General features: G+C 45.0%; 43 protein-coding genes and 1 pseudogene (1 of these 44 running past the window's edge). 18 read left to right on the top strand and 26 right to left on the bottom strand.

Features of this window, described 5'->3' with window-relative positions:
* The 3 genes from ACP2WE_RS21890 to ACP2WE_RS21880 form a co-directional block, all read left to right on the top strand.
* A protein-coding gene (locus ACP2WE_RS21890) for an adenylate/guanylate cyclase domain-containing protein (RefSeq protein ID WP_425217654.1) crosses the window boundary here: on the top strand, nt 1-1,119 show its 3' portion. 1,323 nt of this gene lie to the left of the window's left edge; 1,119 of the gene's 2,442 nt are visible here — the last part of the coding sequence; its start codon lies off the left edge, out of view; it ends in the stop codon at nt 1,117-1,119.
* Between the two features lie 353 nt (nt 1,120-1,472).
* Nucleotides 1,473-1,868, top strand: a complete 396-nt coding sequence (locus ACP2WE_RS21885; RefSeq protein WP_425217653.1) for an Hpt domain-containing protein — start codon at nt 1,473-1,475, stop codon at nt 1,866-1,868.
* A 7-nt stretch (nt 1,869-1,875) separates the two neighbouring features.
* A complete protein-coding gene (locus ACP2WE_RS21880; protein ID WP_425217652.1) occupies nt 1,876-3,129 on the top strand; it encodes a hybrid sensor histidine kinase/response regulator in 1,254 nt (417 codons plus the stop codon).
* Nucleotides 3,130-3,135: 6 nt separating this feature from the next.
* Here ACP2WE_RS21880 and menE read toward each other — a convergent pair whose 3' ends face one another.
* From menE to ACP2WE_RS21840, 8 genes are all read right to left on the bottom strand, one after another.
* Entirely contained in the window at nt 3,136-4,677 is a 1,542-nt protein-coding gene (menE, locus tag ACP2WE_RS21875; RefSeq protein ID WP_425217651.1) for an o-succinylbenzoate--CoA ligase, read from the bottom strand.
* Nucleotides 4,678-4,691: 14 nt separating this feature from the next.
* Entirely contained in the window at nt 4,692-5,642 is a 951-nt protein-coding gene (locus tag ACP2WE_RS21870; protein WP_425217650.1) for a vWA domain-containing protein, read from the bottom strand.
* A gap of 291 nt (nt 5,643-5,933) precedes the next feature.
* Nucleotides 5,934-6,374, bottom strand: coding sequence for an HHL1-like protein (locus tag ACP2WE_RS21865; protein WP_425217649.1), 441 nt, complete (start codon nt 6,372-6,374; stop codon nt 5,934-5,936).
* A 110-nt stretch (nt 6,375-6,484) separates the two neighbouring features.
* The gene (locus tag ACP2WE_RS21860; RefSeq protein WP_425217648.1) at nt 6,485-6,724 is read right to left on the bottom strand and encodes a hypothetical protein; all 240 of its coding nucleotides are present in this window, start codon (nt 6,722-6,724) and stop codon (nt 6,485-6,487) included.
* A 116-nt stretch (nt 6,725-6,840) separates the two neighbouring features.
* Nucleotides 6,841-6,975, bottom strand: a complete 135-nt coding sequence (locus ACP2WE_RS21855) for a hypothetical protein (protein WP_425217647.1) — start codon at nt 6,973-6,975, stop codon at nt 6,841-6,843.
* Nucleotides 6,976-7,329: 354 nt separating this feature from the next.
* The gene (locus tag ACP2WE_RS21850) at nt 7,330-7,908 is read right to left on the bottom strand and encodes a YdcF family protein (RefSeq protein ID WP_425217646.1); all 579 of its coding nucleotides are present in this window, start codon (nt 7,906-7,908) and stop codon (nt 7,330-7,332) included.
* A gap of 109 nt (nt 7,909-8,017) precedes the next feature.
* Entirely contained in the window at nt 8,018-8,614 is a 597-nt protein-coding gene (gene recR / locus ACP2WE_RS21845; RefSeq protein WP_425217645.1) for a recombination mediator RecR, read from the bottom strand.
* Between the two features lie 184 nt (nt 8,615-8,798).
* A complete protein-coding gene (locus ACP2WE_RS21840; RefSeq protein WP_425217644.1) occupies nt 8,799-9,806 on the bottom strand; it encodes a hypothetical protein in 1,008 nt (335 codons plus the stop codon).
* Between the two features lie 216 nt (nt 9,807-10,022).
* On the opposite strand from ACP2WE_RS21840, the gene coaBC reads away from it, so the two are divergent.
* Nucleotides 10,023-11,243 carry a bifunctional phosphopantothenoylcysteine decarboxylase/phosphopantothenate--cysteine ligase CoaBC gene (gene coaBC, locus ACP2WE_RS21835; protein WP_425217643.1) on the top strand — a complete coding sequence of 407 codons (1,221 nt, stop codon included), beginning with the start codon at nt 10,023-10,025 and terminating at the stop codon, nt 11,241-11,243.
* Between the two features lie 33 nt (nt 11,244-11,276).
* Here the strand turns inward: coaBC and lpxD are convergent, their stop codons facing one another.
* Nucleotides 11,277-12,311 carry a UDP-3-O-(3-hydroxymyristoyl)glucosamine N-acyltransferase gene (lpxD, locus tag ACP2WE_RS21830; RefSeq protein WP_425217642.1) on the bottom strand — a complete coding sequence of 345 codons (1,035 nt, stop codon included), beginning with the start codon at nt 12,309-12,311 and terminating at the stop codon, nt 11,277-11,279.
* A 222-nt stretch (nt 12,312-12,533) separates the two neighbouring features.
* On the opposite strand from lpxD, the gene ACP2WE_RS21825 reads away from it, so the two are divergent.
* The 3 genes and pseudogenes from ACP2WE_RS21825 to ACP2WE_RS21815 form a co-directional block, all read left to right on the top strand.
* Nucleotides 12,534-13,127, top strand: coding sequence for a D-glycero-alpha-D-manno-heptose-1,7-bisphosphate 7-phosphatase (locus ACP2WE_RS21825; RefSeq protein ID WP_425217641.1), 594 nt, complete (start codon nt 12,534-12,536; stop codon nt 13,125-13,127).
* A 101-nt stretch (nt 13,128-13,228) separates the two neighbouring features.
* A complete protein-coding gene (locus tag ACP2WE_RS21820) occupies nt 13,229-14,803 on the top strand; it encodes a Ppx/GppA phosphatase family protein (protein WP_425217640.1) in 1,575 nt (524 codons plus the stop codon).
* Between the two features lie 154 nt (nt 14,804-14,957).
* A pseudogene (locus ACP2WE_RS21815) lies at nt 14,958-15,350 on the top strand (IS4 family transposase); the annotation flags it as partial.
* Nucleotides 15,351-15,469: 119 nt separating this feature from the next.
* Here the strand turns inward: ACP2WE_RS21815 and ACP2WE_RS21810 are convergent.
* The 6 genes from ACP2WE_RS21810 to ACP2WE_RS21785 all read right to left on the bottom strand — a co-directional run bounded on the left by ACP2WE_RS21810 (nt 15,470) and on the right by ACP2WE_RS21785 (nt 21,981).
* A complete protein-coding gene (locus tag ACP2WE_RS21810) occupies nt 15,470-15,895 on the bottom strand; it encodes a nuclear transport factor 2 family protein (RefSeq protein ID WP_425217639.1) in 426 nt (141 codons plus the stop codon).
* Between the two features lie 16 nt (nt 15,896-15,911).
* On the bottom strand, nt 15,912-16,442 hold the full coding sequence (locus tag ACP2WE_RS21805) for a protein tyrosine phosphatase family protein (protein ID WP_425217638.1): 531 nt from the start codon (nt 16,440-16,442) through the stop codon (nt 15,912-15,914).
* 34 nt (nt 16,443-16,476) lie between these two features.
* Nucleotides 16,477-17,130: a cupin domain-containing protein gene (locus ACP2WE_RS21800; RefSeq protein ID WP_425217637.1), complete on the bottom strand. Its 654-nt coding sequence runs from the start codon at nt 17,128-17,130 to the stop codon at nt 16,477-16,479.
* Between the two features lie 2 nt (nt 17,131-17,132).
* On the bottom strand, nt 17,133-17,726 hold the full coding sequence (locus ACP2WE_RS21795; protein WP_425217636.1) for a pyridoxamine 5'-phosphate oxidase family protein: 594 nt from the start codon (nt 17,724-17,726) through the stop codon (nt 17,133-17,135).
* 571 nt (nt 17,727-18,297) lie between these two features.
* Nucleotides 18,298-18,900, bottom strand: a complete 603-nt coding sequence (locus ACP2WE_RS21790; RefSeq protein WP_425217635.1) for a glutathione S-transferase family protein — start codon at nt 18,898-18,900, stop codon at nt 18,298-18,300.
* A gap of 138 nt (nt 18,901-19,038) precedes the next feature.
* The gene (locus ACP2WE_RS21785; RefSeq protein ID WP_425217634.1) at nt 19,039-21,981 is read right to left on the bottom strand and encodes a transporter substrate-binding protein; all 2,943 of its coding nucleotides are present in this window, start codon (nt 21,979-21,981) and stop codon (nt 19,039-19,041) included.
* Nucleotides 21,982-22,677: 696 nt separating this feature from the next.
* Here ACP2WE_RS21785 and ACP2WE_RS21780 point away from each other — a divergent pair.
* From ACP2WE_RS21780 to bioF, 3 genes are all read left to right on the top strand, one after another.
* Nucleotides 22,678-23,604: a PfkB family carbohydrate kinase gene (locus ACP2WE_RS21780; RefSeq protein ID WP_425217633.1), complete on the top strand. Its 927-nt coding sequence runs from the start codon at nt 22,678-22,680 to the stop codon at nt 23,602-23,604.
* Nucleotides 23,605-23,712: 108 nt separating this feature from the next.
* Nucleotides 23,713-24,357, top strand: a complete 645-nt coding sequence (locus ACP2WE_RS21775; RefSeq protein WP_425217632.1) for a hypothetical protein — start codon at nt 23,713-23,715, stop codon at nt 24,355-24,357.
* A 16-nt stretch (nt 24,358-24,373) separates the two neighbouring features.
* Nucleotides 24,374-25,540 carry an 8-amino-7-oxononanoate synthase gene (bioF, locus tag ACP2WE_RS21770; RefSeq protein ID WP_425217631.1) on the top strand — a complete coding sequence of 389 codons (1,167 nt, stop codon included), beginning with the start codon at nt 24,374-24,376 and terminating at the stop codon, nt 25,538-25,540.
* Between the two features lie 42 nt (nt 25,541-25,582).
* Here the strand turns inward: bioF and ACP2WE_RS21765 are convergent, their stop codons facing one another.
* From ACP2WE_RS21765 to ACP2WE_RS21755, 3 genes are all read right to left on the bottom strand, one after another.
* Nucleotides 25,583-26,713, bottom strand: coding sequence for an alginate O-acetyltransferase AlgX-related protein (locus ACP2WE_RS21765; RefSeq protein WP_425217630.1), 1,131 nt, complete (start codon nt 26,711-26,713; stop codon nt 25,583-25,585).
* Nucleotides 26,714-26,732: 19 nt separating this feature from the next.
* Nucleotides 26,733-28,196 (bottom strand): MBOAT family O-acyltransferase, encoded by a 1,464-nt coding sequence (locus ACP2WE_RS21760; RefSeq protein WP_425217629.1) that lies wholly within the window; start codon nt 28,194-28,196, stop codon nt 26,733-26,735.
* A gap of 258 nt (nt 28,197-28,454) precedes the next feature.
* Nucleotides 28,455-29,639 (bottom strand): DnaJ domain-containing protein, encoded by a 1,185-nt coding sequence (locus ACP2WE_RS21755; RefSeq protein WP_425217628.1) that lies wholly within the window; start codon nt 29,637-29,639, stop codon nt 28,455-28,457.
* A 242-nt stretch (nt 29,640-29,881) separates the two neighbouring features.
* On the opposite strand from ACP2WE_RS21755, the gene ACP2WE_RS21750 reads away from it, so the two are divergent.
* On the top strand, nt 29,882-31,087 hold the full coding sequence (locus ACP2WE_RS21750; protein WP_425217627.1) for a pentapeptide repeat-containing protein: 1,206 nt from the start codon (nt 29,882-29,884) through the stop codon (nt 31,085-31,087).
* Nucleotides 31,088-31,207: 120 nt separating this feature from the next.
* On the opposite strand, the gene ACP2WE_RS21745 is transcribed toward ACP2WE_RS21750, so the two are convergent.
* Nucleotides 31,208-32,023: a pentapeptide repeat-containing protein gene (locus tag ACP2WE_RS21745; RefSeq protein WP_425217626.1), complete on the bottom strand. Its 816-nt coding sequence runs from the start codon at nt 32,021-32,023 to the stop codon at nt 31,208-31,210.
* Nucleotides 32,024-32,302: 279 nt separating this feature from the next.
* Between ACP2WE_RS21745 and ACP2WE_RS21740 the strand changes: the two genes are divergently transcribed.
* Nucleotides 32,303-34,213, top strand: coding sequence for an AAA-like domain-containing protein (locus ACP2WE_RS21740; RefSeq protein ID WP_425217625.1), 1,911 nt, complete (start codon nt 32,303-32,305; stop codon nt 34,211-34,213).
* 87 nt (nt 34,214-34,300) lie between these two features.
* Nucleotides 34,301-37,762 carry a WD40 domain-containing protein gene (locus ACP2WE_RS21735; protein ID WP_425217624.1) on the top strand — a complete coding sequence of 1,154 codons (3,462 nt, stop codon included), beginning with the start codon at nt 34,301-34,303 and terminating at the stop codon, nt 37,760-37,762.
* 115 nt (nt 37,763-37,877) lie between these two features.
* On the opposite strand, the gene ACP2WE_RS21730 is transcribed toward ACP2WE_RS21735, so the two are convergent.
* From ACP2WE_RS21730 to ACP2WE_RS21720, 3 genes are read right to left on the bottom strand one after another with little or no spacing between them, the layout of a single operon-like run.
* Nucleotides 37,878-39,353: a DUF4159 domain-containing protein gene (locus ACP2WE_RS21730; protein ID WP_425217623.1), complete on the bottom strand. Its 1,476-nt coding sequence runs from the start codon at nt 39,351-39,353 to the stop codon at nt 37,878-37,880.
* Nucleotides 39,350-40,405, bottom strand: coding sequence for a phage tail protein (locus ACP2WE_RS21725; protein WP_425217622.1), 1,056 nt, complete (start codon nt 40,403-40,405; stop codon nt 39,350-39,352). The genes ACP2WE_RS21730 and ACP2WE_RS21725 overlap by 4 nt, the downstream gene beginning before the upstream one ends.
* Before the next feature lie 47 nt (nt 40,406-40,452).
* Nucleotides 40,453-42,663: a putative baseplate assembly protein gene (locus tag ACP2WE_RS21720; protein ID WP_425217621.1), complete on the bottom strand. Its 2,211-nt coding sequence runs from the start codon at nt 42,661-42,663 to the stop codon at nt 40,453-40,455.
* Between the two features lie 448 nt (nt 42,664-43,111).
* Here ACP2WE_RS21720 and ACP2WE_RS21715 point away from each other — a divergent pair, with 448 nt between their 5' ends.
* Nucleotides 43,112-44,860, top strand: coding sequence for an ABC transporter ATP-binding protein (locus tag ACP2WE_RS21715; protein WP_425217620.1), 1,749 nt, complete (start codon nt 43,112-43,114; stop codon nt 44,858-44,860).
* A gap of 76 nt (nt 44,861-44,936) precedes the next feature.
* Here the strand turns inward: ACP2WE_RS21715 and ACP2WE_RS21710 are convergent, their stop codons facing one another.
* The 4 genes from ACP2WE_RS21710 to ACP2WE_RS21695 all read right to left on the bottom strand — a co-directional run bounded on the left by ACP2WE_RS21710 (nt 44,937) and on the right by ACP2WE_RS21695 (nt 51,579).
* Complete coding sequence (locus ACP2WE_RS21710) at nt 44,937-45,398, bottom strand: hypothetical protein (RefSeq protein ID WP_425217619.1); 462 nt, start codon at nt 45,396-45,398, stop codon at nt 44,937-44,939.
* Entirely contained in the window at nt 45,395-48,547 is a 3,153-nt protein-coding gene (locus tag ACP2WE_RS21705) for an eCIS core domain-containing protein (RefSeq protein WP_425217618.1), read from the bottom strand. Before ACP2WE_RS21705 ends, ACP2WE_RS21710 begins: the two co-directional genes overlap by 4 nt.
* A gap of 259 nt (nt 48,548-48,806) precedes the next feature.
* Nucleotides 48,807-50,873, bottom strand: a complete 2,067-nt coding sequence (locus ACP2WE_RS21700; protein ID WP_425217617.1) for an ABC1 kinase family protein — start codon at nt 50,871-50,873, stop codon at nt 48,807-48,809.
* Between the two features lie 154 nt (nt 50,874-51,027).
* Complete coding sequence (locus ACP2WE_RS21695; protein WP_425217616.1) at nt 51,028-51,579, bottom strand: hypothetical protein; 552 nt, start codon at nt 51,577-51,579, stop codon at nt 51,028-51,030.
* 190 nt (nt 51,580-51,769) lie between these two features.
* Here ACP2WE_RS21695 and ACP2WE_RS21690 point away from each other — a divergent pair, with 190 nt between their 5' ends.
* From ACP2WE_RS21690 to tnpA, 4 genes are all read left to right on the top strand, one after another.
* Nucleotides 51,770-53,272, top strand: coding sequence for a TIR domain-containing protein (locus ACP2WE_RS21690; protein WP_425217615.1), 1,503 nt, complete (start codon nt 51,770-51,772; stop codon nt 53,270-53,272).
* Nucleotides 53,273-53,301: 29 nt separating this feature from the next.
* A complete protein-coding gene (locus ACP2WE_RS21685; protein ID WP_425217614.1) occupies nt 53,302-56,145 on the top strand; it encodes a CHAT domain-containing protein in 2,844 nt (947 codons plus the stop codon).
* Nucleotides 56,146-56,211: 66 nt separating this feature from the next.
* Nucleotides 56,212-56,865 carry an NUDIX hydrolase gene (locus tag ACP2WE_RS21680; protein ID WP_425217613.1) on the top strand — a complete coding sequence of 218 codons (654 nt, stop codon included), beginning with the start codon at nt 56,212-56,214 and terminating at the stop codon, nt 56,863-56,865.
* Nucleotides 56,866-57,111: 246 nt separating this feature from the next.
* On the top strand, nt 57,112-57,546 hold the full coding sequence (tnpA, locus tag ACP2WE_RS21675) for an IS200/IS605 family transposase (protein WP_425217657.1): 435 nt from the start codon (nt 57,112-57,114) through the stop codon (nt 57,544-57,546).
* Nucleotides 57,547-57,671: the final 125 nt, after the last annotated feature.

The raw sequence follows: 57,671 nt of genomic DNA, 5'->3' as shown, positions 1-57,671 counted from the left end.
AAGGTGGAACGGCGAACCACTGAATATAAATCTGCCGCTGAAGCGTTGCAGATCAGCGAAGCGGCTTTAAAAGCCCAAGAAGCCTATCTTCGCTTAATTCTTAACAACATTCCCCAGCAGGTATTTTGGAAGGATACCGATCTGGTATTTCGAGGCTGTAATAAAAATTGGGCGAAGGCGGCTCAAATCGATGATTCAGGCTTTGTGATTGGCAAAACAGATTATGACCTACTCCTAAGTCACGAACTGGCTGATGAATTTCGCGCCCAAGATCGAAATGTCTTAGAAACTAACACGCCTCAATTACACATCGTTCAAGCAAAAGTCAAGCCCGATTCGGCTGGAGAAATCGTTTGGTTAGATATTAGTAAAATCCCCATTCAAAACGATCGCGGGGAGGTGATCGGGGTCTTGGGTGTATTGGAAGATATCACCGAGCGCAAATTAGCTCAAGAAGCCCTACAAATTGAACAAGAGAAGTCAGAGCAGTTACTGCTGAATGTTTTACCCAAAGCGATCGCCGATCAACTCAAAGAAGGGCAAAGCGAGATTGCCGATAGCTTTGAAGCAGTGACCGTGCTGTTTGCCGATCTGGTTAACTTCACCAACCTCTCTGCCGAACTATCACCTCAAGATGTGGTCAGACTGTTAAACCAGATTTTCTCTACGTTCGATCTGCTCTGCGCTACCTATGGCTTAGAGAAAATTAAAACGATTGGCGATGCCTATATGGTGGCAGGGGGCGTGCCAGTTCCCCGTGCCGATCATGCCGAAGCGATCGCTGAGATGGCTCTGGATATGTTGGCAAAAATTACCGAGCTTCAGGCGCTCACAGGAAAGCCTCTAGAGATTCGCATTGGTATCAACACGGGCATGGTGGTTGCAGGTGTGATTGGTACGAGAAAATTTATCTACGATCTCTGGGGCGACACCGTGAATATTGCCAGTCGGATGGAATCGCAGGGGGAAATGGGTAAAATTCAGGTAACAGAACAAACCTATGTTCACCTCAAACATAAATATGAATTTGAAGAACGTGGCGCGATCGCGATCAAGGGCCGGGGCGAAATGCCAACCTATTGGCTACTGGGGAAAAAATCTCAGCTTAAAAATACGTAATTTGACTCCTTTCTGATTCTCCTTGTGAGTCTTCTATGAATTTAATTGAAATTGGCATCACAGATATGTATTCATGCGATTGCATGAACCAGCCTCACCCAGATGCCTCACCCCTTTGGTTTACCTCATTCAACCGATCGCATGAGGTTAATGTATTCCTAAAGATGTGATTATCAAGCCACGCATTCGTTAGGCAAGTTTTAATCGTTGAGGGTTTCCCCTAAATAACTGTAATAACTAAAAGCTCGAGGGCAAGGGGACATCCCCTTTTCTGAAAATAGGGCTCAGAGCCTAGCTGTAAATGTGGATCGCAAATGTTTTGCAAATTTAAAAAAGATGGGGCAAGTTACAATATGAACAACGATCCAGCCGATGATGAGTTGAGTTCAACGACGATCGATCGCTCATTTTTACAAGAAATTTTTGCCTTGGCGGGTGCTGAGCCTGAAGCATTTTTGGTCGAAATGATCGATTGCTATTTGGATGCCGCCCCTGACTTAATCGCGTCAATTCACAATGCGATCGCAACCTCAGATCTAAATGCATTAAAAAAAGCCGCACATACACTCAAGTCAAATAGCGTTTCGGTGGGTGCTTGTGCACTTGCTAAGTATTGTCAAGAACTTGAAGCGATCGATAAATCAGATAGTATAGAGTCACAGGCTAACTTGCTATTGCAGCAGTTAGAAGTTCAATACCTCAAAACGAAAGAGGCATTGCTGATTGAGCGTCAGAGATATCAGCCATAAGTAGATCATGACAAACAATTTAAGCCCGAAATCGCAGCAGCTAGAACCTGCGCTTGTTTTAATTGCAGATGATGAAAGCCTTATGCGCATGCAGGTAAGCAGAGTCATGAAACAGGCGGGTTATCAGATTGTTGAGACTTCCAATGGCGAGGAATGTTTGTTAACCTACGTCCGCATGCAACCCGACATTGTTTTGCTCGATGCGATCATGCCTGAAATGGATGGGTTTGAATGCTGCATGAGATTGCAAACGCTTCCAGAGAATCATCACGCCCCCGTACTGATGATTACAGGACTAGATGACAAAAAATCTGTCGATCTTGCCTTTGAATCTGGTGCTACTGACTATATTACAAAGCCCATTCACTGGCCAGTGCTTTTACATCGAGTACGACGATTGATTCAGCAATCGCAGATCTATCGTCGCTTAGAGGAGACTAATTACACCTTAGAACTTCACGTACAAGCTCGCACGCAAGAATTGGAAGCGACATTACTTCGCTTACAGTTTGAGGTGGAAGAGCGTAAAAAAGCTGAGGAACAAGTACGCCAATCTCTAACCAAAGAGAAAGAACTCAGCGACATGAAGTCTCGCTTAATTAACACGCTATCCCATGAATTTCGCACGCCTCTATCTTTAATATCGCTTGCCTCAGAGTTTTTGGAAATGAAGCCAAATCTTACTGAGCCTGAGAAGCGATCGCGGAAATTTTCTCAAATTAGAGCAAACGTCAAACGCATTACCCGCATTCTTGATGATGCCCTCACAATCAACCGCAGCGAGTCGGGAAATATTCTCTTTCATACAGCATCCGTAGACTTTGTGAGCTTCTGCCAGCGATTGGTGACAGAGTGGCAGTTTCTCAAGGAGGAAAAGCACGAACTGCAATTTCGGGCTGAAGAAATCCCATCTGCTATTCCCATCGATATGGGGCTACTGGAACAAGCTCTAACCCATTTATTTGTGAATGCCATTCGTTATTCACCAGAGGGAGGAGAAGTACAGATTATCGTTACTGCCCAACCAAGTTTTGTCAGTTTTCAAATTTGCGATCGCGGCATTGGAATTCCTGAAGAAGATCGGCCCAAAATCTTTGATAAATTTTACAGGGCAAGTAATGCCAATAGCATCCCAGGTTCGCCAGGTGCAGGCTTAGGTCTATCGATTGTGAAGCAGGTGATAGACCTACATGGTGGGAAAATCCAAGTTGAGAGCGAGATCGATTGCGGCACAAAAATGACTGTCATTTTGCCGAGGTAGGGGGCTTTAACTGAAAGATTCCAGTACCTTGTGACGTGCCAACTTCCCAGAGGCTGTTTTAGGCAGGCGATCGACCCGATGGATGGCTTTCGGGAGTTTGTATTTAGCTAGATCGCGACTCAGACAGAATTCCCGAATTTCCGCAACTGTGAGTAATTCTGTTGTTACAAGCACGGCTACGACGATTTGCCCCCACTCGCGATCGCTTACCCCTACCACACAGGCATCTTGAATCGTAGGATGCAGCATTAAAATCTCTTCTAGTTCCGCAGGATAGATATTCTCACCCCCACTGATAATTAAATCTGTACGCCGACTGACTACATACAAAAAACCTTCAGAATCCACATAACCTAAGTCTCCTGTATGTAGCCAACCATCTCGCAAAGTTTTGGCTGTGGGGGGATTCACATAGCCAGCCATCACATTTGCTCCCTTTACTAAAATCTGTCCGATTGCTCCGATGGATAGTTCTATCTCAGGGGAATCGATCGCCACAATTTTTACTTGACAACATGGTAAAGGCTGACCTACCGAACCTCGCCTACGCATTACATCTTGAGTTGATAGGGTGGCGATTTGCGAAGCCGTCTCTGTCATGCCATAGGTAGGCATAATCGGTAGCTTGAGTTCTAAACATCGTTCTAGCAGTTGCTCGCTCGGAGCCGCCCCCCCTAGTAGAATTCCTCGCAGATTCTGCCATTCCTCTATTCGATCGGACAAATCGCTTTGGCTGAGTCGGTCGAGAATGCGGGTTAGCATGGTTGGTACGAGAGAGATGAGCGTAATCTTGCCCGTTGCGATCGCTTGGAGCACTCGATCTAAATCGAAACGGGGTTCTAGGGTAATTGTCGAACCATCTAGTACGCTGCGCCAAATAATCGATAGTCCTCCCACATGAAACAGTGGTAGACAAACCAACCAGTTATCCCTAACATCGGTTCCTAAGTTCAACGTGGAAGCGATCGCACTGTGGAAATGATTGCCATAGGTCAACTGTACGCCCTTAGGCTTTCCTGTCGTACCTGATGTATAAATAATTGCTTGAATTGACTCTAGAGCGATGTCTGGAATGAAATTCTGACTGATTTCCTTTTGGGAATTGCTTTCAGCCTGTTTCACAGCTTCGATCGCAATCAGTTTTAAGCTTTCTGTTAAGTATGCTGTTTGGAATCGCTCGATAACTTCGCAAGCTTTCTCTTCCATTTTGCGATCGTAGATGAGAAACTTCGTTACACTATCTTGCAACTGCCAGTGCAATTCTTTGGCACTCAGCCGCGTATTGAGTAAAACTGCAATGCTGCCCAACTTCGCCAAAGCATGAATCAAAACAACATTATTCCCATGATTTTCCATGAGAATACCAACTCGACAGCCACACCCAATTCCCAGTCTCCACAAATTCCTTGCAAGTCGGATCGCTTCAGCTTCCATTTCAGCATAGCTCCAGACCCTGTCAGCGAAGACAAGAGCAGTGCGATCGCCTGTCTGTATTGCTCTCTGGGTTAACCAACTGGGTGCGATCGGCATTGTCAAAACAGGTCTCACTCATTTTCCGATTTTTAGAGTTGCTTCAGAGCCTCAGAAATATCTTGGGTAACACTGCCACCAGAAAACTCTAGGGTAAATGAGGTGGAATCAGGGGGTAGACGAAATCTCATGAATGCGGGAACACCAAAGTTATATTCTTCGCAGACAGCACCAGTTTGATTGAGAATTCGACCATAGTGGGTAACGATCGTTTCCGCAGAGACAAACTCTTTAAAGATTTGCTCCAAAATTTGAATGTTATCGGCAGTTTGATAGTCCCATAGGTCAATTTCTTTGCCAGTGCTATCTTTGATAAAACTGCCCTCAAACATATTGTCGAGGTCTTCTAACTGAATCTCATCGATTTCTTTGCCAACACCAATCAAAAGTAGTTTGATAAAAGGCTTATGCCCATCAGCCACTTCTAAAGCGTACTTAAAGCAAAATTCTTTAACTTCTTCTAGGTCTTCGATCACACCATCGGTGATGATTAAGCAAATCGCCGCAGGTTGCTTAACCCCCAGAGCTGGCGCATCTTTGTATTTGTCTATAAAAAACCTCACTGGTGGCAGTAATTGCGTGCCCGTTCCCCAAGGAATCTTTGGTCCCTTAATAACCACGTTTTGAATTTCTTCGCCACTAAAACTGCCGAGATCTTCAATTAATTCTCCAGCAGCGCCACATGCCCAGTAAATAAAGTCCACTTTGCCTGTAGATGAAAAGTTGGCGAGATAGTTGACCATAACCCGTGCAACTGGCTCTACGACGTTTTGCGCGACCGAGGCATCTGCAAAAAAGCTACTGACAACACCGCTAATCCCATAGATTTTTTTCATCGATGCTGAGCCATCAAGCGCTAAACCAACCCTTGCGCCCTCGATGTCTGGGACGATGAGAATCGTCGCCACAATCTCAAGTTCTCCATTGCTTTGCTTATAGACGTTAACTTCCCCAAAGGGTTGAACCACATTTTTTAGCTGCATATTGAGACTCTCCGATTTTTCAGAATTATACTAACTTACTGCAACCCTGATGGCTGATAACAGACAATTTCTGAGGAATAACTATATTCTTTCTCGAACGCAACCGATACAAAAAAACCATATTTAAATCCCTATAACTTAATCTATCCGATATAGGGATAAATGTACTCTTAAAGATAAGCGCAATTTAGATAAAAAAATGAAGAGCAAAAACTGCCCACCTTTGCGAACAATTCTTGCTCTCAATATTCGTGATTAATTCCAATTCATCGCTTAAAAGAGCGCCGATCGCTAGTTTGTCTTCTTTTTTTGATTAAACAGGGATGATAAACCTTCCTTTAGCTGCGTCACTGTTTTGGCGATCTTGTCACCCACTGTTGGCTGAGGACGTAAAGCTACGGCGATCGCTTCATCAGGAAACTCTTTAAGGCGATAACCATACTCCAAGCTCTCCTTATACTTACTTAGCTTGGGGTAAAGGCGCATTGCCCCCTTGAGCAATTCTTGTTCCTGTTGAAAAATCGCTTGAGCGATCTTGTTACTGCGTTCGACCGTCATGGAGCCAGCAGGTATCCAGTCCTTACCCTCGATCCGCACAAAAATATTAAATTCGGGTAGTCCCTGCTTTTTCATCTCATCATACTTTTGAGAAGCCTGCTCCCGTTTCACGTTCTTCTTCTTTGCTTTTTTAGGTTGTCCTGGTAATTGTCCAAATCCAGATCCTTTTGTCATAAAATTTTGATATTAAACTCTTTACAAAAGTTTATATTGTTTTCGCCAACCTTTGAAAAAGTTCAATCAAAAGTCACACGGTTCGATCTAGAAATGCTAGGTGTTTTAGCTTACTCTGGTTTTGGTAAATTAGGCAAAGGACACCACACCGAAAAGCGATCGCATTCTTTAACCACAATCGAGAATAGTCCAGCATCTAAATCGCGACGGCAGACTTGTATGGCTTCGTTGATGCCCCTGTAATAATTGGTCGATAGATAGGTCTGACCTAAATAATAAATGCCTGCTTCGGAACCTAAGGGAGTTTGTAGGTTCACAGTTTTGACTTCTGAAAGGGAAAGAACGATCATGGCTGTTTCTGCGTGTAGGGCTTGATACTACAAATCATCGGATTTTTCAACGACCTACAGGGTGATGGATGAGTAAGGTCATTTGTGACATTCAGGTAGAGTTCCTATGATGGGGATCACAGGTCGGGTAATTGCCACCATACGGAAAAGCGATTGGACTCTGTCACGACGATTGAAAGCAATCCAGCATCTAAGTCTCGACGACAAGCTGCGATCGCTTCATGAATGCCCTTGTAAACCTTGATGGGCATGAAGGTTTGACCTAGGTAAAAAATCCCCCGCTCCTTCCCCCACGGCGTGTAAACATCTATAGTTTCAAAATCTGAAAGTGCAACGATCATCAATCTTTTGGTGGGTTGATAAGTTCTATCCTATAAATTCTCAAGCATTCCCCTATGACCGCAAGCGATCGCTTGCGGCTTGAGAGTGTGATATTAGATGCAAAGACGTGTGTGTCAATCGCGAGTTCCTCGTGACTTAAATCACTAAAGACGCACAGCAACGTTCCTTTCTCAAGTTTTCAGGCTCCTTCCGACTGATACCTCAAAAGCGATCGCACGAGCAAACTTTGAGTGTCATTTCCTTATCTATAAACCCTATAAGCTTTATCTATTGTGGGTAGATCCATTTAAAGGAGAGCCTGTAAATAGCCACACCACGGAGCGAAAGCCATCTCTAAGTGACTTAACAGGAGCTTCATCCTGGCGGCTAGAAGGAATGGATATGGGGTGAATTTTGATACCACGGCTGCCTAAAACAATATTGCCGATCACCTCAGCACGGGGCATATGAAAATCTGAAGTGATTAAATAAACATTGGTAACATTGCGATCGCGGAGGGCATCAACCATCGTGGTGAAATTGGTTACCGTGTCTACAGCTCGATAGTCTAGATGAATGCGATTGCGGGGTACACCTGCTTGGTCAAACACATACTTCGCATATTCTTCAGGACTACCCGAAGAGACAAAAATCGGCAGATTGGGATGTTTTAGGGCAAACTGCGCCGCAAATTTTTCGCGAGAGGGGGAACCTCCTAGTACCAAGATGGCTTGGGGCTCTTGTTCGACTCTATGGGTCAAACTAGAGAAACTAGGCAACCCGCCTGTAAATAGCCAGCTAAACGCTATGACCCCTGACAAGGTTACGACAGAACTTGTTTTTCGTAAGGGGAGCTTACTCATCACAAAACCTTTAACTTAATTTGTCACCTATCTTGGTGAATATTATCGATAACGTCGAACAAGCGCAACATGAAATTTCCGCCTTGAGAAAAAAAAGAAAATAAAAAAATTAGAAATCCAGTTCCCTACGCCCCTCAAGTGCTTTGGCTAAGGTTACCTCATCCGCATATTCCAGATCGCCGCCCATGGGGATGCCAAAGGCAATTCGGGTAACTTTAGTAAAGGGCTTGATCAAACTGCCGACATAGAGCGTTGTCGTCTCGCCTTCGATGCTGGGGCTAATAGCCATAATTACCTCCAACACCTTACCAATACTGACTCGCCGCACCAAGCCTTGAATATTGAGTTGGTCGGGACCAATGCCATCCATAGGTGAAATTAAGCCACCTAAAACATGATATTTACCCCGATATTCGCGGGTTTTTTCGAGGGCGATCAGGTCGCGAGAGTCGGCAACTACGCAAATCGCCGCATCGTCACGGCTGGGATTCGCACAGATTTCACAAATAACGTCAGCGGAGAGGTGATGGCAAGTCGAACAATAGCCGACCTGCTGTTTAGCATCGATCAGGGCCTTGGCTAAAGCCTCCACATCCTCTTCTGGGCGCTTGAGAATGTGCATGGCTAAACGCTGCGCTGTCTTGGGCCCAACCCCAGGTAGCCGTTGTAGTTGCTCGATCAAATTTGCAAGAGGTCGTGTATACAAGACAAAATTTCTCTAACTGTGCTGTTTTTGAGGATAGGGCATTTTCTCGAATATCTACAGTACTTCCCGTGAAAGTCCCCATAGAATATTTTTTCTAGACATTCTTGTGCAGTTACTGAGGTTTGTCGGCAAGACGCGATCGCATTCGCCCCCATAACTTGCGGACATCTCAACTGACACACTACTATTTAAAGATACTAATCTCGGACAGGCTATCGATACCAGCAAGGTTTTTTAGACATACCTGAAACAGTCGAGCATTGGGCATATCGCAGTATCTGAACAGATATCTACCCTTGGTTGACCAGGATTTCGTATCCCTATGGATAAAGTAAAATAACCCATCTTCTAGACTCAGTTCTTGCATATCGGAAACATTTGCCCGTTGCGTTGAGCCGTTTTTTAACACAAATTCTAAAAAACCCTGTCCGACTCTAACGGCTTGAGGATCTCCACCCATAGGAAATTCGACATAACCTGACCGAGCAAAATACTGGTCAGCCCAGGGCAGTAGGTAATTCGTCCAAGCAAACTCCGCTGATTTGGCAAAATACCAAGGGTGGTCATCAAATGGTCGATTGCCTTGGTGATAATGTTCGCCCTCCAGTTTGAAGCTTTTGCCAGTGGGTAAAGTCCATGAATAACTGTAGGTTGTACTTAGATACTTTGGTGTAACAGCCTGCTTGTAATGTCTAGTTTGGCTGGTATAGAGGTTTACTGCATCTTCGAACTTTAGCAACTCTATCTGCGGTGTTGCCTGCCGGGATCTCTTCAGAGAAATCTTGGTAATTCCCCGATCGCCTACGTAGGTACAGTTGGGGCTAAAGCCAAAAGCGTTAAATGCAAAAATACCAAATAATAGCGCCGCAGTCCCCCCGACAAAAGCAAAGAAACCAAAATTTCCAAACAAATCAGAGAGGCCGGGAGCGAATAACCTAGTGAGGAAGAAAACTATCCAAACACCTACTAAAACCAACCCACTGACGACCACGGATGCAATCAAGCGGTTGATTAATGACATGGGCTGGTCTGAAATTTTCAAGGAACTATCTGCAGTTAGCACCCGACCGATTTCCGATGGAGGAGGTACGAAGAAATCAAATTGCGGGGGAATAGTTTTGCCAGAATGGCGTTTGACACCTTCTGGTGGAACCCATTTAGAACCTGATGTTGCGATGATTTCACTTGCCATGTCTGTTTTTTCACCTCTCGTAGTAAGCAATTTAAACAATAGGATTGTGTATTCACTAGGCGATTGGATCGAGTTACGTAGCTTGAACGATATCCATTATTGTATTGATTTAAAATGGAATAATCCCTCAATTCGATACAGAAGATCCTGATTGATATCACTAAGATCTTCAAAATAGTCTTCAATATTGTGAATTGGCGAGATTGATACAAGTTCATGGCAAATCGCGTTTTAATCGGAGTCACGGGAGGCATTGCCGCCTATAAAGTCTGTGAGGTGGTGTCCACCTTGGCAAAAGCGGGCGTTGAGGTGCGCGTCATTCTCACAAAATCTGCTGAAGAATTTGTCACCCCTCTCACATTTGCCACCCTCTCGCGATCGCCTGCCTATACCGATCGCGATTTCTGGCAGCCCCTCCATGGCAGACCCTTACATATCGAACTGGGCGAATGGGCGGATGTTTTGGCGATCGCGCCTCTAACGGCTAACACGATGAGCCATCTGGCTTGGGGCATGGCAGATAATTTACTCACGAATACGATTTTGGCTTCCAAATGTCCTGTGCTGTTAGCCCCTGCCATGAATACCACCATGTGGTTGCAAGAGCCCGTGCAGCAAAATTGGCAGAAACTCCAAACAAATTCGCGCTATTGGGCGATCGCGCCGACCAGTGGCATTCTTGCTTGCGACGCGGAGGGAACGGGACGAATGGCAGAACCAGAGGCGATCGTCAGCTATCTGGAATCCTTGCTTTATACCAAAGGACTACGAGACTTAAGCGGCAAACGCGTGCTGGTAAGCGCAGGCGGCACGAGGGAATTTCTCGATCCCGTGCGGTTTATTGGCAACCCCGCCACAGGAAAACAAGGTATAGAAATTGCTAAGGCAGCATGGCATCGCGGCGCAGAGGTAACTTTAGTAGCTGCGGGAAATGCTGCGTTTCTCAGTCAACCAGGTATGCGTGTGATTTCGGTGAATTCCTCAGCAGAAATGCATCAAGCCATGTTAGAAGCTTTCCCACAAGCCGATCTGACGATTATGGCAGCAGCGGTAGGCGATGTGCGTCCTGCATCCTACAGCGATCGCAAGATTCCCAAAGCTGAGTTGCCTACGTCCTTGGCACTCGAAGCGATCGCCGATATCGTGGCGGATTTGGGTAGGCGCAAGCGTTCTGACCAGATCTTGGTAGGATTTGCGGCGCAAACTGGCACGGGGGCAGAAATCTTAGCCGCCGCCCAGCAAAAATTGGTGCATAAGGGTTTAGATGCGATCGCAGCCAATGCCGTAGACCAATCGCAAATGGGATTCGGCACGGCAACCAACCAAGCCACTTTTATGGATAAAAGTGGCAGGCAAGAAACAACTTCCCTCTGCTCTAAATTGCAACTAGCCCATCAACTGCTCGATTTTTTAAGCAAAAATCAAAAAACTTTATGAAAGTCTTCCTAAGGCGAATACTTTGCTTCTTGTCTACTCTCCTTCTAGCTTTCTTTCCAGTTCCGCAATGCGCTTCTCTAATTTGCGAATCGTACTGAGCATCTCTGGTAGCTGACGTTCCGAAATTACCATGCGCTTCCAGTCCCGTTCGGGAACAACAGGATAGCCCATTACTTTTGCACCTGCCTCAACCCGACTAATGATGCCAGACTTTGCACCAACCACCGCGCCATCGCCGATCGCCACATGATCGGCAACGCCCACCTGTCCCGCTAAAACGACGTGATGCCCCAGGGTAGAACCACCTGCCACACCTACCTGCGCGACTAAGATGCAGTGAGGCGCGATATTCACACCATGCCCAATTTGGACGAGGTTATCGATTTTTGTGCCAGTGCCGATACGCGTCGTGCCCAAAGCAGGGCGATCGATCGCCGTTAGACAACCAACTTCTACCTTATCCTCTAAGATCACATGCCCCGTCTGAGGGATTTTGTACCAACTGCCATCAGCCTGTAACTCAGAACCAAAGCCATCACCACCAATGACCGTGCCTGGATGAATCAGACAATTTGCCCCAATCTGGGTGCGATCGCAGATCGTGCAGTTGCTATGAATCACGGTTCCTAGCCCGATCGCCACGTCGTCATAGATCGTTGTATTCGCGAAAATCGATACGCGATCGCCAAGGGTTACGCGATCGCCAATCACCACACCTGCCGCGATCGCAACATCTTTACCGAGCTGCACGCCTTCTCCTACAATCGCGCTGGGATGGATACCTATAGACAGTTTCAAAGGTTGGTGAAACCGTTCCAGCACTTTGGCAAACAGCAACCTTGGATTGTTGGTTCGCAAACAGGGTAGGTTACAGGGGGTTTTGAGATCTAAAATCACCGCACTGGCTTGGGTGCGATCGAGGGCTGCGAGGTATTTCGATGAACCTAAAAAAGCAATTTCGCCCGTTTTGGCGCGATCGATCGGGGCAACACCCGTAATCTCAGGATCTTCTCCTTGAAGATCTAACTGACAGTTTGAGAGTCCAACCGCAAGTTGTGAGAGTTTCATGAGATAGCTGTAACGGTTTGATAAAAGAATGCATTAACGCAACTTATTAAATCACTTTTGTGAATCGCGATCGAATCCTTACTATGACCCTGAGGGTAAAACTCCTCTTAACTATTTTGCGCTTGAGGCAAAGTTGTACTTTAATGCCTTTAGTGCCAGCTCCTCTGAAATCCAGAGATTTTTTCCCACTTCCAGTACTCAGATTGCCTGTAAAACTATCTCATGCTAAAGCCTGCTGTATTTCTCGATCGCGATGGCGTACTCAATCAAGAGCTAGGCTATATTCGCCATGTCGAAGATTTAGTGCTCATGCCTAATGTCGCCAAGGCAGTGCGATCGCTCAACGATCGCCAGATTTTTTGTTGTCTTGCCTCCAACCAAGCGGGAGCCGCCAGAGGCTATTACAGTCTCGAACATATCCATGCTCTCACCGAGCGGCTTCAGTATCTTTTGGATAAAGAGGCTGGGGCACGTCTAGATGCCACATTCTGCTGCAATACCCTGAGTCCCCCCGAAGGTGGTGTAGACCCCGAACTCAGCTATTGGTCAACATGGCGCAAACCCAATACGGGCATGTTGGTGGCAGCGGCATGGAAGCACGATCTCGATCTATCCCGTAGCTATATGGTGGGGGACAAAGCTACAGATGTGGATCTAGCCCATAATGCAGGTTGCAAAGGGGTTTTGGTTACCAGTGGTTATGGTGAAAAAGTCCTGTCAGGAGATTATCAGCATGTCACCAAGCCCGATCGCGTGGCGCAAGACTTAGCAGAGGCAGTTGACTGGATTTTGAGCCAAATTCCTCCTAATTTCTAAATCCAAAAATCCGCAAAATGTCCTAGACATGACGGTATGATCGACACCAGATCCCCTGCATCTTAAACCCAGCAGTTCCAAGTCAGCTAGTCAGACCCATCATGCCCCAAGACAGAATTTTAGCGGCGATCGATATCGGCACAAACTCCATCCATATGGTGGTCGTGCGGGTCAAAACCCATCTGCCCAGCATGAGCATTATTGCTGCCGAAAAAGCGACCGTGCGCCTTGGGGAACGTTGCGCCCAAACGGGCAAACTCTTGGATGAAGCCATGGAGCGATCGCTGGAAGCCCTAGCGCGTTGCCAAGAAATTTGCCGCGCGATGGATGTGGAAGAAATTATCATCGTTGCCACCAGTGCCACACGAGAATCTCCAAACGGGTTGGATTTTATTCGGCGGATCGAACAAGAGCTGGGTCTGCGGGTTGAGATTATCTCTGGACAAGAAGAGGCAAGACGCATTTATTTAGGCGTGTTGTCGGCGATGGAGTTGCAAAATCAGCCCCATGTCGTGATTGACATCGGCGGCGGTTCCACCGAGTTGATTTTGGGTGACGGACACGATCCGCTTTATCTCAGCAGTACCAAAGTAGGGGCGGTGAGGCTGACCGATCAGTTCATCAAGACCGATCCGATTTCTATTTTGGAATTCGAGCGGTTGCAAAACTACATTCGCGGCATGTTAGAGCGACCGATTGACGAACTCAAACAATCGCTCGATCGCAAACCCGCCCAAATGATCGGTACGTCGGGCACAATTGAAACCCTTGCCACGCTTCATGCCAAAGAAAAATTAGGGAGCGTTCCCAATCCCTTACAGGGCTACGAATTCTCTTTTGTCGATCTTGAGAGCATGGTGGCACGTTTGAGAAAGTTAAACCTTGCCGATCGCACGGAATTACTCAAGCAAAAACGCGCTGAAATCATTCTGGCGGGGGCTTTGGTGCTGCAAGAAGCGATGCGGCTTTTGGGCGCTACAAAAATCGTGGTCTGTCAGCGATCGCTGCGCGAAGGCTTAATCGTTGACTGGATGATTCGTCAAGGGTTTATCGAAGATCGTCTGCGCTATCAAAGCTCTGTACGCGATCGCAGCGTACTCAAACTCGCGGATAAGTACAGCATCAATCTCGACTATGCCAAACAGGTAGCTCGGATGGCGCTCAGCCTATTCGACCAAACCCAAGGGGTGCTGCACGAATGGGGACAGGAGGAACGCAGTCTGTTATGGGCAGCGGCTATGCTACACAATTCTGGGCATCACATTAATAATGCGGCACACCACAAGCATTCCTATTACCTGATTCGCAATGGGGAGCTACTGGGGTATACCGAGACTGAAATTGAGGCGATCGCCAATCTCGCCCGCTATCACCGCAAAAGCGAACCCAAAAAGAAGCATGAGAATTTCCAGAAGCTCCTGAACGATCGCCTGCAATTGATGGTGCGCCAACTGAGTACCTTACTCCGTTTAGCCGTGGCTCTAGACCGACGGCAAGTTAGCGGGATCGCTTCTGTGGAAGTGCTTTTTTACCCCAAAACAAAAACCTGCCATCTCCAAATTACACCTGCCGATCCCACTGATTCCTGTGCTTTAGAGCTTTGGAGTCTGGAATATAAAAAACAACCCTTTGAAGCACAGTTTAATTACACGCTGACTGCATCATTAAAGAGTTAAGCTCGGCGGTTTTAACAGTAATTATTCTAAAAACAGAACCATCTAAGAGGGAAATTATGGAAGATCGACATCAGAGATTCTTGCCTTTGAACTCGGTATTGAAAAAGCACAAAAAAGACTAAGGAGATCGCCAATTCAAGGATGCTAATTATTAGTGAATCTGCGGCATCTCAAAACTACTTTAAAAATGGAGATGTTAAGGGCTAAAACACCCGAAATGGTGCGTAAGGAAATCTGGATTCATTTGTTTGCCTATTCGTTATTGCGAACTCTGATGTGGAAAGCTTCGATAGGCTCGAAACCCTCTCCTTTTCAACTCTCTTTTCAAGGTGCTCGGCAACAGTTTAATCATATGATTTCGCTGTTTACAACGTTGGCAAAATCTGAAGGTCAGTGACTATATTAGCTTCTATTGAAACTAATTGCGACTGACGCGTTACCAGTTCGACCACATCGTTCCGAGCCTAGGGTTGTGAAGCGTAGCCCCAAACCTTTTCCTCGAATGCAACAATCACGCTCTATCTTGAAAGCTAAACTGGCTAGTTGATTCGGCTTATTTCAGTGAGATTGGACTTTAGCCGAATAATCCTATCAGACGGAACCAGTGCCGACAAATTCGTCTCAAAGTCTGTGATAATTAGCAGCAAGCAGTGAAACCTATGATAATCAAGTGCGCTCCCAGCGGAACTTTCGTTCGGACTCGGAGATAGGTACATCGTTGATACTGGCGAAACGACGCATCATCAGACCGTTCTCAGCGAACTCCCAATTTTCATTACCATAGGCACGATACCAAGAGCCAGATTCGTCATGATATTCATACTCAAATCTAACAGCGATCCGATTGTCCATAAAACACCAAAGCTCTTTTCTCAAGCGATAGTCTAGTTCTTTCGCCCATTTGCGCTTGAGAAATTCTCTAATCTCATCGCGTCCGTTCACAAATTCATCGCGATTGCGCCATTCAGAATCTTCGGTATAGGCAAGGGCAACGCGATCTGGATCGCGAGTATTCCAAGCATTTTCAGCCGCTTGTATTTTGGCTTTCGCAGTTTCTAGGGTAAAGGGTGGGAGTGGTGGCTTAGTTTCCATAGTTTTTTAGAATTCGTTAATAGGAAGAGATCGCGGTTTCGATAAATTTCTGCCAAGTTGGATTGGGTTGCCAAACGGTTGACATAGTTGCATAGGCTTCCGATGCAGAGACTCCCATCTTCAAGTGACGATAAAGATAAACAAATGCAGATACTCGCATGTTCATGGCACAGTGAACAAAAATAGGTCGATCTTTATGCGCTTCCATCACATCGCAAAACTGAGTAAAGTCAGCTATTGTGGGATTATCCCAAACTACGGGAATGTTAATATAATCCATTCCCAAGGAGGTAGCGATCGCCTGTTCCCCTGGTAGAGCATTGGACGCAGTTGGCGGTGCTAAATTGAGAATAGTCTTATATCCTGCTTGGTTAATTAATTCTAGCTCTGCGGCAGTTGGCTGACCGCTTGTGGCTAACTTGTCCGAGATATATCGGTAGTTCAGGATATCCTCAATGCCTTTTTTAGGACTAAGACGCGATCGAATTATCTGCCATGTCGAGCGACCATATAGAACAAGGTTGGGAAAAATACTTTGCGTCTTCATATTTGTAAAATCAGCAATAGAAATAAAGAAAAGATTAGCTTAGATGCCCAACTTTGACATAAATCAAACAGCCTAATTTACTAAATGGTGTATGCCTACTGCCACTAGGATTGCGGAGCCAAGTCCCCTTGGGATAAGCACCAAACTCGTCCTCAAAGACTCCATCAAGCACAAAAATTTCTTCGCCAGCTAAATGCATATGAGGCTGAAATTGAGTGCCAGCATCCCACTTCACTAGGGCTACATTCTCCGTTCCGTAGGTATGGAGTGACATGACCTGCAATCCATCGACTAAGCCTTTAACCCAAGGGGTTTGTGTCGTCGCGATCGCTACTCGCTGTTGGTCGTCAGGATGCATTTGCCAGAGTTTTACTAAAATGGTGCAACCTTCCTCACTAAAAGGTGTGTGGGTCGATCCGACAGGATTGCGGATATAAGTCCCCACAGGGTAATCACCATGCTCATCTGAGAAAACTCCTTCAAGGACAAAGAATTCTTCACCACCGCCGTGGGTATGAGCCGAGAAATGGCTATTAGGGGCATAGCGAACGATGGAGGTTGCCCTTGCCACCTCTGCACCATCCCGTTCTAACATGCGACGTTGGACGCCAACCATGGGCGAATCAACCCAGTCAAGGATTTCACTATTAACCACAACGCGTTGTCTAAAATCTGCATGGAGTTTCATAATTATGCGTTCTTAGCCTCAGCAAGAAGTTTCTCTAGTTCGTGAATTCTAGCTTGCATTACATCTACTTCTGTTTGTGAATAGCGAATAGGAATATGTTGTGGGCAATTCCAATCCCAGCCCTCAATTTCAATTACGATCGCACGTTCTACGGTGGCTGCATAGTCAAGATCTTGGACTAGAGCAAGAATCGCAGAATCATCTTCCACAATCATTGCGCGACCGAGGATTTTTAGGCGACGACGGTTACGATAATCCATTAGGAACAGAAATGCCTTATCGTTTTCCGAAAGATTACCCACAGAGATATATTGGACGTTGCCGCGAAAATCAGCAAAGCCTAAAGTACGCTCGTTGAGAATCTTTAGGAATCCTGCTTTACCGCCACGAAACTGGATATAGGGATAACCATTAGAAGTAACAGTACCCAGATAAAATCCTTCCATACTAGAGATAAATTCCTCTAGATCGGGGGTAATGGAGTTATTGTCCGCACCCTTAGCCACAAAGCGTTCGTAGCTCTCGCGAGAGCCCATTTTTTCTTGCATCGCTTTTACGGCAGGGGTAAAGGCGATCGTGCCAAATTGACGGGGCATAGACTTAGTTCCTCATATACTTGTGTAGTTCTTGAAGGTACTGTTCTCAATCTATCGAGCTATCTGAGGGATGCCAGAGATAAGCTTGCAAGTAATTCTTTAGCCGTTTCCACATCATATACTGGTTCCTCCATGCTTGAGATAAATTTAAGGCGATCGCTACTTGTCCCTATCTTTCAAAGAAATTTAAAGATTTGTTCGATCGCACAAATTCGCGATCGATAGAGTAATACCAATTTAAAGACCAAGGGTAACAGATCTAGCATGTGGTTAAGAATTACAGTGTCTTGCATTTCCTATCTGTTGCTTTCACCAATTAAATTGGTATAATACCAGTTTCTCTTGAAATTGCGACAGATCGGGTTTTGTGTTCCGCGCGGAGCGCGGTCTTTTCAAAAAGATGCGTTGCATCACTTTTTGAAAATGGTATAAGAGTATGCAAAAGAGAGAGAAGGGATGCTTTTGTTGCAGAAACCACTAACTCGCGTTGAGGGTTGAATTTCGCGGAAACGTCATGGTTTCTCCAGTTATTGAAACTAGCCTATTGAACTTAGCGATCGCCTTCGCCATACTAGATTCCTGCCATGGGAATATAGCCATGGAGTTGCTGGATTCGCTCGATCCATCTTAAAACATAGGGATAGGCATCGAGTTCGATTTTGCCATCTCTAGCTAGAGCAATGTAAGGATAGACGGCAACATCCGCGATCGTGGGGCGCTCGAACTCCAACCAATTGCGCTTACTCAGATGCCGATCGAGTTGGGTCAAAATGAATTCTGCTTTCTGGGTAGCTCGTTCAATATTGATATTGGTTCCAGTTCCAAACAAATAGTAGAGACGAGCGTTCTCAGGGCCTTGACGCACTTCACCCGCAGAGGTGGATATCCAGCGAATTACCTGCGCCATGGGTAATGCATCCGTAGGAAGCCACGATTCGCCACCATATTTTCGGGCTAAGTACACCAAAATCGCTTGAGCATCGGCTAGTTGGGTATCTCCGTCAATCAAGAGAGGAACCTGCCCAAAGGGATTTTTGGCTAAATACTCTGGCGATTTATGTTCGCCCTTCATCAGATCGACTCTGACCCACTCATATTCGAGGTTTAGTAGTGACAACATCAAACGGGCTTTGTAGCTGTTACCAGAGATTTCGTGACCGTGGAGCTTAATCATTGGGATTTCTATATTGAAAGTGAAAAGCAAGTCGATCTCGTACCGTTCATTCGGTACAATCACACTATACCGAACGAACGGTATAGTTGTCAACACAGAAATTTAACTTTCTTGCCAATGCCTAAGCAAACCTATGTACTAAAGGGCTAGAGCCTTTTCGCTAAGATCGCTTTGCTTCCCTCTCAGCATATAGGTAATCATTTCTCCCTTACCTTTGATCGAAATTACACCCCGTCGCTCAAACACATAGCGATCGCTTAGCAACTGATAGGTACAATCTGTCACCTGAATACTGCCTGCTAAGCCCTGTGATTCCATACGACTGGCAATATTGACCGCATCTCCCCAGAGATCGTAAATAAATTTTTTGATGCCAATCACACCAGCAACGACTGGCCCTGTATTGATCCCAATCCTTAGCCGAAATGGCGTGCCATCATCGCGATTGAACCGTTCAATTTCTTTTTGCATCGCGATCGCCATTTCGGCTACCAATACTGCATGATCGGGACGGTGGGAGGGCAATCCTCCTACAACCATGTAAGCATCCCCAATCGTCTTGATTTTTTCGAGTCCATATTTTTCTGCCAACAGATCGAAAGCAGAGAAAATTTGATTGAGCATGTTAACTAGTTCTGCGGCTGGAACCCTTGCTGCCAAACTGGTAAAGTCTACAATATCAGCAAATAGAATCGTAACCTCTTCAAAACGGGTGGCGATCGAGCCAGAGCCAAGTTTTAACTGTTGTACAATTTGCTGAGGTAAAATATTGAGCAACAATCGCTCTGACTTTTCCTGTTCGATTTTGAGGGCATTTTCAACGCGCTTCCGCTCGGTCACATCTTGGACAATGCCCTCATAATAAAGGGGGACACCACTCGGATCTTTGACCAGACTTGCGTTGACAGAAATCCAGATTACGCTCTTGTCTCTACGATAGACTCTTGTTTCAAATTCAGTTACAGAACCACGTTCGCTCATTTTTCTCGCAAACTCAAGGTAGTTTTCTGTATCTACAAATAGGCAATTGGGACTATTAATCGCACAAGAGAGTAACTCATGGGGGGAATCGTAACCGTAGATCTCTGCCAAAGCTGGATTTGCACTAATATAGCAGCCATCAAAGTTTGCCTGAAAAATCCCTTCGATCGCATTCTCAAAGATACTTCGATACTTCTCTTCCGCCTGCCGTAGAAGCTCCTCGTTATGCTTTTGTTGCGTAATATCAACAATCACGCCATCCCACACGATATCACCATTTTCTGTGCGGTGAGGTTGAGAGAAGATTCGCACCCACTTAATGTTGGGAAATAGACTAGACGAGCGATATTCATGGTCAAAAGGCGTCAATTCTTCGGCTGAGCGCATCACCATTTCATTGAGTGCCGCCCGATCTTCTGGATGTGCCATGTCAAACACCCATTCTAAGTGTTCCATTATTTCCGAAGAACTCAACCCAAAGATGTCCTGTGTCCTTGGACTGATATAGGGCATGGAGACATTGCCATTCGCATGTAAAACTGCCCGATAGACAACTCCTGGCACATTGGCAGCGATCGCTTCAAATTGCGTCTGGCTTTCTCGCAATAGTTGTTCTGCTTGAACGCGTTCGGTGGCTTCTGTCTGAAGTTGTGTAATTACCTGCTGCAGTTGTGCGGTGCGTTCTTCCACTCGGTGCTCTAATTCTTCATTCGCCTCTCTTAGTGCCGATTCTGCTTTAAGCAATTCAGCTTGGGCTAAGTGCAAGCGTTCGTTCGCTTTGATCAACTTGGACATTGCCGCACGGGTGATTTCAGGGGCAAGTTGATGTCTGCCTTCTCCTTTTGCACCGTGAATGAGTTTGTCGATCATTACTTCTAATTCGTTGGCTTCTTTCTCAAGTTGCCAACTTAGCTGCATACCTTGAGTTGTTTCTGCCAGCATCTCAATCACAACCGCAGATGCCCCAAAGCTGAGTTCTTCTACTCCAAGCCAAGGTAGTGGCTCGATCGCATTCACCGTATGTACAATTTTAAATTGACCATTTGAGCGAACTTGCCCGATATGACAATCGGAACGAATATGCTGATTGGGAACTATTTGCATAGTTCCACTAGGAGATAGAAAGGTCTGTCCGTAAGCTGCCTGACGTACAGACGTGACATCAAAAGATCGAGCTGTTTCTACGGCTTGCTTCCATAGATAGATTTGCGAATAGGCTGCCTGAATTGCGGCATTAACAACTCGATCTGCACCATATCTTGCTTGGAAGTTTTGAATAAATTGCTGGTTATGAGGAGTCTCTAAACTCTGAAAATAGTTCCAACTCGCATAGTGGCCGACGGTTGCGGCATGAGGAATTGTTTGCAGTTCTACTTCGGTAAGGCAAAAGGATACGATTGGAATTGCTTGGGCAGTAATACCAGCCTCATGATATTGCTGGTAAAACTCACGGCTGTGCTCTGCCAACAATGTACTAATCACAACATCTGGTTGAAGTCGTTTAATTTGTTCGATGTGATCGCCAAAATCTAGCTCTTCTCTTGTAAAGAAACTTTTTTTAAGTAAGACTACGCCCTGTTGTTTGAGTTGCGCCTTGATGATTTTGTTGACGGTGCGAGAGTAAACACTATCGGAACCTATTAGATAGATGCGAGAACCTTGATTTTGGATTAACCAACTGACTGCGGGTTGAACTTGTTGATTAGGGCAAATACCCATATAGAAAATATGGGGGGAACATTCTAAACCCTCATAGTGTTGCGGATACCATAGTTGTGCTTGATGTTCTTCCAATAATGGCAAAACGGCTTTACGCTCTGCGGACGTCCAGCCGCCAAATATTGTATTTACGGAAGTTTCTGTGAGTAGTTTCTTTGCCTGCGAGGTGAATTGGCTTATGTAAGAGCCTCCATTAACGATCGCAGGCTCAATCATTTTCCCAAATACCCCTCCTGTTTGGTTGATCTCTGCGATCGCCATTAAGGCAGCATCTTTGAGTGGCGTCGCGCGGATTGCCATGTCACCGCTTAGGGCGTGCAAGATTCCTACCTGCACTCGATCTGAAATATCACTATTAAGAGACACAGTCTCTTGAATCATGGCAACGACACTCCTAGCAAACTTCTATTGGGTCGGGATAGATGGTTAATCTCTTACTTTGTCTTTACTAAATTTCGGACTTAGTTTCTATAAACTACCTGTGACAATAGCAGGAACTATCCACAAAAATAATAAGAGGTATTTGTGGGAATAGAAAAGAAACTAAGTATTTCACTAGAAACGCTTCCTTACAAATGAACTTGGATTTCTTTAACATGAGAATCTAAATGCTGAGGCATTTTTGAAAGTGCTATGTTTTCTAGGAGCTAGGTAAAAAACAATAGCTATACGCTCGAGTGCAATATATATTTACAGATTGAGATAAATTTAACAAATTTATTCGTGAGGCTAGGTCAATTATTACTGAAAATTGTAATTTCGTGAAAAAAATATGTTGTTTTCTTTAAACAAATTATAGAGTGAAATCTATAGCTGTTTGCTTAGCCAATCTTTCTAAGCCAAAAGCTTTCATTTCAACTACGCGTTGACTGGCAACATTTAGACTGCAATTCTTTTTTATTAATGATTATATAGTCATTAAACCGTTATTTTACTGGAGCGGCTGCGGCATTCATACATTTGATCTTCTGTCACAAATGGGCTTGCAATCGTTATAAGGTTATGGGCTAGAAATGCTTGACGCTCACAAGAGGGCATCACCTATGATGCTATGAGTTTTACCGAGGCTAAATCGCCATGAGCATGAGGGGATTATTTATTGGTTTAGTGACATTAGATACGGTTTACCTCGTCGATCGCCCTCCCGCAGCCAATCAAAAAATCGTTGCCAAAGATTACGCAGTTTCGGTAGGTGGTCCTGCGACAAATGCGGCTGTAACGTTTAGCTATTTTGGGAACTACCCTACGCTCATGGTGGCAATTGGCTCTCATCCCATTGCTAATTTGATTAAAGCCGATTTGAAGCTTTATGGTGTGGCGATCGCCGATCTGAATCCTAATCTGACGACATCACCAAGCATCTCTTCTGTGAACGTGATTGATGGAACAGGGGAGCGATCGGTTGTTTCGATCAATGCCGTCAAGCAACAGGTAAGCGCCCAAGAAATGCCTACCTATATGCTGACCGATATTTTGCCAGAGATGGAAATCGTCTTGATTGACGGTCATCAAATGGCTATGAGCTTAGAAGTTGCCAAGTTGGCGCGATCGCACCATATTCCTGTGGTGGTGGATGGGGGCAGTTGGAAACCAGGTTTTGAGAGGGTTTTGCCCTTTGCCGACTACGTTATCTGTTCCGCAAATTTTTATCCCCCTCATTGCCAAAGTCAGGCGGATGTAATCGAGTATCTCAAGAATTTAGGTATTCCGCATATTGCCATGACCAATGGTGCAGAACCCATTCAATATTTCAGTCGTAGCAAAGATGGTGAAATTCAAGGCGAGATAGCGATCGCAGCGATCGCTGCCAAAGATACGCTTGGGGCTGGGGATATTTTGCATGGTGCTTTTTGCCATTACATTTTGCAATCTCCCGAGCTACAGGCAGGCAGATCGCATTTTGTCGAAGCGCTCGCAAAAGCTGCTGCCGTTGCCTCTTACTCTTGCCAATATTTTGGTTCCCGCCGATGGCAGGAAGGGGGAGAATTTACCCTAAAAAGCTAGAAAAAGCCAGAAAAAAACGTAGCAAATTTGACCAGTCATGCTATCCTTTGACCCATTCATATTGCCTGGCTGCTCGATCTGGTGTGGAGGATGGACGTGAAATTTAGAATGAACAAAATTCGTAGCTTAATTGCGCCGACTACGGCAATGGTGCTCGCTTTATTCATCCCATGGGGGATAGGTTCTGTGTATTTGCGTGATACTGACACCGCCTATGCATTGCCTGGGCAAACTCCAGAGCAAGTTGCTGATTGGATCAAGGTACATCCTGCACTCAAACCGCAAAGAGGGGAAAGGCTATTAATCCGCAAGAGCGATACGGCTGCCCGTCGCTTTCAGTTTCAAGCAAGTGTATTGCTACCGGGATTAGCTGAACTCCCTGGCGATGCCAATACAATTCGTAGCGAACAAATTAGCTTTTTTGACATTATCAATGGCGTTACCCGCAGTCGTTTGGAAGAGGCACTGCGTTCCATTTACGGGGCTGAGATTATGCGTGACTTTAGCAAAGCAAAAGTTACCTATGCCTATCCGACGGCTGATATGGTCAAACGATCGCGGGTTGAGAATAGCCGTCCCTTGATTGCTGCCCTCAGAGGTGAATTGCGCTTAGGTGAAAAATTCGCCTATTGGATTGAAATTTTACACAACGATACAGGTCGTGCCAATTCTGGACAGATTACGGTCTTCGATCGCCAAAATCTATCTAAACTAGAAGAAGAGCTGCGTAAACGAGAATTCACACTGCCCTAATTACATCACCCTAAATATGCCCCATGCCTATGAATGGATAGATCGTTCCATGCAGACTATCCATCAAGCTCACTGGTATCGATCGCCGCAAGTTGTCGCCAGTCGGGCTGATAGCCTTGTCCATATGGCAGGACGAGACATGTTGATGTTTGCCAGCAATAACTATCTAGGTTTGGCAGGCGATCGCCGATTAATCGACGCCGCGATCGCTGCCACAGAGAGTTACGGTACGGGGGCAACGGGTTCGCGATTGGTGTCTGGGCATCTTGCTCTACACGAACAGCTAGAACAGGCGATCGCGGCACTCAAACAGACAGAAGCGGCTTTGGTCTTTAGTTCTGGCTATTTGGCAAATCTGGGGGCGATCGCGGCAGTGGTCGGTGCTAGAGATTTGATTTTGTCAGATACCTACAATCACGCTTGTCTCAAACAGGGGGCAGCGCTCAGCGGTGCTAAGGTAATTCACTATGCCCATAAAGACCTTGAAGATTTAGCCACCAACTTGGGTCAACACCGCCATTTACATCGTCGATGCCTGATTACCACCGATACTGTGTTCAGTATGGACGGAGATATTTGTCCCCTGTCCGAAATTATGGATTTGGCAGATCGATACAACTGCATGGTGTTGGTGGATGAAGCCCATGGCACAGGCGTCTTTGGCGATCGCGGTGCGGGCGTTGTCAATGCTATGGGAATTCACCAACCCTTAATTCAAGTGGGAACCTTGAGCAAAGCACTGGGCAGTTTGGGTGGTTATGTGGCAGGCTCAGCCCAGCTCATTGATTTTTTACGCAATCGTGCCAGCACTTGGATTTATACGACGGGGCTCTCGCCTGCGGATACAGCGGCAGCACTCAAAGCGATCGAAATCGTACAAAAGGAGCCGCAACGCCGCGAGTCACTTTGGAACAATCTAGCGATCTTAAAGCAAGGCTTGGGAACCTATGGGATACATATTGCCGCACCAGTATCCCTAGATTCTCAAATTATCGCGCTTAAGGTGGGGGATACCGAGCAAACGCTCAAAGTAGCCGATCGCCTCAGGCAACATGGAATTTTTGCACCTGCGATTCGTCCTCCTACGGTTCCAACCGCACGCATTCGTCTCACCCTCATGGCAACCCACACAACAGCGCAAATTCAGACATTGTTGTATAGCTTACAAAGTTGTTTTGCCTGACGCATTCCCTTGGGGTTTGACTCTAGGAATATTTTTGAGATTTCAGAAATTTGTTATAAACTTTAAGTGTCGTTCTACACGCTCTTCGATCACGATATCAGGATGATTGTATTCCAGATACTTTTTCAACAGCTTCAGATTTGGCCATTCCCAAACATAAACACTCTTGGCAAGATATTGGGAAATATAGGGTTGTAACACAATAAAAAACGAATCTCTAAAAATAAGTGCTTTCGGCGCATTCGTACGACATTCCGTAAAGAATGTTGCTTTCATAGGATCTTCAGACCGTTCCTCTAGTATATATTTGTTGCATAAAGGTAGTGGTTCTCGTAATTTGGGAACCATCTCTTTTAACAGGTAAGAAATATTAAGCATATTTGCAATATCCCCTGATTTGTATTCAGTGAATTCAAAGTCTTCCATTGAATAATTGATAGGAATGAGATCTGGGTATCGCTTTTGAAGAATGAGTTGAAGATTGCGGATAATTTCATGTTGAGCGATCGCGGCGCCAAACTCATTCCAATGGGTATCCGTTTTATAAAATAATTGTCCTTTGTGCTTGGCTTGGAGCAAGACAGGTCTTAGATCGAGAATGGGTACTTCAGAACCCTTCATATAGTCCAATAGCTGATCGAGACGGGTTTGCCTGCCCACTTGTCGAATATGGGAAGGCATATATTCTGGATAAATCGAATATTTATCGGGCACGATCGCGAAAAGATAGGGAATGCCCTGTTGCTTGAGCCATCTGTATTTTGCTTCTAAGGAGGTTTTCCATTTACTGAGTTCCTCCAATGTTAACGGATCGTTTCTACGATAATCCTCAAGACTATTGCCCTCATCAGGATTAATATAAAACAGCCAGTCATCTAATCCTAGCAATACCTTGGGATTGGACGAACTCTTTAACAGGATGCTGTAGAGAGAGTAAAGTTGGACGAGGCGATCGCGTAGTCCGAAATGATCGTTAAAGAACGCCTCAAACTGAGACGGAAATGCAGTCACTGTTTTTCGCTCCCATTTCAGTTCGGGGAATGCAGCCAGTTTACGTTTTTCAATCGCTGACTCATGCCGATTATGGGTCAAAACTAAAGGTAAAAACAGACCGATGATGAAAGTCACAATCAACAGATTGTCGAATATTCGAGGCGATTTCTCTTGATTCATGGGAAAAACTATCTGCAAGCTAAAACCGATAATAGATAAAGGGATTGTAAGTTCCTGATGCCAGACTGGCAGAGGAGAGTAGAAATAGGCTAACCAGAAGCAAATAATGACCCGCATACAGAACAGATCGAAGATGATTGAATTGAGGGGAAATAGTCCGCTTTTTTAAGTTTGCTCCTACCCAACTTGCGATCGGGGTTGCTAGGATACATCCCACGCTTAAGTTTATGAGGGTTTTTAAGTCAAAATAGTAGAGTGCGGAATATTTGATGCCATCGGCATCTGTGAGACCAATCATGCTGGTTAAATAGGCGATCGCATGACTCAGAGAGTCAGAGCGAAAAAACACCCATCCGATCGTAACGATTGATAAGGCATACAAATGCCGAAATGGAACCCATAAACGCTCTAGATATTTATGCCATCCCATTCTTTCAAGCACCAAACTGGCTCCATGCAGGGCTCCCCAAATCACAAAATTCCAACTGGCTCCATGCCACAACCCACATAGCAGAAACACGATCCACAAATTGAGATATGTCCGCAATGGCGAGCCCCGATTGCCCCCCAAAGGAATATACAAATAATCGCGAAACCAATTGGATAGGGAAATATGCCATCTGCGCCAAAAGTCGCGCATCGACTGCGCAATATATGGATAATTGAAGTTTTCCAAAAACTCAAATCCAAACAGCCGCCCTAGCCCGATCGCCATATCGGAATATCCTGAAAAATCAAAATAGACCTGTAATGTATAACAGGCAATTCCCAGCCAAGCCATCCCCGTTGTGACTTCATGCACGGGCACGGCAAAGATTTTATCGGCAACTTCTCCTAAAGGATTCGCAAGCATTGTCTTTTTGGCTAAACCAAAAATAAACCGTTGAATTCCCGCAGAAAATTGCGGTCTAGTCACTGTGCGCGACACAATTTGCTTAGCGATGTCATGGTAACGAATGATTGGTCCAGCAATCAGTTGCGGAAATAGGGTGAGATATAATCCACAGTGAATTGGATTTAACTCTACTTCCGTTTCCTGACGATAGGCATCAATCGTATAGGACATCGCATGAAATGTAAAAAAAGAGATTCCCAATGGTAGGGAGATATGAGGATAAGCGATCGGCTGGATCGACAGATTTTGCAGGATCGGGTTGAGATTGTTGATAAAAAAATTGGCATATTTAAAATAGAACAATAATCCTAAATTGCTAACAATAGAAATAGCTAAGATTCCATGCTGGTTAATAAATTTGAGCGATTTTTGACGCTGGAGATAGAGCATTACCCCCGTTAGATAATTCAGCAAAATAGAGCCGATCGTCAGAAAAACATAGACGGGTTCCCCCCAAGCATAAAAGATTAAACTCATCCCCAACAAAAAAATATTGCGTAGAAGCAGTAGCTTTGGTCGAATCAGAAAATATCCTGCTAAGGTGAGCGGTAAAAATAAAAACAGAAATAATGTCGAGGCAAAAATCATGTTTTCCTGTAATCAATGCAGCATGGTTTTGTGACAGCAATTCCCATGATATATAGCAGCCGTTAGGTAAATCAGGAAATCTATTGTGGATAATTACCTTGCGTAGCAAGGCTTTTAAAAAAGCTAATAGCTAATCGCTGAATGCTAATCGCTACAAATCGGTCTCATCATAAAAATCGCAGCGATCTTATTTTGCTCTACCCATACTTGGGATCGTTTAGGGGCTGCTAGTGCATAGTTACAGGCTCAATCCTATGGCTAAGAACCTTTCTTACGATCTTTGGAGTTGGGAGAAAACATACCTAGAAGACCCGAAAACCAACCTTTTGGGTTGTCTATTTGTTTGGAATTTGCCGTACCTTTATTCAATCTGCTCATATACTGTAGCGCCAGAGGTTCTTTAGAGTCTAGTTTGAGTGCTTTCTCGAAGCTAATCTTTGCCATAATCGGTTGGTTCATATTTTGATAGACGACTCCCAACAATGCCATACATTCACTGTCTTTGTCATCGAGCTGAGTGGCAATGCGAAGTTCTCGCAGCGCTTGCATCCATTGCTTTTTGCTTATGTATTCCTCAGCCATCGCTAAGTGGGTAGCAAAACTTGCTTCTAACTGAGGGTTTAGTGGTAACTTTTCCCGTTCTTGGATCAGCGTTTCATCTTGACGATCGCTGGTATGGTCGTAAATTCGATTCTGAACTTGGTTATAGTTAGGTGGCTTACTACGCTGAGGTTCAGCCTGAGGTTGAACAACGGGGTGCACTTGTGAGATTGATAAAATCGTTTGCTGTTTGGCTGGTGATTTTAGAGGTGTGGTTTGAACGATCGTTTCATCGCCCGTTTGAACGATCGCGCGATCGTCTTCATTACTTTCATTTCTATGGGCGGGAACTTTAGGGGCTGTGTAAGTTAGAACACCAGTAGAGCGTGGATCGCTAAACTTATAGCCCTCTCTATACAAAATATAAATCAGATTAAGTTCGCTAAGTTGAGCGGTGTATTCCAAAATTGAATCTAGGGAACTGTACTGGCAATCAGCAACATTAAAAAATAACTGTTCGTAGGTTTCGTCATTAGTGTTGAGTAAAAGCTGTTTAGCGATTTCAGATTTAATCTCTATATTACGAACCCTTTGCATGAGTCGCTTTGCCAACAGTTTAAAGATCCCCCGATAAGCTTCTCGATCTTTTCCCTGCATGAGCACATTGTAGGCTGGGTTAACAAGCTTTGCGAGGTACTGCGTGGCAATTTCTTTTTCTTGAGGAGAGAGACCATAAATGTCAGGGTGCAAAATTCTGGCGATACCTAAATACCTCTGTCTAATGAGGTTGATATCTACGGTAATAGGAACGCCCAAAGCTGCATAGTAGTCATGATTAAACTGACTAATCCCCCGATCAATCCGAATAAAGATTGGCGAGCTTGTCGGTTGCCCTTCCTTCATGACCAAAAGCTAAAAATATTGATTTGCATATTATCCTAACCCTAAAATCCTTGAATCAATAGTAGTATTTACGTGAGATAGATATAAATTTTTGTATGGTATGAAACGCATGTTGGGAAATATAAAATTTATGCTGTTCATTGGGTGCAATCATTCAATCATTTCACCTTAAACTGTGAATTTTTATTTTTTCTGTTTTCTAAAACTGTCTGAGGTATTGAGATGGGAGATAGTTGGTTATTATGGCAGACCTTAATCATATCAACCAAATTAGGGGCGGCATTCCTGCTTGGAACCAATGGCGGGAAAAAAATCCTACGGAAGCGATCGATCTCAGTAAACTTGATTTGAGAGACGCTAATCTACAGGAAGCCGATCTCTGTGATGTCGATCTTAGTCAAGTAAATCTTAGCGGCGCAGATCTGAGTTATGCCGACCTATTTGGAGCTAACTTAAGTTATGCAAACCTGAGCCAAGCAAACTTGAGTAACGCAAGTCTTACTGGTGCTAATCTCAGCAGTGCTAATCTCACAGATACTATTTTCAACTACGCAGATGTGCGCGATGCCATATTTAGGCATACGAGCTTGGTATCGGCTCAACTAGTGGGTGTGGCGATAAACTCAGCCAATTTGAGTCAAGTTGACTTTAAAGATAGTAATTTCAGTGGTGCAAATTTTCAAAATGCCAATCTCATTGGCTCTAATTTTAGCGGTGCTAATCTCAATGGGGCTAATCTGAGTGGAGCTAATCTCACCCAAGCCAGTTTTGTCGGTTCTAAATTAGTTCGTGCCAATCTTTGCGGCGCTAATCTCAAAGCTGCCGATCTGAGTAGGGCTAATCTCACCAAAGCAAATTTGATCGGGGCTAAGTTAGTTTTTGCTAACCTTAGAGGTGCGATACTAAACCGCGCGAATTTGAGTAATGCGCTTTTGTCACAAGCAAACTTAAGTCTTGCTGGCTGCGTTATGGCAAATTTTAGTGAGGCGCTTTTGGATGCAGCAAATCTCAGTAAAGCCAATTTGGGCGGTGCTATTTTCAGTGGAGCAAGTCTGATCGGTGTCGATCTAAGCGATGCCTATTTGAGCGATGCCTTACTCAGTGTGGCTAATCTAACTGAAGCTAACCTCAGTTGTGCGAATCTTAGTAATACTTATTCATACAAGGCAAATTTAAATAGGGTAAATCTCGATCGTAGCAATCTCAGTTATGCCTCCTTTTTGGAGGCTGATTTTAGTATGGCAGTATTGACACACGCAAACCTTTCTAAATCGCAGCTAGTAGGGATTTATGCTGACAGTGCTGATTTTAGTATGGCGAATATGGAAGGTGCTAATTTTAGTATGGCAAATTTAACGATGGCAAATCTTTCTGGTTCGATTTTAACCCTAATAAACCTTACCGATACAATTATGCCTGATGGCTTGATCGGGGTTAAAAAGCTCTAGTACGTTTTTGGCAAATCCCTCTTTATTTTTGCAAAATATAACCTGAAGCAGCGAAATTGCTACGTTTGAGCATTTTTAGGAAGAATATCTAATTTGAGTTTTCAAGCTTATGTCTCCTGTTTAATCGTCAAAAGCGGTAATATCTGATACTAAATCCAGTAGATGCATAGTTTGATTTTTTGTCAAAGTCGAAGTCTTATCTTTGAAGATCGCACCTCTTGCAATTAAATCCTGTTGTAGAACTTCAGAGACACCAAAATTAAATCTAAAAATTGCACTTTGAACGATAGCTCTAAAAAGGATAGTTCCACCAAGATTTGCTTCACTAAGGTTAGCTCCTGTAAGGTTGGTTCCAAAAAGTTTAGCTCCAGTGAGGTTGGCTCCAGTGAGGTTGGCTCCAGTGAGGTTGGCTCCAGTGAGGTTGGCTCCAGTGAGGTTGGCTCCAGTGAGGTTGGCTTCAATTAGGTTTACCGTAAAGAGGTTTGCTCCAAAGAGGTTTGCGGTAACGAGGTTGGCTCCGTTAAGGTTGGCTCCGTTAAGATTGGCTCCTGTAAGGTTTGCCCCAAAAAGCTTAGCTCCAAAAAGCTTAGCTCCAAAAAGTCCAACTCCCAAAAGTTGAGCGCCAGTGAGGTTAGCGCCAGTGAGGTTGGTTCCAGTAAGTCTAGCGCCAGTGAGGTTAGCTCCAGTAAGGTTAGCTCCAGTAAGGTCAGCTCTACTGATCTCGGCTCTACTCAGATCGGCTCTACCGAGCTTTGCTCCTGTAAGGTTGGCTGAAAAGAGGTTTGCTTTACTTAGATTGGCTCCAAAGAGGCTATCGGTTTTACTAAGATTGCATCCGCTAAAGTCTGTACTTTTTATGGTAAAACGTTTGCCATTTTTACCATCTGCTTCTAGCCATATCCTATGCTTTTCTAGCTTTTTTTCGATGTCTGTCAACAAATACACTCCTCAATTTAGCGCGATTGAGTTGATGCGTCCTTTCAAATAGTGGTGAAATGATAGGGATAGACTTTAGAATGTTTTGCCTGTAATTTAGGACATATAGCGTTCTTTCTTTTAATAGTAAAAAAACGTCCTCTCATTTTAGGACTAATCATTAAAAAATGTCTTGAGTATTAAAAAATGTCTTGAGTATTGAAGAAACTTTTCTAAGCAAGAATCAGAATAATCGTTATAGACTTTACAATTGAGAAATGTTCGGGATAAAAAATCACCATGACCAGTGATGCAGAAATCCTTGCAGGACGATATCAAATCGTTAACCCACTCGGTGCTGGTGGTTTTGGGCAAACGTTTTTAGCAAGAGATAACCAACTGCCTGATTCTCCCTTTTGTGTGGTCAAGCAATTGAAACCGAACTTTGCCAATCCGCAGGACTTAGAGATTGCCAAACATCTATTTGAACGAGAGGCAAAGACCTTACATCATTTGGGCAAGCACGATCAGATTCCGCAGCTAATGGCACACTTTGAGCAAAATGGTGAATTTTATTTAGTACAGGAGTTTATTGAAGGAAAGTCGCTCGATCTCGAAATCGGCTTAGGCAGACAGTGGCGTCAATCGGAAGTGCTGTCTCTATTGCGGGATTTGCTGAAGGTGCTTGCCTCTGTCCACAACGCACAGGTAATTCACCGCGATATCAAACCTGCCAACCTAATTCGTCGCGATCGCGATCGCAAAATAATCCTGATCGACTTTGGAGCGGTGAAAGCGGTAGGTGTTTTAGCACTTCAGCAAAATAGTAGTAGACCAGTTTCTAAAGATACTTTAGTGCTTGGCTCTCCTGGCTATATGCCCAGCGAACAACTTTCAGGGCATCCTCAGTACAGCAGCGATATCTATGCTGTAGGGATCATCTGTTTGCAGGCACTGACAGGTTTGAGTATTAGCGAAATTCATAAAGATGACAACACGGGAGAGTTACAGTGGCAACATCTTGCCCCCCGTACCAGCCCTAGGCTGGCAGATCTCTTAGATACGATGGTGCGCTATGACTATCGCCAACGTTTTGAGAATGCAATGGTAGCTTTGAAGGCGTTGGCAGCGATCGTGAAAAGCGCAGCGCCTCCAACGGTGCTCTCTACAGCACCAACGACGCCAAAATTGGAAGAGCCGAACGGTCAGGTTGCGACAGATTCTGAATTTTATGTAGAACGACCGCCGATCGAACATGATTGCTTTGAAGCGATCGCCAGACCAGGCGCACTAATTCGGATCAAAGCACCGCGCCAGATGGGTAAATCTTCACTCCTAGGAAAAATCTTGCACCGTGGTTCGCAGCAGGGTTGTCATCCTGTTTCCCTCAACCTGCAAAGTGCGGATAGTACGGTATTGACCGATCTCGATCGATTTTTGCGCTGGTTTTGTGCCAGTGTGGGGCGACAATTGAAACTCAAAAATAAAATCAGCGAATTTTGGGACGAAATTTATGGCAGTAAAGACAACTGTACGGAATATTTTGAGCAATATCTGCTGTCTGAAATTACCAGCCCTTTGATTCTCGCGCTCGATGAAGTGGACTTGATCTTTCAATATGGGGCGATCGCGGAGGACTTTTTCGGCCTGTTGCGAGCATGGCACGAGCAAGCTAAAAATAGCGATACTTGGAAACGCGTGCGGCTGATTGTCGTTCATTCTCAAGAAGTCTACATTCCACTCAATATCAATCAATCCCCCTTTAATGTGGGTCTACCGATTGAGTTGCGCGAATTTACGCAGGCACAGGTGCGCGATCTGATCCATCGCCATCATCTCAAATTTACCGAAGCCGAGATCGGACAGATGATGTCTATGGTGGGTGGGCATCCCTTTTTGGTGCGGGTAGCGCTCTATCATGTAGCGCGTCATCATACCCCTCTCACCAGACTGCTGCAAATGGCTCCGACGGAAGCGGGTCTCTATAGCGATCATCTGCGCCGCCACTTATGGAACCTCGAACAAAATCCGCGACTGTCAACGGCGATGAAAAAAGTCGTCAGTAGTGATAGCCCAGTGAGGTTGCCTTCGGAGGAAACCTTCAAGCTAGACAGTATGGGGCTGACGCTGCGACAGGGCAATGATGTGATGCCGCGATGCAATCTCTACCGTATCTATTTTCGCGATCGCTTTGAAATCAACTCAGGGTAAAGCAAAGTAAGTGCCATTCATAAATTACCCATACTTTTAAAGAATTCTGCTTACACTTCAGAAAGTTATCCATCTGAGCATATACCCATGGAGTCGCTCGATTCCCATTACATCTACCAAGTCGGCGGTAGCCTGCCCGTTAATGCGCCCACCTACGTGCGACGACAGGCCGATCGCGACTTATATGCCAGCGTCAAGGCTGGAGAATTTTGCTTTGTGCTCAATGCCCGACAAATGGGGAAGTCGAGCTTGCGCGTTCAGACTATGCAACGCCTGCAAACCGAAGACTATGCCTGTGCCGCGATCGACATCACCTCCATTGGCAGCCAAAACCTCACGGCGGAACAGTGGTATGCGGGCATTATTCGCAGTTTGGTCAGCAGTTTCGATCTGGGAGAGAAATTTAACCTACGGACTTGGTGGCGCGATCGCGACCTGATTTCCCCCGTCCAGCGCTTTACCGAATTTATCGAAACGGTTCTACTCACTGAGATCCCCCAACCCATTGCCATCTTTGTCGATGAAATTGATAGCATTCTCAGTCTCGGCTTTGACATGGATGACTTTTTTGCTGCCATTCGCAGTTTCTATGACGGACGCGCTAGCAAGCCCGCATTACGCCGACTCACTTTTGTCACCATTGGCGTTACGACTCCTTCAGACCTGATCCAAGACCGCCAACGCACCCCCTTTAATATCGGTACGGGCATTCAACTCACGGGCTTTCAGCCATTGGAAGCGACTCCCCTTGCGGAGGGATTGCAGGAAAAAGCCGAGAACCCGCAGGCAGCTCTAGAACATGTGTTGGCATGGACGGGTGGGCAACCATTCCTCACTCAAAAAGTCTGTCGTCTAATTTTGTCACTGCCTCATCGTATCGTTGCAGAGACGGAAGCAGAACAAATAGAGCGCCTTATCCGCAAGAGGGTGATCGAGAACTGGGAAGCGCAAGACGAGCCAGAACACCTCAAAACCATTCGCGATCGGATTTTACGCAGTAGCGGACAGCGATCGGGGCGGTTGTTAGGTCTATATCAACAGGTTTTAGTAGAAGAACAATCGGGTATCATTGCCGATGACAGTCCCGAACAGATGGAATTGCGGCTGACGGGCTTGGTGGTGAAGCGTGAGGGCAAATTGCGGCTTGCCAATCACATTTATGCGGAGGTCTTTGCCCAGCCATGGGTAGAGACTTCGCTGGCAGCGCTACGCCCCTATGCCGTTATGCTGAATAGTTGGGTAGAGTCAGGGCGGCTAGATGAGTCACGCCTATTGCGAGGACAAGCATTGCGGGATGCGCAGGTCTGGGCAGAAGGCAAAAGCCTTGGCGATCTGGACTATCAGTTTTTGGCGGCAAGCCAAGAAGCGGATACCCGAGAAGTAAAACGTGCCATTATCTCCCAAAAGCACGAGATTCAAAAGTTGTTTGTGGCAAAGAAACAATTAGAAGACACGCTACAAGCAGAGAGACAGGTTAAGTTAAGACTAGTAGAAGCCCAAAGACAACTAAAACTCAACTTAGCTAAGACAGAACTGGTGCTTAAAGGAGCCTCGTCTAAGGCTGCATTTACGACCAATCAGGCTTTCGATGCTTTACTCGAAGCTCTCAGTGTCGCTCGGCAATTGGAGTTTCTCGAAAATACAATCCAAGCAAAAATCGATCTGCGAATGCACGCGATCGCCCCCTTAATCCAAGCGCTTTATGGCGTCCATGAGTGCAATCGTTTGGAAGGACATGAGGATGGTGTCACAAAGGTGATATTTAGCCCTGATGGGAATCTGCTCGCATCTGCAAGTAATGATAAGACCATCAAAATTTGGGGACACAAAGGAAATCTCTGCCAAACGCTATTAGGGCATTTTAGTCGGATTAATTGTCTGAGCTTTAGCGATGATGGGAAATACCTGGCATCCGCAGGGCAAGATAAAACCATACGGCTCTGGCAAATCGACCCCGATACAGGGTTGTTTTACGAACAGCCCAAGCGGGTGATCAGGGGACATACGGCGGCGATTCGAGGTGTTTGTTTTCAACCTGGCAGTAACCTACTGATCTCTTGCGGCGAAGATAGCAAGATCATGTTCTGGCAAGCCGATGGCACCTTGATCAATTCTTTCTTAGGCGGTCACGAGCGTTGGGTTACTTGCGTTCGCTTTAGTCCTGATGGCGAGAGGGTGATTACGGGTAGCGTCGATCGCAATCTGATCGTTTGGAGCGTCTACGGCAAGCCCCTAAAAACATTGTTTGGTCATGAGAGCTTTATTGAAGACCTGTGTTTTTCCCCTGATGGTCAGCTGATTGCTTCGGCAGGGCGCGATAAGACCGTCAAGCTTTGGGATGCAGATGGGAACTTCCTTAAAGATCTTTGCGATCATACAGGGAAAGTCTTGGGTATTTGTTTTAGTCCTGATGGGAACCTATTGATTTCTGTGAGTAGCGATAAAGCAATTAAGGTTTGGGATAAGGAAGGTAACCTACTCAAAACTCTCTATGGACATGAAGGAGAAGTTGCTAGTGTGGCATTTTGCCCTGATGGCATTAGGATGGCAACGGCAAGTGATGACACCACAATTAAAATGTGGGTTCCTAAAGGCAATCCATTGCCAACAATTAAAATTCATCAGGAGGCGATTAATGCGATCGCTTTTAGCCCTAACGATAAAATCATTGCCTCGGCAAGCAGCGATCGGACAATAGGTTTATTATCTAGCAGTACCAAACTAATTTCTCGTTTAGATGGGCATAAAGAAAGGGTAAACAGCGTTTGCTTCAGTCCTGACGGTCAAATGCTCGTATCGGGGGGGGAGGAAAATAAGATTCTTATTTGGGATCTAGAAGGGAATTTGATCAAAACCTTACATATCTTTGGTACACCTGTTTACTGCTTGCGGTTTAGATGTGATAGCAAAGTATTTGCCTCTTGCACTGCCGATGCCATCATCCGACTATGGAGTAATGAAGGCAACTGCTTAAAAACCTTAAGGGGACATACAGACTTAGTTTATGATGCTTGCTTTAGTCCTGATGGAACGATGCTTGTCACAGGGGGCAAAGATAAAACGATTAAGCTTTGGAACTGGGAGGGGGATTTGTTCGGTACGCTCTACGGTCATGAGAATGAGATTCTCTCTGTCTGTTTTAGTCCAGACAGTAAAATTATTGTGAGCGGAAGCCGCGATCGCACGATTAGAATCTGGAGTTCGAGTGGAAGTTTGCTGAAGGCAATAAAAGGACATGATGACTGCATTCGGAGTGTTTGTTTTAGCCCTGATGGAAATGTAATTGCCTCCTGTAGTGACGATCGCACGGTTAAGCTTTGGGACTTAAATGGCAAGGAATTATTGACTTTTAGAGGTCATCCTGCTCCGTTTCGATGCGTCAGATTTAGCCATGACGGTAATATATTGGCGGCTTCAAACGCTGATGGCGTTATCACGATCTGGAGATGTAAGTTAGATTATTTACTGACGAAAGGTTGCCAATGGGTTGGCGATTATTTGGCAAATAATCTTTATGTCAGCGATGACGATAGGAAGTTATATGTTTAAATTTTCACTTTAACCTAATATTTCTGTTGGATTGACGCATACAGATCTCTCTTTTCTGAGAAGACAACGCCATTGTAGCCTGCGATCGTGAGACAATTCATCAATAAAGCCGACCCTAATTTAATTTGTCAAATAGATTTGTGAGTCTTCGCTTTGATGGTGTGGATGGGGCTTCTTGAGGCGCATATTTGGGATCTTTTTGCAGCGATTGGATGAGATGATGGCGTTGTTTGGCAAAATGTAAAATATTTACGCCCATTTCTTGTGCAGAGCGAATGGTTTCGCGAGGCAACTCTAGAGCATTGTCATTTCCCCATGCCGAAGACAGATCGCCAATCACAAATACAATTCCTCCCCCCACCAATAATCGAATCGGATTTCCTTGCACCTTGGGTAGTCCTGAAAACAGAAAAGGTTGCGAACGTAAAGGATGTTTGCGGCTGAGGCAATCGAGAGACTCTAAGGGATTGCCAAGTTGCTCGGCGTAGTCCTTAAACGTTTGGGTTAGACGATCGATTTGTTCCTGTAGCTCTGTTTCGATCGCTGCCAGTTCTGCCCCTAACTCATGGTTTAGGCTTTTCAAATCATCAACATCAGCACCTCCATAATTTGCCTCGCCGAGATTGGCATTAAGGCTCCTTTCTAAACGCGCGATCGCATCATGAAGTTCCTTTTGAATGCTCATCAGCTCTTCAAGTTTTGTGTCTTTGATCGAAGCTTCAATTAAAATTACCCCCCCTGACTCTAGATACTGCTTGATCTTTTGGATCTGGGTGTCGATCAATGTTAAAGACTGTTGGCTAGTCATATAAATCAAATCATAGGCTGCCAGATCGGTAGTTTGGAGCGCAGCAGTTCCATCAATTCGTCCAAGACGATCGGAAGCCGCGATCGCAGGGTATAAACTAGGTGTTGATTGAATCAAACAAGAGAGATTATCTGAGATCGTGCGATCGCAATCAGGATCGGGATCGATTAAGCTGGCTACATTCACGATCGCTTGCGGACGCGATCGGGCGGCAGAACGGAAGCGTAAATCCAATTCGCTAAAGGTGGGAGTCCACAGGTCTTTGGGGATTTGTAGGGTAACCTCTCCTGCATGAAGGGTTACTCGACATACTTCCACTTCGGCATCACCAGGGAGACTGGTTTTCTCATTGACGCGAAAAGTCTCAACCAAAAGTTCGTTCCCATTCGTATTGTTAGAACGCTTTAATTTGTCAGGATCGACATAGCTGACGACCAAGTACACCGCGATCGCCTCTTCTGCCATCGCTTCCGAAGCAATCCGAAAATCTAGGGGTTGAGGAACCACAATAAAATTGCCAAACACATCGATCGCAATGCCTGGTTGAATTTGTACCCAACGTCCATCTCGGAACTTGGCTGGAACTTCCGTAGGGGCTGCGATCGGACATACACCTAAGCCACAAACAATCCCTGGTTCAAACAGCGCCTGAAATTGCGTATTTTGTCGTTGACGGTGATACTCATGGGCTAACTGCCAGCGATCGCTATTAATTAGCAAGCCATCCGTAACTTGGAGCCGCTCAAAGGGTTTGATGTTGGGGGAAGAATAGGGTTTGGTCATGAGGTGGCTCCTTCAATATAGAGTTCGTAGGTACAAAAGGCGGGTTTTTCTTGCTCAACGATCTCACTGATGCGATTTCGATCGATGGGCGAAGGTAGATCGTTACGAAGCCGAACAATAAAATGAAAGGGTTTCCCACCTCCTACCATTGTATCTTGCCCAATACTCGACTCACCCATTAAAAACCCTTTTCCACTCACCTCGGTAATACTAATATGCTTCTCAGTCTCAGGGAGATGGTCATCAAGCGGTAAACCAGTAAATAGATGTAAGTAGAAACGCAGACCTCTACGCGTGCCTCGCCAACGATAGATCTCCATGGCTTGCGCGATCAAAGATCGCTGACGTTCTTGACTAAGCGTAGGAATGAACTGCCAGCCTATCCAATGTGCCAGAAAAGGCAAAAGATTGTCAGGGGCGGTGAGTGGGTCTAGATAAGCCCATAGTGTATCCATCTGTTGTACAGAGGGTTCAAAGCTTTGTTCGAAAATTTTGAGTAAACGACCAATAAAATCAATATCCCGATAAATATCAGGTAAAAAGTCTAAATAGAGACTGTGGGGGCGGAGGTAAAGATTAAAAGGAGCAATATCCACCAGCACGGGATTGGTGTTGGGCTGGTTGGCATAGACAAAGAGCTGACCTACATAGTCTAAGGTTAAGGTTTTTCGGGGCGAAAGGGCATCTTGCGCTTCAAAAAAATCACTCGGAACCTGAAAGTGCAAAACCGATTCCATGTGACCTTTTGCGGGGAGTTCGTTTCCCTCCATGCCAATGCTGCACCATTGCGGTGGAAAATTCCCTTCCGTACGCAAACTCAGTTGGAGGGGGCGACTGGTTAAATTCTCTAGCTTGACGATGATTTCGCTAAATTCACCTGGGTGCAGCAGTAAGTTGCAGCCAGCAGTCGTAGCGATCGCTGATTCATGCAGAATATTGGAGTCTTCACCCAGATTGTCACGATTACTGCCTAGAGATTGCAAACTTGCCTCAGGTGACTGCATGGGCAGAAGTTGCAGACTAAGGGGAAGTAGTTCACTCTTTTGAGTCATAAAGATTGGCAATGGATAGTTAAAGCAACTTAAACAACGGAATGCCGCTAAACGACACTAATTACATGACTAGAACGCAGTCGGCTATTGCGCCACGAGCAAATTAAGCCTAAAGGTCCTGGGTCGATAATTGGCTCTCGCGGTAACGTTCTCACCCAACCTTCTTCTTGTTGGCGCAACTCAAATAGCTGAACAGTGCCTAGATAGCGCACGCCTCTAACGGTCTGTAAAAGCTTGACAATATCCGAAGGGTAAACTGGACGACCAAATTCCCAACCCTTACCTTGCTGTCCCCCTGTAAGCGGGTTTAGGAATCGGTAGAGAACCACTTGAAGTTTATTCACGACCTCCTGTTGAGCTTGGGGATTGCGATATTCAGGATCGAGGGAGATCTCAGTTTGTACCGATACCCCGACATATTCTGGCTGGCTACAGCGAATCTGCACGCCCAATAACCTACGTTCGTCTAAAAAATTGACGACGCGATCGTTGAGTTGGGGACTCAAGGCTAGCCGATCGGGATCGATGCCATTTCCCAGTTCGATCGCTTCGGTATTGACTTGGGGCACTAACAGAAGGCGCACAATGCCTGCATCCTCTTTACGGCTGGCAGTGAGGCACATTACCCTTGCGATCGCCCCGCTACCTGCTTCGAGGGTTAAGGTTTCAAAATCCTCTTTGGTGACAGCACGATTGCGCGTGCGTAAAATGCTAGGGACGCGAATGGCAGCATCATCGAGGGATTCAGCATCGGCACCATTGTAGGCAGAGACATGATTGATTAAACTTGCCACATAGGGAACGGCTGTTTTTAAAAAGCGGATTGTCCCCCTTTGGACATTGCCTTTAAGACCACCACCTGTACGATATTTCACCATTTGAATCGTCGAGCCTTTTGGCGGGATAGCGCCGTATTGCCTTCCCGTCACTGCTGTTGCCAAACTATTGGTCGATAGGGCATCGGGCTCGATCCGTTCCATGGGATTTCCCTGTAGTCGCATCCGTTGTACGATTTGTGCTTGTAAATGACTGGGAGCATGTACCATCGGACCAAACTGGATCGTGCCTGTCTGAGAGTCAAGTACATAATGCAAATCTTCAGTGCCAGAACTAGAAAAGTCCGTTACTTCTTGCCAAATTTGCGGCAGTCCCATAGGCGGCGTTACTAATACATATTCATCCGCAGTTCTCGGCAAAATCGGTGTTTGTAGCAATTGAAAGATTTGACTGGGGGTGCCTTTGCTTTCACCGACGATTTCGTTGGTTACCACACGACTTTGCGTTACTCCAATCGTGCCGCCAATTGACCGCGCGTTTAGTCCGATGATGCGAGGCGATCGGCTATAGCCAGGTTGATTGACTCTGAGCGGCGAACAGACACAACGAATCCAGCGACCTCGATAGTTAGTAAATTGCGTGATGGGCCAATATTGAGGTAGGTGTAAAATTACCTCTGCTCCTTGGCTAGGACTGCCACCCTGACTGGTTTGGTCGCTAAAGCTAAATCCTTTGGTGCGATCGTCGGTTTCGCGCAACAAAATTGGTTCCCAGACGATGCCATTCCACGCTTCCCAGTGACGTGGCGGAATGTCTGGGTTAATCCCCGTGGATGTGGCAGCTTCACCTTTCACTTGGACTGCAATCACATTGCCTTCTATGGGTTGTTCGGCATCAAAGACCAGATAAAAGCAATTGTTGGCGCGTGGCTCATCGTTAAAGATCGATAGTTCGGGGCCTTCCCACCCTCGATCGCGCCCTTCTGACCAAACACCTGTAAAGCGATCGCGTAAAACTAGAGGGACGGTTTCAACGGTTTCGGCGGTGAGCAGATGTCTAATGGTGGGTTTTCCAATGGCTAAGGGGCGATCGGTACTAAAAACCACCGATTCTTCTGTTTCGGTGCGAATGGTTGCTACCTCTGTGGCAACGGGAATCACATAGACTTCGGGCAGGGAGGCACTCAGATAGAAGGTGACATCGGTCTGAGCGGGAGCGGGCGGTAATAGTCGAATCCCGAGTAATTCGAGAAAGGCAACGTAGTTGCGGCGGGGGACTTTGTTAAACCGCATCAACATTTGATCGGCTAACCAAGCAAATAGCTCGATTAAGGTGACACCTGGGTCGCTAGGGTTGTAGTTTGTCCATTCTGGGCAGTAGCGGGGAATTCGCAAAAGGCACTCATTCACCAAATCCTGAAAGGTGCGATCGTCTAAATCTGATTTCGGAAGATTCGGTAAAAAATCAAATTCTGGGCTCATTAGTTATTGATCCTTGTAACTCAGAAATTATGGAATTGTTAGCGATCGAACGAATGAAGAAGGAGTAGCCCATCAACCCTCTGTGAAGGTACTATCGCTATAGTGGGGCATGGGGAATAGCCGTTAATACCTGACGATCGACAAATGATTTAACCTGTTTGAGACTTGCCTCCCCACAATTCGATCGCGAACTATGCTCTAGCTCACATCTTGCATCGATCTTATTGAAACTCTAGACCATCTAGAGTTTAAGTTCTTGACGGTTTGAGTAAAGTTGCAAGAAAGATCTCAGCAAATCCAAAATACTGGCTTTGGGCGTATTTTACCAAGATATTGATGAAGTTGCTTGCAGATTTATAAAAGTCGTAGCGAATCAGTTCCGATCCAGCCCTGAAATGAGAAACTAATTGGGTATTGCTACGTAATAAAAACTGAATTGGCTAAGCACTTGACTGAGCAATTAACTGAGCGATCGCCTAAGCAAACCTCCTACTGGCTTTTGCGCGACTACCTACGTCCCCATTGGTTACTGATTGCCAAAGCATTTCTCTGTACCCTGGGCTTTATTGGCACGATGCCCCTACTCGCCCATATTTTGGGCTTAGTATCCGAAGCCCTTGCCCTTGGTAAAGTCTCAGACATTTTACAAATTTCTGGCTATACAATTTTGATGTTTGTGGGGCGAGGTCTCTGCCAGTACGGTCAAGATGCCTTGATGGCTCAGGCAGCCTTAAACGTGGCAATGGATTTGCGGGTTGATGTTTACGCCCATTTGCAAAAGCTCGATTTAGATTATTTTGCCGAATCCCGAACGGGCGATCTTTCTTACCGTCTCACCGAAGATATCGATCGCATTGGGGAAGTAGTTGGCAAGTTTTTTCATCAGTTTGTGCCTTCGATTTTGCAACTGGTGTTTGTGCTTGCCTATATGTTTTACCTCAACTGGGTGCTGACCTTAACTACCCTGTTGGTTGCGCCTTTGGTGGCTTTGTTAATTGCTTGGTTTGGCAATCGCATGTTAGAACTCTCGCGCCGCAGTCAAGATCAGGTCTCTAGCCTCTCTTCTTTACTCTCAGAGGTATTTAGCGGCATTCGTCTAATTCGAGCCTTTGCTACAGAGGGCTATGAAATTCAACGATTTAAAGCCGAAGCCGAACAAAACCGTCGCCGTAAATTTGCCACAGATCGGATTCGGGCGATTCAATATCCTTTCATTGGGTTCATCGAAGCAGTTGGAATTTGCGGGCTGTTTGTTCTGGGAGCTTGGTTGATTTCTACAGGTCAACTGACGGGTAAGCAATTTGTTGCCTTTGGTGCAGGCGTGCTGCTGCTAATTGACCCGATTGTAAATACCACGAGCAGCTACAACGAACTCAAACAAGCTGAGGCATCGGTCGATCGCATTTTTGAAATTTTTCGCGTGCAACCCACGATTATTGAGAAGCCCAATGCCCAAGTGTTACCCGAAGTCACTGGCAAGGTGGAATACCAAAACGTGCAGTTTCACTACCAACCCGACCAACCCATTCTGCGCGGGATTAGCTTTTTAGCCTTTTCGGGGGAAGTGATTGCTTTGGTGGGTTCCTCGGGCGCAGGCAAGTCCACGCTGATGAATTTGTTAATGCGGTTTTACGACCCCTGTGGTGGCAAGATTTTAATTGACGGCATTAATATTCAAGATGTGACGTTGCAGAGCTTGCGCCAACAGATTGCCGTAGTTCCGCAGGAAACCATTCTGTTTTCGGGCACGATCGCCTCAAATATTGCCTTTGGGCAAGAAACCTTTGAGATCGAAGCCGTAGAAGCCGCTGCCAAAATTGCCAATGCCCATGAGTTTATTTCCCAATTGCCCCATGGTTATCTGACTTGGGTGGGCGAACGCGGTGTGAATCTCTCAGGCGGACAAAGACAGCGAATTGCGATCGCAAGGGCAGTGCTGCACAATCCTAAAATCCTCATCCTTGATGAAGCCACCTCTGCCCTTGATGCAGAGTCCGAAAGCCTCGTCCAAGAAGCCCTACAACGGCTGATGCTGGGACGGACGGTATTTGTGATCGCCCACCGTTTGGCGACAGTTCGCAATAGCGATCGGATTTTTGTTTTGGAGCAAGGGCAGGTCATCGAGTCTGGGACGCACGATCAACTGATTCAGCAGGGAGGTCGCTACGCTCAATTTCACACGCGCCAGTTTCAGTGATGAAGCGATCGTGCTTGTAGATTAACGCCATGAGATCGCTGCTTTATCCCTTAAAAAATCCTGACGAGCGATCGCATTAATTGAGATATTGCACGACAAACCCAAGTTCTTTTTCAAAAAATTCTTGCAATTCTTCGATTTTGGGTTTTTCCATTTGTAGTAGCCAACTAATTGAGGGACGATTGAAGTCTTCAACGTTGCTCTGAATGTTCTGTGCCATGCCAAGCAGATACTGCCACATATAACGGTTTCCACTCGCAAACAACAGATCGGCATCGGTAATACAGATCCCAAATTTCTTAGCATCGAGCCAGTCTAAGTTAGAAAGTTCTTGGCTGAGGATATTTAAACTCAACTCTTCGCCAGAGAACTGAACAGCAAGGGCAAGCTGTTCCACAAAATCTTTGGAAGTCGGGCATTTTTTACCATCAATCCAAAAGATCGTTAAGCCTTTTGCTTGAAATTGGGCTTGTGCAAAGTCTCGATCTTTCGAGAAAAATGCGCATACTTCAGGCGCAAACTGATAAAGCTTTGTCATGGTCTGAACCTTGTAAACGTCTTGTAGTGATCACCTGTATAGTAGTAATTTGCTCCTCCTACAACAACTCGCCTTGTGCCCCGACTTGGATCGTCCTTATAGGGCTTGATATCGTATTCCCTGTACCCTACATTATCAGGAAGTACCATTCCAGGATCGGTGCCATTGCCATGATTACCGAAGTTACCGCCTGAATGGAACTGTCCTACAACTTTATCACGGCAGCTTGCAATGACAGTATCGACAGTATCCTGCACAGGTACGTTGACCTTACCCACCTTCACTACCCCTAGCCCTGTACGGCTGGTCACTGAAACGCTGCTTTCCGCACAGCTTTCTCCTGCCCAAAATTGTTGATCTTTGTCGGCTTGTAATTTGTTGTAGATATTGTTGAATGTGTGTTTGAGATCGAGCCATTTTTTGACATCGACTGGTGTTTTAGGCTTAGTCGCACTTTTTAAAATGTCTAACACAGCAATGGTTCTGGTGACATTATTGCCAGACTTACCGTAAATAAAAGCCACTTGTTCGCCATGACCGACGATCCAATCTTTAGCAAGCATTTTCTCAGAATCAACCTTTGGAATGCTTTTTGCAATCAAAAAGGAAGCATCTGCGGCTTTACCCTTATGCTTGAGGTAATCTTCTCCTTCCTGAAGGGGATCTACGATTGTCGGAACGGTTAGTTCGCCTAATAACTTATTGACATCCTTTGAGCTATCTTCCTTGCTAAAGATGGTTAGCGCTTTGTCAATATCGCTGTTTGCCTTTTTAAAGAACTTCAGCAATTCTGTAAAGTCTTCAGTCTCATCGCGATCGATTAAGGTTTTAAACTTTACATCTTCTCCGACCTTCGCTTCGTTCAGCAATAGCATCAGTGCTTGAGCTTTAGCATCAGCACCTCCTACTGGAATATGTACATTCTCTAATTTTTCCAAAGAGAAGACAGTAAAGATTTTCTGAATGTCTATGAGTGAGATCTTTGCACTCAGCCCATTCACGAACCATGCAACCAGTTTAGTCGCTTTTTTGTCATCTGCCCCTGCCGAAGTCAGCACCCATTCAGAAGCCGCCTCACTATCAGGAAAAGCAAATAGCGGAGTAATGGCTAGCTTTAGAGCGTCTTTATATTTTGCTTTATTCCCTTCCAAGTCAGAATCGAGTTTCCCTTTTTTAGTTTCAAACTCACCTAATTTTTTAGTCACCTCTTTTTTATAGGTCTCTTTCTTCCCTGCCAGACCGTTATCTAGAGATTCTTTTGTTCGGTCTAATTGCTCTAGCTTGTTCTTGATTAGGTCTTTGACTTTAACGACACTAGAGCTATCCTCGTGAGGGAAGATTTTTGCTAAGCCTTTACTGATAGGTGTGATTTTAGTGACTTCATTTTTGGTAAAAGAATGAGTGTGATCGACCCCAGTTTCCTTTTTGAATGTAGATATAAAAGTCTCTCGATCTACAATGTTCTTGGAAACGGCTGTGTCATATTCGAGGGTTGCTTTTTTATTACTGAGCCCTTCCGCAATTGATTCATCCGATTCATCTACATCGATGTCTTCATTTTCGGTGTATGAAGTGATGTAAGATTCCCGTTTTTGTTTGTTTTCTTCAACAGCTTCATCGTATTCATCAGTTGCCTTCTGATTGCCAAGATTCTCTACTTTATTCTTGACGGACTCATGAAAATTATATTTCTCTAATTCTGTCATCAGCAGATCTGCCGCTACTGAATCGTTACCCTTTTCTCCCAGTTTTTTAATGGCTAACGCCTTAACGCCCTTTGCTTGATACTTAAAGAGGTAATCTTTAATCGCTGGAGCAGCAGTAGGATCGTAGTTGGCGATCGCTAAAGCCTCTTTCATCAGTGGTAGATCGGCTGTGCCTACTAATGGAACAAGCAAGTCGCATTGTTCTTGGGGTCTAAGAATGGGGTTGGGTTGCGCCTTGAAGAAATCAACAATAGACTCTATCTGCTCGTTACTATATTTGAGGAATACCTGAAAAGCAGTATCCCCGATTTTGTTCCGAAAGTCTTGCATAAGAGGAGTGTCAGGATAGCCAAATCTGCCTTTGAGCCATTCTGACGTAGCTCTTTGAATCACGTTAGAGGAAAGTTGAGCGTTAACTGTTCGTTGAATATTGTTCCGATCGCTTGCATCTAATAGTGCTTTTTGCGTATCTAACTTGTTTGACACAGAGTCTGAAGTCATTGAGGATGCTTTTGCACCCATTACATCTGCTTCATTCTCCAGTTCTGTATCGTCATTGATCCCAACTCCTTTAGTTTGCAGTGTAGGTTGCACCCGTCCCTGCTTTTGCTGTACCACATGCCAAGCTTCATGCGGTAGATGCTCTTCCTGTCCAGAAGCAAGGTGAATGTCATTCCCTTGAGCGTAGGCTAGGGCATCGATTTGAGATGGTTTCGGGGAATTTGTATGAACCCGTACATCTGATACATCTATGCCTGATAGGGATTCGATTCCATCTTTTAACCGATCTGGCATTCCTGTTTGGTTTGGTTGTATCTCTGTTTTCGCCTGTACAGTTACATCTGCCTCAAACTTCCCCTGAATCGCTTCCTCTTCTTCCTCATTTACGACTGCTTCACGTTGCAGTGCTTTAGCAGGGCTGTTTGTGTTTAGCGGTTGTACGACTTTTGTCGCTTCATCGACTTTCTGCTCGTCGTTATCGTTTGACTCTGCGATCGCTAACTTTGCCTGAATGGGCAAAGCAGTCCCCGCTTGTATTGCAAGATTCTCCTTATATCTCTGAACGGTCTCCGCCCATTTTCGCTGAAACACGTCCTGAGACGAGCCTCTCACTGGGGTATACTCACGATATGGATTGAATTCTGCGTCACCTCCTTCCTTAGCTCTCTGAACGATGCCCTCCCACTTCCGCTGCATTACGCTTTCTGGAGTACTTCGGTTGTTATCCGAAAAGCATTGCGGTGTAACGTATAGATTCTCTTGTGAATTCAGCTTTCCCAACTGTTCTCTTTCTCCACCTGCTTCTGTTGACTCCTGAGATTGGGGTGAAGCAGATGTCTGGATTTGCGGTGGCGCAAAAGGGCGGGCTTGAAGCTGTACAGCCTGCGGTGCAATTGATGGCTGTGTTGTAGGCTTCTTGATATATTCCGAATATTTGCTCACAGCCAAGCACCTCTTTCTTTAAGTTTGAGTGTCATCTGAATTTTCCATGAGATACTCAAGCCAAAACACTCTATAAAAGCTATAGAAGGGATCTTGAGGTGTTTGCGATCGCTGTAAAAATATCAGTTTTTTTAATGAGCCCATCATAACCGAGATTTTGGTTATAATCCAAATTCAATCTCTTGGGTTGATGCCCCACCATTTGCTGTGGACTAACTGCCGAGGCTAGCCTCGGGGCATCTTTTTGATTTTGCGATCGCTACCAACTGCGACCGTTAACTTGACGGCGCATGGGCGAAGATGAACTACTTGGAGAACCTGTAAGTGCTACAGGCTCTTTAGAGAGAGGCTTCTGATTTGCGTTAGGTATAGCGTTGGAACTGCCATTAGAAGCACTACTAGAACCACTGTTAGGGATTTTAGGTAGCATTTCTACCCCAATTGACTTCGAGCCATTAGATGACAAGTTGGGTTGCGATTCTACAACCTGCGGATTGGAAACCGAAGTTCCCCTCAAAGCAATCTCTCTAATTACGCGCGTCATTGCTCTTTGTGCCAACTGCGAAATAATATTACGCCCCACGGCTTGGGTTTCAGGCTTCAGCAAAATCTTTCCAGCTAGGGGCAGAAATTCTAAGGGATCGATTTTTTGGTCTTTTTGCAAGATTGACCAGATATTCGCTGCATGATCTAGCCCTGATTCCTCTTTTGGGCTAGATTTAGCCTTGGGCTTATCCTTACTAAATGGATTGGGAATGCGTTTTAAGGCAGTTTCTTCAATGCCCTTAACCAGTTCATCTACGAGGCGATCGCGCATAAATTCACCCCGTTCAGACAGCAAGAAATCGCTGACTTGATCGACCGTCTGCTTCAAATTGTAGTCTTGATTCGTTTGGGCGTTACTCAACAGGTTCTCTAGACGATTCCAACGGAAAGAACCATCGCGGAAGAGCACATCCTTCAGAGCCATGCGTAATTCGGGAGAGCGATCGGTGAGCAAACGATTGGCAACGTAAGGGTAAGCCACTGCCAGCACTTTAAAGTTTCGATCTACACTCAGCGCAATTCCCTCTAGGGTAACCAGCGATCGGATAATCAGGGCATAGTAGGCAGGAACTTGGAAGGGATAGTCATACATGATCTGCGATAGTTTATCGGTCATGCCTTTGAAATCCATTTCCGTCAAACTCTTGCCGGGTGGGGGGTTGAATACCTCAGCGAGGGCAGGTACAATCCCTTCAAAATTGACATCTGCACTTAAAAATCCTAAGCGAACATAGTCTTTAGAGAGAGCATCAAAGTCGCGATTGACCAAATGCACGATCGCTTCAATCAAGCCAAATCTTTGCTCGGCAGACACCGTACTCATCATGCCAAAGTCAAGATAGGCAAGCTTCCCATCTGTCATCACCAAAAGGTTTCCTGGGTGGGGATCGGCATGAAAAAATCCATAGTCAAGTAGTTGTCGCAACGAACACTGTACGCCCACTTCGATAATGTGGCGACTATCAAAACCCGAAGCTTTCACACCCTCAATGTCGGTGAGTTTGATGCCTTCGATCCATTCCATCGTCAGCACGCGCTTGGCAGTATATTTCCAATAAATGCAAGGCACATAGACTTCATCGATCTGTCCGTGTCCGTAATATTTGGCAAATTTTTCGGCATTCTCCCCTTCATGGGTGTAATCCATCTCCTCAAAGATGCGGTAGGCAAATTCTTCGAGAATCCCAACGAGGTTGCTGCGAATGAATTTAAAAGACTTCATCATCCAGGCGCTAATGCCGCGCAGGATATACACATCGAGCGCAATTCCTGCCACAATATCGGGACGCTGAACCTTAATTGCTACCTGTTCGCCTGTGTGCAATCTGCCTTTATAAACCTGTCCTAGTGAGGCTGCGGCGATCGGATTATCTGAGATCTCAGCATAGACTTCGTGGGGGTCGCCACCCAATTCTTCGCGAATAAATTGAAACGCAATTTCATTGGGAAATGCGGGCAGATGATCCTGTAGCTGTGCCAACTCATCCATATACACAGGTGGCACGATGTCAGGACGCGTCGAGAGGGCTTGTCCAATCTTGATAAATGCAGGGCCTAAGCGCGTCAGCAACTTTCGCAGTTGCGCGGCTCGAAGTTTTCCTTTTTGTGCAACTTGTCCCGTGCGACTGTCCCACCGCAGCCTTAAAAAAAGCAACAGCATGGGTACAAAGATCGCTAAACATCGCCACCATACCTGCAAGGGCTTGCCCCGATAATAACGCGCGATCGCTTCAGCATCATATCGATCTAGCTGAAATGTTGACTTGGAGGCTGTTGGCATAAAGTTCCGTTGCATTGAGACTGCATTGAGTTAACAGTATTTTAACAATTACAACGACCAGATCCCTTATACCTAAAGTCTTAATCGCTAAAATCGGTAGCGATTAAACCAAGTTTTGGGAAATCCGTATAAAAAATTTCTTGAAAATTCTTTGCTATCTTCCTTTGCCAAGATCTGCGTAAATTATAATTTCGACACCCAAGACGATCAGGAGTAGAAATTCTACGATCGCTAAAATATTGATCGATAAAGCTGCTGGGTGAACTGAAGAATAGAACGCCACAATGGCAATAACGCCAGACAAGACAAAGGCGATCTCGTCTACGATTAACTGCTGAATCTTGCGGCGTTTGCGGCGATCGTCGCTCCTATGGGCGATTTCCCAACCAAAAATTGACTCAATATCTGAATAATTTGTTTTTTCCTTGACCTTTTCAACAAGCGTAAGCCGAATGTATCTCCCGATCGCTGTGATTTTTTCATCATTAACAAGGTAAGTCCAGCCTAAGATCAGGCTTACCCAAGGAATTACGAGCAGGGCATAGTAGTTTGATGGATTGGAAACTGCAAAGGAGACGACTGCCCCAAATACTCCCAAGGTCACATAAAGCAAGTTGTCTCGAAAGCCAACCCGCTGAGCTTGCTCTGATTTTAATTTGTCATACTCTTTGAGAAAAACTTCGAGTATGGAGTCGGAAGTGCTCATGGTGATGTCTGAATGGTTGTTTTTAACTATTTTTTAAAGCAAATTTGTGTGGTTAACAGATGCCAATTACTGAACTCAAGCTTTATGGGTAGTCTAACTGCAAAAATTCGGCTACTCAAGCAATTTTAGGAAAAATATCTGATTTATTGTTACTATAGACCGAATAAACCAGTAAAAACAGGTTGTGTTTATGCCGCGTGCCGTGATCCTTACCGCGCTCCCTGTCGAATATTTAGCCGTACGATCGCACCTTATAGATCTGCAAGAAGAAATGCACCCACAGGGGACGATATATGAGCGGGGCAAGTTTGCCTCCAATGGTCAAGTGTGGGAAGTTGGTATCGTCGAAACTGGCGCAGGAAATGCAGGTGCAGCAGTAGAGGCAGAAAGAGCGATCGTCTACTTTAAGCCTGACATTCTTTTCTTTGTTGGTGTTGCTGGAGGAATTAAAGATGTTGCGATCGGGGATGTAGTGGCAGCAACTAAGGTTTATGGTTATGAGTCGGGTAAGGTCGGCGAACAATTTTCTACGCGACCTGCTGTGGGACAGTCGGCTTATGCCTTGGTGCAACGTGCCAAATCGGAGGCGAGAAAAGAGGAATGGCTGCAACGGCTAACTAGCAATTTACCTTCGCCTCCTCGTGTGTTTGTAGCTCCTATTGCTGCGGGAGAAAAGGTAGTTGCGTCCAGAGAGTCAGATCTTTTCCAGTTTTTGAGGACTAGCTATAACGATGCGATCGCTGTCGAGATGGAAGGATTTGGCTTTCTAAGTGCATCCTTTGCTTATCCAGAGATTAAGGCGATAGTGGTTCGGGGCATTTCTGATTTAATTGAGAAAAAAAACGACAATTCTACAGAACCAGAGCAAACTCGGCAAGCATTAGCTTCTAGTAATGCTAGTGCGTTTGCGTTTGAGATACTGGCAAATTTACCCCAAATTGATACTCAAATTATTAATTCAGAGCAAGCTATGGAAAAAAGTAAGCGTTCGTCAGCCCCAAAGGTCTTTATTAGCTACTCACGTAAAGATGCAGAAATAGCAGATAGAATTATTGATGCTTTAGATGCTACTGGTCTTTCAGTATGGGTAGATCGACGGGAAATTAAGCCCGGGGATTCATTCTTAGAAAAGATGAGTCAAGGAATAGGCAATGCCAACTATATATTGGCTTTATTCTCAGATGCAGCGCGGCAATCTCGGTGGGTCACACGTGAGTGGATGGCAGGTCTTGCCAATGAGAGTACCACTCTTATCCCTGTTCGCCTAGAAACTGGAGCGATACCCGCACTTCTTAAAGATATTGTATATTTCGATTTCGTGAAAGATCTACAACAAGGTTTAGAAGAAATCAAGTCCTTTTTTCAAAAGGAACTAGGAATAAATAGATCTCCCCAAAATTATAGGAGCCCTTTAATACCGCCACCAATATCGCCACTGCTTAAGGTTTCGAGAAGAGAGTTACGCCTTGTGGCTAAACAATGTGTGAGAGATATCGAATTTATGAGTTTTCTATATGACGCAGATATCGACGAAGGTGACATTGCAGGAAATTCCTTGAATGAACGTTTGATCAATTTGCTCCACTATACAAAAACAGAAGGTATAGATAGTGAATTTGCAGATTGGCTTTATAAAGAGAAAAAAAGATGTGTTGATAATCATTTGAAATTGATCAGTGAAGGGAATTCTTAGCTGATCTTTAGTTTTCATGGAGTTATTTAGTGAAATCTCAACAAGAAGTTAATCAATTCCTACAAGGTAAGTCTGCTTTAGAACTAATTCAATCTTTTGACACCGAATTTGACATTCCATTTAAGCATGGTCAATGCATTGGTCTTCTAGAAATGCTAGGAGCCTATGAAGCCTTAGATCAATCAGATGCTCTAAATTTGGCTGAATATGTAGGCGCTTGGTGGTGTCGAATTGTTCGTGCTGATGTGACATATAACATTTTGGATGGATTGGAGGCAATCCAGTCTTCCAAGAACGATGCCAAAAATCTTTGTAAAAAAGTTGAAAAGGCTCCAGACAAACAGTTGGAGGTGAGCTACTCTGATAAGCAGATACAGATGATGGATTACATTGCTGCCCGCTGGCATGATGGAGCAGCAAAAATCCACTACCGTTGCAACGATCATACTGAGGCTCGACTTCTATTTCAAAAAGCTAGAGAGATTGCACAACGAGCTGAACTTTGGTACTGCCTCCCAGACATTCAAAGCAACTGCCTTCGGGTTGAATATGAGGAGCTGCGCGCAGTTGGTCGAAAGTCAGAGAAAGATCTCAAAACTCAGTATAAGGAACTGCGAGATCAAACTTCTCAAGTTGCGAAACTGCGCAGCATCGACATTCCTGACTTGGATAGTCTAAAATCCACATATGAATGGAGCAACCAAGAAAAAGAGTTTCTGCGAGGGTTATCTAGTATTTTGCATAACTTTTCGGTGGAATTAAAAATAACGAGCCCAGAAGAGTCCGAGGAATTAAAAAAAATGAGTTTAGAAGAGTCGGATCAAGCTTCAAAAGAATCAGAGGTCATTTGCCGAGCTTTGGGTGATGCATATCGACTCGCACAAGCCCTAAACCATCAAGCTCAGTTGGCATCTGGGAAAAAAGACTGGGAATCCGCACGTAAACTTTTTGAAGAAGTATGCAGCTTACCTTGGCAACGAGGCAAATTAATTGCCACACAAAACCTAGCTAAAATTGAAGCGGAGAAAGACTCATACCATGTAGCACTTCAAAAAATTACTGATCTACTCGATCAAATTGAAAAAAGGAGTAAGCGCCGAGGCGGAGATCTGGGATTTGACAGTGACTTCTACTATTTCACCGTCCAAGCATTTGAGAAAATACTAAAACAAGCTAAAAATAGTATGGGTCAAGAGGATGCCCAGCGTTACCAGACTCGATGGAGCGAAGAACAGCTTCAGATGGTTCGCTCAATCCGTAAAGTGGTTAAAATCACTACCTATAAGACTTCATTTTCTCAACGTTTTTATCCCATCTATCTTGAATTAATTGGCAACTATCTTCAGCAACTAGAAAATTTACCATCAGATCTGTCTCAAGAAAAAATCAAGAAGGAAATAGAGGAAGTCAATGAGAAAACATTTTCACTGATTGAGGAAGCTAGTAGTAGAGAGCTTCTAGATATTTTATCATTCAGAACCCTATCGAATAATGCAGATGTAAAACCTAACTTTCGATCTATCGACCTTAGTCGAATATTGAAACAAGATTCTAATGAACCTCAAAGAGGTCGTCGTGGCATGAGAGTTTTCGGTTCTCAAGAGCAAAATCCTAAAGAAATTCGATCGCTTAATGAGCAGCTTAATGAACGTAGTCATTTGTATGAGGCTTCTTCGCTTGACCAATCCATTGCCACCTCAGAGCCTAACCCTGATATTGCCTATGAAATTCGTATGTTTACGGCTAATCAACCTGGATTGGTAATTGTGCGTTACTTTTTCTGCAAAAACCTCAATTATCCTTCCAAAGATCCTGATAAGCCTGAAGCTCCCCTCAAGCTGGCTGCTTATGTTTTTCGAGATGGAGAGTTTTACTCTCGACAACTTGAATGGGCCGAAATCAAGAAAACATTAATTGATTCTTGGGAAGAAACATGGGGATCTAAGTCTGAATCTCGATTCAGAAGGAAGAGGAGAGAATATGTAGAAAATCTATCTCGGCTGTTAATTAAGCCACTTTGGTCTCTAATAGTAGATGAAAATACCTTAAACAAACCAAGCCACCTTGTTTTAATTCCAAGTGAGGAACTATTCAGGCTACCTTTGCATGTTGCTTTGGTTCCCAGAGAAAATATTTCACATAAAGAAGAACCTATTCCGCTAGCTGCCTATGTTCCCCTTTCCTTTTCTGTGAGTGCTACAGCATATGTAACCCGAAGTCGTCACTTACTTCGCCGTCAACGAGTGGAAAAAGATGATGACTTGTGTGTCTTGATGAAGCGAGATGAACAAGTCAGCGGAAATGAGATAGCTAGCCTGGAATGGCCTGAATCATCATTTCATATCGCAGGTCAGCCTCCAGAGAATGTATATCCTCATTGCGATCATGGTCAGGCAGATCGGCAAGGGTTATCTGCCTTAATTGCTCAAAAACCAGAGTTTTTTACTTATGCGGGGCATGGTCTTTATACAGAAGCCCTAAAGTCGGTGGGTCCAGCCTTAGAATTGGAGGGAGATTGTCTGACTCAATTTGATATTGCAATGGGAGTTCGCCTCCCACGAAATAAACTAACACTTCTAGGTGCTTGTGTTTCAGGACAAGGCGCAAATCTAGGGGGCGGTGAAGTAGCAGGTTTTATTAGAGCCTTTATTGCTGCGGGGTGTGGTGCATTAGGTATTACCCTTTGGCCAGTTCTCGACGAGAGCATTGCTAATACGATTCATCATTTGCTCACCAAAGCCCAACATGCGGCACAACATGGGAATACGTTTGATGTTGTACAAGAGTTATATGAGTATTACAATAAAACTTGCAAAGAACTCAATAATCCTCTAGATCGAGTGGAATCTTGCCCACTTGCGTTGTATCTTTGAGTTGAGTTTAGAAAAATAACACAAGATTTTGCGGAACCCAAATATAGTAAAAAATATTGAACTTCAATGCCTCTTCGCTTATATTCTCAGGTTAGCGCTGAATTTCCACACTTAACTCCTGGTTGGTCAAGTGGTCAAAATAGCGTTGTTTTTTCTAATCCAAAATTTGGCACAATTTTTCATGTGGTTGTCTGTAACGAAACAGGAAAACCCCTCTACGATCAACCTGTTTGGGCAGAACCGATTGGTGCAGTTATCGTTCCAGTTGATGAAAATGGCAAGATTGTGTTTGTAGAAAATTATCGAGCCGCGTCTCCAGCGAATGGAACTTGTATGACACACCCACCTTCTGCCGAAGATTTATCTCAACAGGGACGTTTCTCACTGGAGTTACCGCGAGGTTTCCCAGAAATAGGAGAGAGTTCAGAAGAGGCTGCTAAACGAGAAACTAAGGAAGAGACTGGGTGCATAGTTATTGACATGATTTGCTTGGGCAAAAGTAATGTAAATACAACCTTTTTCTTGAATAATACGCCGATATGGTTGGCTCATGTGACAAACTCCCAACCAGTAGTAGAATCTGATGATAATGAAAGAATTAAAAGAGTATATTTTCTGGAACTCAAGGAGGCTATGGATCGTGTGAGATCGGGTGAAATTATTTGTGGCATGACAAAATCAGCACTCCTTCACTATTTAGCTTGGTTACAGTACAGCTAGATGATAACTGACCTTACGTGGAAGAAAAAAGCTTACCTGTAAATTTTCTGTTGATATTGAATTTTCTGTAGGGGTAGCGTCCCTGTGCCTACCTTGGGCAACTACACTGGGATTGCCCCTACCCCAGTAATCATACCAATTTCATTGTCCCAGCACGCTAGTCGAAACTACCCACTTTAGTGGGAGACTTTAGTCGCTACGCCTTTGCGGGGGGTACAACAGATGGTAGGTTTGACAGAAACTATCATGGCAGAGCAACGACGAGGAAGTCATACAGTCACACGTCTTACCGTACACATCGTGTGGGTGACCAAGTATCGCTATGCAGTGCTTAAAGGTGAAATTCAAAAACGATGTAGGGAACTAATCATACAGGTTTGCGACGCAGAGGATGTGACAATTCTCAAAGGAGCAGTGAGTAAGGATCATGTCCATCTACACATTGAATATCCACCATCAAAATCGGTGAGTGATTTGGTGAAGGGGATGAAAGGGCGAAGTTCACGACTATTACAGCAGGAGTATCCAGAGTTGCAGAAGCGATATTGGGGCAAGCATTTCTGGGCAATAGGATATGGGGCATGGAGTACAGGAAACCTAACAGAGCAATTAGTGGAAGAGTACCTAGAGCATCATCGAAATCCCTCGAATCAAGAACGGGACAATTTCTTGCTGGAATAGGACAACTAGCCTGAATAATTCATCAGGAAGAGAAAGTGGAGAAAAAAAAGAGCCTAAAACTGAGTAGAATTAGGCTCTCCAGAATATTAATGGCAATATTTTCTCATGACAGAGTGTTTTTTGGA

Origin of the sequence: Tumidithrix helvetica PCC 7403 (assembly GCF_965232925.1) — a bacterium.
In the GTDB taxonomy this organism is placed as follows: domain Bacteria; phylum Cyanobacteriota; class Cyanobacteriia; order Pseudanabaenales; family Pseudanabaenaceae; genus Tumidithrix; species Tumidithrix helvetica.
This window is presented reverse-complemented; position numbering and strand designations above follow the sequence as displayed.

What these genes read in the sequence shown, in the direction of transcription:
- ACP2WE_RS21885 (WP_425217653.1), top strand. Translation starts at nt 1,473, where the DNA reads ATGAACAACGATCCAGCCGATGATGAGTTGAGTTCAACGACGATCGAT.
- ACP2WE_RS21880 (WP_425217652.1), top strand. Translation starts at nt 1,876, where the DNA reads ATGACAAACAATTTAAGCCCGAAATCGCAGCAGCTAGAACCTGCGCTT.
- ACP2WE_RS21870 (WP_425217650.1), bottom strand. Translation starts at nt 5,642, where the DNA reads ATGCAGCTAAAAAATGTGGTTCAACCCTTTGGGGAAGTTAACGTCTAT.
- ACP2WE_RS21865 (WP_425217649.1), bottom strand. Translation starts at nt 6,374, where the DNA reads ATGACAAAAGGATCTGGATTTGGACAATTACCAGGACAACCTAAAAAA.
- ACP2WE_RS21860 (WP_425217648.1), bottom strand. Translation starts at nt 6,724, where the DNA reads ATGATCGTTCTTTCCCTTTCAGAAGTCAAAACTGTGAACCTACAAACT.
- ACP2WE_RS21855 (WP_425217647.1), bottom strand. Translation starts at nt 6,975, where the DNA reads ATGCCCATCAAGGTTTACAAGGGCATTCATGAAGCGATCGCAGCTTGT.
- ACP2WE_RS21850 (WP_425217646.1), bottom strand. Translation starts at nt 7,908, where the DNA reads ATGAGTAAGCTCCCCTTACGAAAAACAAGTTCTGTCGTAACCTTGTCA.
- ACP2WE_RS21840 (WP_425217644.1), bottom strand. Translation starts at nt 9,806, where the DNA reads ATGGCAAGTGAAATCATCGCAACATCAGGTTCTAAATGGGTTCCACCA.
- coaBC (WP_425217643.1), top strand. Translation starts at nt 10,023, where the DNA reads ATGGCAAATCGCGTTTTAATCGGAGTCACGGGAGGCATTGCCGCCTAT.
- lpxD (WP_425217642.1), bottom strand. Translation starts at nt 12,311, where the DNA reads ATGAAACTCTCACAACTTGCGGTTGGACTCTCAAACTGTCAGTTAGAT.
- ACP2WE_RS21825 (WP_425217641.1), top strand. Translation starts at nt 12,534, where the DNA reads ATGCTAAAGCCTGCTGTATTTCTCGATCGCGATGGCGTACTCAATCAA.
- ACP2WE_RS21820 (WP_425217640.1), top strand. Translation starts at nt 13,229, where the DNA reads ATGCCCCAAGACAGAATTTTAGCGGCGATCGATATCGGCACAAACTCC.
- ACP2WE_RS21810 (WP_425217639.1), bottom strand. Translation starts at nt 15,895, where the DNA reads ATGGAAACTAAGCCACCACTCCCACCCTTTACCCTAGAAACTGCGAAA.
- ACP2WE_RS21805 (WP_425217638.1), bottom strand. Translation starts at nt 16,442, where the DNA reads ATGAAGACGCAAAGTATTTTTCCCAACCTTGTTCTATATGGTCGCTCG.
- ACP2WE_RS21800 (WP_425217637.1), bottom strand. Translation starts at nt 17,130, where the DNA reads ATGAAACTCCATGCAGATTTTAGACAACGCGTTGTGGTTAATAGTGAA.
- ACP2WE_RS21795 (WP_425217636.1), bottom strand. Translation starts at nt 17,726, where the DNA reads ATGCCCCGTCAATTTGGCACGATCGCCTTTACCCCTGCCGTAAAAGCG.
- ACP2WE_RS21790 (WP_425217635.1), bottom strand. Translation starts at nt 18,900, where the DNA reads ATGATTAAGCTCCACGGTCACGAAATCTCTGGTAACAGCTACAAAGCC.
- ACP2WE_RS21785 (WP_425217634.1), bottom strand. Translation starts at nt 21,981, where the DNA reads ATGATTCAAGAGACTGTGTCTCTTAATAGTGATATTTCAGATCGAGTG.
- ACP2WE_RS21780 (WP_425217633.1), top strand. Translation starts at nt 22,678, where the DNA reads ATGAGCATGAGGGGATTATTTATTGGTTTAGTGACATTAGATACGGTT.
- ACP2WE_RS21775 (WP_425217632.1), top strand. Translation starts at nt 23,713, where the DNA reads ATGAACAAAATTCGTAGCTTAATTGCGCCGACTACGGCAATGGTGCTC.
- bioF (WP_425217631.1), top strand. Translation starts at nt 24,374, where the DNA reads ATGCCCCATGCCTATGAATGGATAGATCGTTCCATGCAGACTATCCAT.
- ACP2WE_RS21765 (WP_425217630.1), bottom strand. Translation starts at nt 26,713, where the DNA reads ATGAATCAAGAGAAATCGCCTCGAATATTCGACAATCTGTTGATTGTG.
- ACP2WE_RS21760 (WP_425217629.1), bottom strand. Translation starts at nt 28,196, where the DNA reads ATGATTTTTGCCTCGACATTATTTCTGTTTTTATTTTTACCGCTCACC.
- ACP2WE_RS21755 (WP_425217628.1), bottom strand. Translation starts at nt 29,639, where the DNA reads ATGAAGGAAGGGCAACCGACAAGCTCGCCAATCTTTATTCGGATTGAT.
- ACP2WE_RS21750 (WP_425217627.1), top strand. Translation starts at nt 29,882, where the DNA reads ATGGCAGACCTTAATCATATCAACCAAATTAGGGGCGGCATTCCTGCT.
- ACP2WE_RS21740 (WP_425217625.1), top strand. Translation starts at nt 32,303, where the DNA reads ATGACCAGTGATGCAGAAATCCTTGCAGGACGATATCAAATCGTTAAC.
- ACP2WE_RS21735 (WP_425217624.1), top strand. Translation starts at nt 34,301, where the DNA reads ATGGAGTCGCTCGATTCCCATTACATCTACCAAGTCGGCGGTAGCCTG.
- ACP2WE_RS21730 (WP_425217623.1), bottom strand. Translation starts at nt 39,353, where the DNA reads ATGACCAAACCCTATTCTTCCCCCAACATCAAACCCTTTGAGCGGCTC.
- ACP2WE_RS21725 (WP_425217622.1), bottom strand. Translation starts at nt 40,405, where the DNA reads ATGACTCAAAAGAGTGAACTACTTCCCCTTAGTCTGCAACTTCTGCCC.
- ACP2WE_RS21720 (WP_425217621.1), bottom strand. Translation starts at nt 42,663, where the DNA reads ATGAGCCCAGAATTTGATTTTTTACCGAATCTTCCGAAATCAGATTTA.
- ACP2WE_RS21710 (WP_425217619.1), bottom strand. Translation starts at nt 45,398, where the DNA reads ATGACAAAGCTTTATCAGTTTGCGCCTGAAGTATGCGCATTTTTCTCG.
- ACP2WE_RS21700 (WP_425217617.1), bottom strand. Translation starts at nt 50,873, where the DNA reads ATGCCAACAGCCTCCAAGTCAACATTTCAGCTAGATCGATATGATGCT.
- ACP2WE_RS21695 (WP_425217616.1), bottom strand. Translation starts at nt 51,579, where the DNA reads ATGAGCACTTCCGACTCCATACTCGAAGTTTTTCTCAAAGAGTATGAC.
- ACP2WE_RS21690 (WP_425217615.1), top strand. Translation starts at nt 51,770, where the DNA reads ATGCCGCGTGCCGTGATCCTTACCGCGCTCCCTGTCGAATATTTAGCC.
- ACP2WE_RS21680 (WP_425217613.1), top strand. Translation starts at nt 56,212, where the DNA reads ATGCCTCTTCGCTTATATTCTCAGGTTAGCGCTGAATTTCCACACTTA.
- tnpA (WP_425217657.1), top strand. Translation starts at nt 57,112, where the DNA reads ATGGCAGAGCAACGACGAGGAAGTCATACAGTCACACGTCTTACCGTA.